This window comes from Parasphingorhabdus sp. (genome assembly GCF_036568145.1).
In the GTDB taxonomy this organism is placed as follows: Bacteria; Pseudomonadota; Alphaproteobacteria; order Sphingomonadales; family Sphingomonadaceae; genus Parasphingorhabdus.
The window spans coordinates 1-57,671 of record NZ_DATCTC010000021.1 but is presented as its reverse complement, the minus strand read 5'-3'; the positions used below and the strand labels follow the sequence as shown (position 1 = coordinate 57,671).

Below are 57,671 nucleotides of genomic sequence, written 5' to 3'. Positions count from 1 at the left end.
TCTGCCGATCATGCTGAACAAAGGCGAAGGATCGATAGTCAATATTTCTTCAACGGCTGGAATCGCAGGCGCACCGGGTGCGGCAGCTTATTGTGCAAGTAAGGGCGCTGTCAGGATGTTGAGCAAATCAGCAGCACTGGATGCACTCGCGCTCCCTGGTGCGGTGCGCGTCAATTCGCTGCATCCTGCTATGACCGAAACTCCTATGGTTCAGACGATTGTCGACCAGTTAGGCGGAGATTCCACCATTGAAGACCAAATGCGAGCTCAGCAGCCATCGGGACAGTTTATTACACCAGATGCAGTCGTAGATGCGATAGTTTTCCTGCTTGGCGATGGCTCTCGTTTCGTGAATGGATCGGAAATGCTGGTTGATAATGGATTTACGGCTCAATGAGTGAAATTCGTGCTGAACTCATTAATGCGTCTGACCTGGAAGAGGGGGTGTCCCAGTCATTTGTGATTAATGGTTGGCCGATCTTGCTATGCCGAAATGATGGTCAGACTTACGCTCTTCTCAACCGTTGTTCCCATCAGGCATCGCCGCTGGTCGGTGGCCGAGTCCGGCGTGGAGCGATTTCTTGTCCCTTACATGGGACTAGATTTCGTCTTGATACAGGCCGCTGCTTGGGCGGAATGGATTACGATGACCTGCGGACATTTCCTGTTTCTGAAAATGACAAGGGTATGATTGAGGTTCTGGTTCCCGCAGAACAACCCGGTGTACGTGAAAAACCGGTCTGAATGGGCCATGTAAATGAATTTATAATATTATAGCGGGACCATCATGAAATTTTACGATTTTGCAGTATTCGCCCCCAACCCTTGGATCGTCTGGATCTTTGCGCAAGAAAAGGGAATAAAACTCGAGCGCTGTGAAGTGGATTTGCTCACTCGTGAGAACCGGCGGGAGCCTTTCTTGTCCGAGGTTAATCCATTAGGCGAGTTGCCCGCTCTTGTAACGCAGGAAGGGTATCCACTTAGTGAAGTTGTACCGATATGCGAATATCTGGAAGATAGCTTTCCATCGCTTCCTTTAATCGGCAGTACCCCTTGGGAACGTGCCGAAACACGCATGTGGGTTCGAAGGATCGATCAAAACATCGCCTGGCCGATGGGGGAAGGCTTTTCTGTTGAAGATGGCCGGAGCTTTTTCGAAGCAGATGAGAAAGATTCCGACATCAAGAGTACAAAGGTGCTGTTGCCCCGCGAAGCGGCTCCGTTACTCAAAAACAAAGCAATGAATAAACTAGTCTGGCTGAACAGCCAGATGGAGGGTCGGGAATGGATCTGCGATAACCGTTACACCCTTGCCGATATATACCTATATGCCTTCCTGCAGTTCGGAGAGAACCATGGACAACCCCTCCCAACCGGATGTGAGTGGCTACACGATTTCTTCTCTCGTATGAAAAAAAGACCTTATGCTTGGCACGGTAAACCTGGTTCACTATCTTAAGGGCCGAATTGACGACAATTTCTTACAGCCCCAAGGAGAACCGCGACGTGCTTAGTAATGTCAAGGACACGGCCTGAACAGACTAGCGAAGCTCCGGCGATTTCTTCTCGGCTGAGCCTTCTTTCAGCGCAGCTTTGATATGCACGGTAATACTGCCATCGCAGCGAGTTGGCGCAGTCGTCTATGCCTCAAGTGTCTTTTCAACGCTGACGGGCAACAAACGGAAAACTAACCACCTGATCCGTGCTCTCAATCTGTTTGTGAGTGATCAAAATTGTCTGCTTGAGCCGGTCTTTGAGATTTGTCAGGCATTCTGTGGTAGCCGCAGCACGTTCGGCATCCATATCGCTGTCCAGTTCATCACCGATGAAAACCGGAAATACCTTCGCTACAAGGAGCTGGCCCAGTCCGATACGCAAAGCCAGATTGGCCACTGTTGCACCGGCACCAGAGAGCGTTTCGATCTCCTGACCATCCACGAAAAATCTCCATCCCCTCCGTGACCTCCACAGAACCCAGCACCCCGTTGGTCATTTCGTAGACAAGAGAGGAGGCCACTCTGGAGAGTGAAGGAGCAAGGTGCGCCTTCACCTCAGCACGAACTTCTGCAAGAGCAACAGCACCTGCTGTAAAGTCTCCGGACTTCTTCCTTACCTCTTTGACCTTGAGGACGGCTTCGTCAAACTGGTGCTGAGGCACTGGAAGAGCAGCTTGTCCACCTGTGACTGCAGTTGAACCAGGTTCCAGGGCAAACGCTCCTTGCAAGCTCAACTGGTTGCTGGGAAAGGTAACCGAATATTCGATGTTTTTTATCATGTGATGTTCCTTGGTAATTATATGATGGAGGTTAATCAGTAAAATTAAGCTGCCCAACAGCGGTCAGTTCCGTGATGATCCGATCAATATCTTCACCCAACTCTAAAAGCTTATCGTTTCATTGATTAAAGATATTCGTGGGTCCGACGACAAAAAGGATTAAGATTTCTGGGTCCGCCTGGGTCCGCCACTATCTCGCTATACCCCTTTGTTCTCCTGTTGATCTTACGGTAATCGGCTAAAAACGTCGGAAAATGTAGATATCAATTCGTTGACATCAAAGGGGTCGGGAGTTCAACTCTCTCTACGCCCACCATTTAACAATCCTGATATTAAACAGATTTCCCAATTTGGGCGGCTTCATCAGTTTTCATTCTGGCAATTTCTGTTGCTGCCATTGAATATTCGACATCCACTCTGTTGACTATCAATGATAGCAAGAATTAACTCAAAAGCGGCTGGACCGATGGGTTGCGAGATTGCTTGGAATATTCGAGGTTAATTTTAATAGTTAACCGCCTCAGCATTCTGCTGATTCAATACCACATTCTATAAGATTGCTTTAGATCAGCTGATATTCACACCTATTTAGAATTTGACAATTAATTTAAGTTATAAGCATTGCCTACTGCAGAAAGCATAGGAATATTCTGCTGATTTTCAGGAAATTTGTTATGCGTGATCTTATGATAACAGTGCTTTCTAGCACTACCATTATTTTTGCATCATATGTAAATTTCCTTCGCTTTAATGAATACCCACTTTTACGGTATGAAGTCTTGATCGTAACAGTCGGGATACTTGCGCTTACAACTTTAATTAGCTTATTGCACCGGAGCCAAGAAGCGTTGGGTCGCTCTATTCTAGAGGGGTTTTTAGTTTTTTTCGTCTTCGATCAGAATAATGCTGGAATATTATATTCTACTTTGGCTGGAGCGACTGTAATCGGTATCGTTTTATATCGAAAAAAATCAACATTACCCTTTCTTGGAACCGCAGCCTTTATAACATTGCTAACCAACATCATGGGAATTGGTAGCGCTCCACTAAACGATGTCAATAAACTAGTAGCTACCGACAGGCGTGAAGCGCATTCAACCGATTTAGAGAAACACCCTGCCTTGCTCTATGTAATTCTTGACGAACATATAGGTATTGAAGGGCTGCCGCATGAAAATACCCAAACCTTAGCAATGAAAAAAGAGCTTCAAGATTTTTATATTTCAAGAGGGTTTCGTTTATATGGTCGAGCTTATAGCGAGCACTTGCATACGGTGAATTCGATACCGCAAATCCTGAATTTTGGTGAAACGCAATCTCCCGTTCCGAAACCGATGGATGGCTTACAGGTATCGCGTAACTCATATTTTGATTTTTTACATAAACGTGGTTATCGTATCAACGTTCTACAATCCGACTTTGTAGATTATTGTAGCCATCGGTCGATTGTAGACTGTGAGACATATAGTTACGCCAATTTATCGGCGCTATCCCAGGCACCAATTTCAATTGGTCAACGTGCTAAATTAATTGCAATGCGCTATTTCATATTATCACCTACCGCTCGCAACTTCGGTTATTTATATTTGCATACCGCTATGAAACTTAGCAAATGGGGTATAGTGCTGCCTAGTTTTGGACTACAATCAGGTGGCGAGGTTAGTAGCCTGAATGCGTTTCTAACCATTGATAGATATACAAAAAAGCTCGAAAATGCTGAAGCTGGCGACGTTTTTTTCGTACACACTCTATCTCCACACTACCCTTATATTATGACCCCCGACTGCCGTATAATCTCTGTTGATAGCTGGCGACGTCGTCATGCAGGGTATTCTCGTAATTCACGTGAGAATTCGTATTTTGACCAGATTAAATGTGTAAATAAGAAGCTAGATGCTGCTCTTGTGGCCCTTGAGCGTTCGCCTGCGAGAGATAATTTCGTCGTAATTGTCCATGGTGACCACGGGTCGCGCATTACGAGTCTTGACCCAACGGTTGAGAACAAAGACTCTTTTAGTGATGCGGATATGATCGCTGGATTTTCCACACTTTTTGCTGTTCGCGGGTCAGGTGTAAAGGCGGGTTATGTAAATCAAGCTGCACCCGTATCGATGCTATTGAAGAATTTCAGCGAAAATGAATTTCTCACATCTCCGGTCGTGCCTCAGGCAGTAGATGGATTAGTAACTTTAGATGATGAAAATTGGCAACCCAGAAGCTTACATTCGTTGCCTAGAAACTGGCTAAGCTCAAAGTAAAAAGGAGAGAGGAGTAATTTATTAACTAAACTCTGAAATATATCTGCTCAGTGACAATAGCGGAGAATATTTTGTGATAAAGAATTACTCAATCAAAAGCGTACTAGCTGTGTTCCTTACATGCTTTATGGCCGCACCCGCATTTGCTTATCTTGATGGTGCAACTGGAAGCATGATTCTTCAGGCATTGATTGGCGGCACAGCAACCGCAATGGTTTTTGGGCGTTCCTATATCGCTAAAGCAAAAACCTTTATTTCCGGTGGCTCGCGCAAAGCAAAAGAGGCAGGAAAACGCAAGTGAATGCTATAGTGGACCCTGGTTCCTTTCGTGACCCTGCCGGAAGAATATTTTCGTCTGACGAACGGATATATCGAACTGTTATGCCGGTAAGCGCGCCTGCTTACGAAAGCCTACGCGACACAGGTCTGCTAGAGCGTTTAATCAACGACAATAAACTAGTGGCTTCAAAAGAAGTTGACCCTATTTCTCTTGGTGATTTAGCAGATACTTCTCAGTATTTGCTTGAACACCCTCGTATTCCATTTGTGAGCTATCCTTATGAATGGTCTTTTGCGCTGCATAAAAGTGCGGCGCTACATCATTTGGATGTTCATCTTGAGGCACTGGAATCCGGCTTCACACTCTCGGATGCCACTGCCTATAATGTACAGTTTTTGGGCACACGTCCTACCTTCATAGACCATCTCTCATTTCGTCCTTATCGCGACGGCGAAATATGGATGGGGCACAGGCAATTTTGCATGCAGTTCCTGAATCCTTTAATTTTAAGGGCAGTGGTGGGCATTGAACCTAATAATTGGTTTAGAGGAAGCCTAGAAGGTATCTCGCCTGAAGATCTCGCGCCGTTAATCTCTCTGCGGAAATCTTTGTCATGGACAGTGTTGATGCACGTTAAAGCGCAAGCATCATTGCAGCGCCGGTCATTACGTTCAGATACGAGCCGCAATCCGCGTGAACAGCGGCTGTCGTTATCTGGAATGAAGGGCATACTTGAAGGTCTACGCAATTATATTGAAAAGCTTGAGCTAAAAAATTCTGAAACTGTGTGGCAAAATTATGCCGCTGATAATAGCTATGCTAAAATTCAAGCTGATGAAAAACGCCAGTTTGTGTGCGAAATGGTTGAAGCCGCTAATCCAGCTTTGCTTTTCGATTTGGGTTGTAATTCCGGAGATTATTCTCAAGCTGCACTAGATGCTGGCGCAGGCTCGGTGGTTGGCTTTGATTTTGATCAAGGGGCTCTGGAACATGCCTATAAGCGCTTTGATGCGGCTAAAGCTCACGTTCTTCCATTATGGCTTGACGCCGCAAATCCCAGTCCTTCGCAGGGATGGTCTCAAAATGAACGTAAAGGCTTAGCAGAACGCTCAAAAGCTGATGCGTTGATTGCATTGGCGTTTATCCATCATATTGTCATTGGTCGGAACATTCCCCTTGATATGGCGATTGATTGGTTGATTAGTTTGGCACCAGTCGGCGTCATTGAGTTTCCTTCCAAACAGGACCCGATGGTTCAAAGATTGCTACGTCAGCGTGAAGATATTTTCCCTGATTATGAGGAAAGCAATTTTCTTGGATTGCTAGGTGGTAAAGCGAGAATTGTTCGCAGCCAACATCTGTCACAAGATGGTCGTTTGCTTGTCTGGTATGATCGCAGTTAACACTTTCTGGCAGTAGCGGCCTCACAGGTTTGCGGGAAATTTGCCTTTATGGCCTTCGACGCAATATCGCATAATAAAAGTTGAAGCCAAATATGGGTGTGTATGACATCCAATGAAGAAAACGCCAGTTAATTACTAGTATGAAAAAGGCATTGCCACCGACTTCGCAATATTCCCTAAAGCGATTGAGCTATCCTGCGATTCTTTCTAATTCATGTTAAGATTAGCTATAATCCCAACTTGAATCATGAATTTCCTAGGGCTATTCATTTATTTTCCTGCACAACCATTTAAGTGCGATCGGGTCTGACCGGTCCCCTTACGACCCGATATGATTCGGGATTTCCGATAAACTTGCCGAGATATTCCGGATCGTTGCGGTGCCTTTGGTTTCGCGGTTTTCTGTGCCAAACAGCGGCTTCATGCGCGAGATTTGCGCCAGCGGGCGGCGGCCTGGCGGGTATGCATTTCGCACGTCGTCTGCAAAAAAATCGTTGAGCCCTAACTTTCTTCCCCACTGTCACCGATGTGAAATAAATTGCGCCTAGTGCGGCCCCAATAAATATAAAAATCTAATTTATTAAATATAGGGGTATAATAATGCGTAATATTGCAATTGCGTTAACGATTTCCTGCGCCTTTCCTTCTGCTATATTTGCACAAGCGACAGAGGGTACAGTAACGGGGCGTATTTATAATGAAGAAACTGGTGATTCACTTCGCGGTGCTGTAGTCAGCGTCGTTGGCACCAATGAACAGGATTACACGACAGAGGATGGCCGTTTCCAGCTGTCCGCCAGGCCCGGTGACGTTACAATCCAGATTGATTATGTCGGATTTGATAAGGTTCGCCGCACTATAACGGTTCCCCAGGGCGGCAATGTCGTCGCGAATATCGGCCTTGCTAATGAATCGCTTGCCGGGGCCGACATCATTGTCCGTGCCTATGCGACGGGGCAGGCTCTTGCCATTAACCAGCAGAAAACGGCCTCCGGTATCGTCAATATCATTTCCGAGGAAGTTTTCGGCCAGATGCCCGACGGCAATATCGGCGCTGCGCTTCAGCGCCTGCCGGGCCTCAGCGTGAACGAAGACCAGGACGGGTCAGCCGCAGGTATCAACATTCGCGGTATCGAAGCGGACTATAACTCGTTTCAGGTAGACGGTAACCGCATGCCCACATCCGGCGGTGGACGCGGCTTTGACTCGCGGCAATTTGCCGCAGATGGCATTACCAATATCGAGGTTATCAAGGCCCCGACACCGGACCGCGACGGCGATGCCGTGGGCGGGATCATCAACGTGGTCAGCCGCAGCGCGTTCCAGCGCAGTGGCCAGGAAGTGAAGCTGAAATTAGGCGGCGTATATAGCGACCTGCCCGACAAATTCGGCCATTCCGCCACGGCACAATATTCCGACCTGTTCTCTGTCGGCGGCGGCGACCGGAATCTGGGCGTCAGCCTGACCGTCAGCAGCTACCGGACCAACCGTTATTCCCTGAACCGCGATATGGACTGGGTGCAGGTAACACCGGAAAACAATCCGGAGCTGGACCTTGCCCAATGGGACAAGCCGGTCTGGTTCATGGAATCCTCTCACTGGGAATATGACACCCGTATCACCGACACGAACACGGCGAACCTGGCGCTCGATTTCCGGACGGACGAGTTTAACTCCTTTTATCTTCGCAGCTTTTACAGCTCTTCCAAGCGCAGCGGTGTGAGCTATGAAACCGATATTGATATCGACACCCGGTTTCAGGATGCTCTGGGCGGGCGCAAGACCTATGACGTGCTGACCCCTGATTACGGGCGCGGCACGGCCGGTGATGATGGCTCGCAAGGGTCGCGCGGCTGGATCGGCACCGAAGACAAGCGTGATAATAAATTGTTCTCGGTCAATTTCGGTGGCCGGCATGAAGCGACGAACAGCTTGCTGACCTATGATCTCTTCTATTCCAGAAGCAAACAGACGGTTACCAATGATAACGAGCTGCAAATATTGATGGAGCCGGACGATCCATGGCTGCAGTTTGAATATGAACTGGTCAACCCGTCACGCGGCAATGTCATTATCAATCCGATTGATGGTCAGGATCACACTGATCTGTCCTTGATGACGGAAGGTGAACTGGAAGTCACCAACTCGGTCAAGATCGAGGAAATCTACAGCGCGCGCGCCGACTGGGAACGCTCGTTCGACATCGGATCAAGCGAGCTGACGTTCAAAACCGGCGGTAAATTCTATCGCAGCTCTCCGCGCTATGACCGGACCACCAATATCTACAGCATGGATGAAGCCTTCCCCTATGCGGATGTCGTAACGGCAACAGATCAGGTGTTGCTGGGCGGGCCAAAATATTATGATGTTAATCCACGCAGCGGGATCGATCTTTTGCAAAGCCGTCCCGAACTTTTCGAGTTTGAACCGGAAGACTCACTGGAAGACAGCAACTTCGGGGACTATGATGCCACCGAAGATACCAAGGCCGGTTATGTCATGGCGACATTGCGGACCGGCGCACACACGATCCTTGGCGGTGTGCGTTACGAGCATGTGAAGTGGAAAAACTCCAACTATGTCGTCAGCTATCTGGACGAAGTGCCAAGCGTTACCGAGGTTCGCTCCAGCGATTCTTATGGATATTGGCTCCCCGGTATCCATTTGCGCCATGAACTTGCGCCCAACCTTATCCTGCGGGAAAGCTATAATAAAAGCTATGGCCGCCCCCGCCTGAGCGAGCTGACCCAGGGCCGGTTCGTAAACGAGGATGGCGACATTTCGGACGGCAATACAAGCCTCACGCCTGCTTTGTCGGACAATTTCGACGCGCAAATCGAATATTATACCCGCACCGGCGGCCTGTTCTCGGTTGGCGTGTTCTACAAGAAGATCAAGAATTTCACTTACGAAAGCGTCTATGATTTTGACGAACTGGACGCGAACGGTATTCCGATTCCAAGCCCTGAAGGACAGTTTGAATATGAACGCCCGGTCAATGGTTCCTCCGCCAAAAACTATGGTCTGGAGCTGATTGCGCGGCAACGTCTGACCTTCCTGCCCGGTCCGCTTAGCGGTCTGAGCGCGGCGGTTAGCGCGACCTTCTCGGACAGTAAGGCTGAATATCCCAACCGCACCGATGATCGCGATCTGCCCCTGCCCGGTTTTTCCAAGTTCATGTTTACGGGAAGTCTGGACTGGGTCTGGAACGGATTTAACATCCGCGCCGACTATCGCCACCGTGACGCTTATGTCGAAGGCCTGGGCTCCAGCATCGAAAGCGATGAATTTTTTGCCGCCGAACAGCGCGTGGATCTTGAGGCCGGGTATCAGTTCAAAAACGGGCTGAAGCTCTATGCCGGTGTCACCAACCTGACCAACGAAGCGCAAGTCTCCTATGCCGGGTATAGGCAATTTGTCGAGGATGCCAGCCTTGCCGGGCGCAAGATCAACTTTGGCGTTGAATATAAGTTCTGATAAAATCTATTCTGATTACGAAGGTATATTTCCATGAAAAAGATCCTTTCCTATACGGTTTCATCCTTCTTGATGGCGACCGCACTGGCTGTTCCCGCTTATAGTGCCCAGGCGCAAAACGCTGCTGCACAGACGGAAACTCCGGCAGCAAAACCGGCAGAGAAAAAAGCCAAGAACGTCATCCTGTTTGTGGCCGATGCGGGCGGTGTGTCTGTCATCCATGCCGCAAGCGTGCTGGGCTATGGCGCGCCGCTAAAACTGAATATCCAGCAATGGCCGCATCTGGGGTTAAACGAAACTTCGCCGGTAGATAAATATGTGTCGGACTCTGCCAATGGCATGTCCTCTATCATGACCGGCGTCAAAACGCGCAATGGCGTGATCAGCCAGTCGGCCGATGCCGAGCGCCGTATAAAGGATGGCGCACCGACCAAGACCCTGCTTGAATATGCCGAGGAACGCGGCCTGATGACAGCGGTAATCAGCTCGCAATCCATAACCGATGCGACCCCGGCGGCCACCTATGCCCATTCCAATGACCGCGGCAAATGGGGTGAGATATTCCCCCAGGCCTTTTCACCGCGCTATGGTGACGGAGTGGACGTGATGTTCGGCGCTGGCCGCAAGAAAATCGGCGATCAACTGGGAGCCCGGGGCACCAGTTTCGCCAAGCTGAGCAACGAGCATCAGCGGCCAATCTATTCCCGGCTTGACGAGGTTCCGGCATCCAATACGCGCCCCGTGGTCGTGGGTGACAATATGGACGTTCACGCCGCCACGCTGAAAGCGCTCGATCTGGTGGAACAGTCACCAAACGGATATTTCATGGCTGTGGAATGGGATGCCCATACCAACGACGCGCTTGAAGGTCTGCAAAATGTCGTCAATTTCGACAAGTTGATCGCCGAGGTGCAAAAGCGCGTCAATCTGGACGAGACATTGCTGCTGTTTACCGCAGACCATTCCTTTGGCCTGCAAGTCGATGGCGGCGCTCGCGGAGAGGAATTGATGGAAGGTTATGCTGACTGGAAAGCGCTCAAAAAGGATGACGATGTTGTCCGTTTGGAGAATATTCTGGTCAACCGGACCCACACGGCAGAAGAAGTCCCCGCACTGGCAATCGGTGCTGGCGCGGATCAGGTGCGGGGATATTTCCCCAACACCTATCTGTTTGATGTGATGATGAACGCATATGGTTGGACCGAGGATGCCAAACCGGCTCAATAAGCCGGATATTCCGGGTTGCCCGTGACGATTTCATCACGGGCAACCCGATCTTATTCAGACTTCACAAAGTTCAGGCCGTATCGACCAGCACGATCTCTGCGTCCTCCAGTGCGGTCACGACAATCTCGTTTACCCCGGTGATCGCCACCCCGTCACGGGCATTGGCCTCGACATCGCCGATCCGCACGCGGCCCGTGGCTGGCACCAGATAGGCGTGGCGCTCCTCACTCAGTTCATAGCGCAAGGTTTCACCGGCCTTGACCGTAGCGCCAAGTACGCGGGCGTTAGCGTTGATCGTCAACGCGTCTTCATCCCCCGCGATACCCGACGCCAATGGCACGAAACGGCCATCACGGCTGTCTTTCGGGAAAGGCCGTGTGCCCCAGCTTGGCGCATGGCCCCTGCGGTCGGGGATGATCCATATCTGGAACAGGCGGGTTTCCTCATCCTCCAGATTATATTCGCTATGCTGGATACCCGTGCCCGCGGACATGACCTGAACATCGCCAGCTTCGGTCCGCCCTTCATTGCCTAGATTGTCGCGGTGCGAAATCGCGCCCTTGGTGACATAGGTGATGATTTCCATGTCATTATGCGGATGCGCCGGAAAGCCGGTTTTCGGCTGGATCCTGTCGTCATTCCAGACACGAAGCGCACCCCAGTGAAGGCGCTTGGGATCATAATAGCCGGCAAATGAAAAATGATGGTGCGTATCAAGCCAGCCGTGATTATCCCCACCGAGCGAGGTCAAGGGGCGCAGCTCAATATGTGCTTTTGTTGTGGTCTGGGTCATTTTGATTCTCCATATCCGACGGACTATGCCGTCCTGTTGCCCCCTATATAGGTCTTATGGTCTGATCGTAATATCCCGATAAAGTTCATCATTTTGTTCAATTAAGTTGAATAGTGATGCCGGAGCCGACCGGCTTGCCAAGTGGAATTCTGTCCGGAAAAGCACATTCCAACTTTCACAGTGTAACGAAAATGCCACCGAACAGGAAACATGCTGTCACAATCATAGCTTAAGGCAGCGGCCCATGGACAGTTTCATGGGAGCGCCCCACATGACCGACCAATTTCCAAAAATCCCGCTGCTTGACGACAAACGGTATGAAGCCATGCTGTCCAGAAAGCCGCCCGTTCACCCGGGCAACCGAAAGCGATACCGGACGATCTGGATTTCCGATGTCCACCTGGGAACACGGGGATGCAATGCCGATTTGCTGATCGACTTTCTGGATCATGTCGATAGCGACACGCTCTATCTGGTTGGCGATATTATTGACGGATGGCGGCTGAAAAAGAAGTTTTACTGGCCGAGCAGCCACAATGACATCATCTGGCGGATTTTGAAGCGCGCCAAGCGCGGCACCCGGATCGTTTATATCCCCGGCAACCATGACGAGATGTTCCGGCAATTTACCGGGCTTAATTTCGGCGGTGTCGAGATAAGGCGCTCGGCCATTCACAAAACTGCCGATGATCGCCGCCTGCTGGTGCTGCACGGGGATGAATTTGACACGGTGATGCTGGCGCACCGCTGGCTCGCCTTTGTCGGGGACACGGCTTACACATTGCTGATGCGGCTGAACTGGGTCGTGAACGCCATTCGCCGGAAAATGGACCTTCCTTACTGGTCGCTATCCAAAATGGCGAAGCACAAGGTCAAGAATGCCGTCGAGTTTATCGGCCGGTTTGAAGAACTGGTCACAAGGGCAGCGGGCAGCCGCGGCGTCGATGGCGTTGTGTGCGGCCATATCCACACCGCCGAAATGCGCGAGATAAAGGGCGTGCAATATTATAATGACGGTGACTGGGTAGAAGGCTGCACCGCGCTGGTCGAAGCGGACGATGGCAGCATGGAAATATTGCACTGGGCCGACGAAATGGCGAAGCGCACCGCCCGGCAAGCCGAACAGGGAAAAGTCACTCAGTTTGAAAAGCAGCGGGAGGAAGCGGCATGAAAATCGCTTTGGTCACCGATGCCTGGCACCCGCAGGTCAACGGCGTAGTCCGCACGCTTGAAACCGTCATCGAAATATTGCGCGATTGGGGGCACGAGGTGCTGGTAATTTCGCCGGATCAATATCGCTCGGTCGCCGCGCCGACTTACCCGGAAATCCGGCTGGCGATTACACGGGCACGGACAGTCGGTGAACGGATCATGGATTTTGGTGCCGATGCTATCCATCTGGCAACCGAAGGACCGTTATGCCTGTCTGCGCTGCGCTGGTGCCGGAGGAAGGGCCGCCCCTTTACCACCGCCTATCACACGCAATTTCCGGAATATCTTGCCAAGCGCACCCGGCTGTCCCCCCGACTATTCTGGAAATATATCCGCTGGTTCCACGGGCGCTCCGAAGCCATCATGGTTTCAACGCAAAGCGTGCGCGGCCAGTTACGCGCGGAAAATTTGCCGCAGGTCCACCATTGGAGCCGCGGGGTTGACCTCTCCAACTTCTCGCCCGATGCGCCGCAGCCCGCTATTTTTTCCAGCCTGCCCCGCCCTGTCCAGCTTTATGTCGGGCGCGTGGCGGTGGAGAAAAATATCGAGGCGTTTCTGGAAACAAGCCAGCCGGGCAGCAAGGTTGTCGTGGGCGACGGCCCTGCCCTTGACCATCTGCGCAAGAAATTCCCCGATGTCCATTTTGCCGGACGCAAAAGCGGGCGCGAACTGGCCGGATATTATGCCGGAGCCGATGTGTTTGTTTTCCCCAGCAAAACCGACACATTCGGCCTGGTGGTTATCGAGGCTCTGGCCTGCGGGACGCCGGTTGCCGCTTATCCGGTCACCGGCCCGATTGATATCCTGACCAGCAAAACTGGCGTCATGGACGATTGCCTTGACCGGGCGATTGCCGGAGCCTTGCTTTGTGACCCCGCCGCCTGCCTGCCATCGGCTGCCGGGTATAACTGGTCGGCCAGCGCGCAGCAGTTTCTGGAAGGATTATCCCCGATGACAGCGCTGCAAGTTTCGCAAAAGTCCCCAAAAGCGGGGCGATAGAAAGGCCCATCGCGCTCCAACCCTAAGCCGGTCACAAGCCCGCCCTATCGCCATCCCCATTTGGCTGCATCGCCAAATATTACAGTTTTGTTGCACTTTGTGTCATAAAACTGTAATATATCCTCATAGGAATGAGGAGAAATGCAATGAAAATGGCGAAAATTCTGGGTGCCGCAACCGGGCTACTCATGGTTTCTGCTCCTGGCTGCGCAGGCACAAGGTGAAATCGGTTATACGCAAGGGTCGCTTGGCTATGATGCCTTAATGGCGGGTGAGAACGAAAAAGCTGTAAAACAGCTGGAAACCGCTGAAGGTATTAGCGAAAATGACCCCGCACGCTTAATCAATCTGGGTCAGGCCTATGCCCGTACCGGACGGACAGGCGAAGCCGCGGAAATGTTTATGACCGCCATAAACAGCAAGCACAGCTTTGCCTTGGTGCTGTCGGATGGAACGGTGATCGATTCCCGTGAAGCCGCGAAACTGGCGCTGAGCAGTCTTAATCACAGGGTCGCATCGCGCTAAGACGGCCAACACCAGTGTTGGTTGGTGATTAAACGCCTGAGGCGGCGGGACCGAAGTCTGGCCATAATGAGCCGCGCTGTCACCCCTGCGGCAGTCATTCGCCTGCCAATCAAACACCGATGCCAACGCCTCAAAGCGGCTTTAATAACTATATATAGTGTTAACTGGCCGCATTATTTGCTTGTGGCCGCTATTACCTATTTTGCGCCGCACCATAAAATATGGCCGTTGGCCAAGCCTAAACGGTGATTGAAATATTTGTGTAATATTTGAGTCCCTGAAACGTCACACAAGACTCGCTAACACGTCATTTAACAATCCTATTGGCCTTGTCCGAGGGCGATGGGGATAAAGACTGATTCGGTTTCCACATCGTTTGAATCGCTAATTTCAAACTGATCTCGCGGAGACCAATTCCATGATAAGCAAGCAACTTCGTACCGTATTTTTTGCCAGCGCGGCGGCCCTGGCAGTGACCGCATGTGGTGCAGATGACGTAGCATCTCCCGGTGAAGGCAATCTTGTCGTTATACCGGGTGGAGGTGGAGGAACTCCTACGCCAACACCGGGCACACCTACCCCAACTCCGGGCACACCTGCCGCGGACTGTCCTGAAGGCACTGCGAATGTCGGCACGATTGAAACGGGCGGTGGATCGGCTCGCAACTGTCAGATTTCCGGCGTTATCCAGGGCAACCTGACCATTCCAAAGCGCGATGGCACGATATATTCGCTGTCCGGCGGCGTTGAAGTCGGCATTGATGGCGGCGCTCAGGGCATTTTAACCATTGAACCGGGCGTTGTTCTCTTCGGTTCATCTGGTGGTGACTTTCTTATGGTCAATCGCGGCTCTCAGCTTTTTGCTGAAGGCAACGCATCTGCACCGATCATCTTTACCTCGCGTCAAAACGTAGAAGGCACAGCCGGTGTGGACAGCATTGGCCAATGGGGTGGTATCGTGCTTCTTGGCCGTGCACCGATTTCCGATTGTGCCACAGGCGGCGCATCCAATCCTGGCGGAAGCCGCGATGATTGTGAAGCGATTGTCGAAGGTCCGTCAAACGCAGTCTATGGCGGCACATTGCCAGGCGATTCCAGCGGCAGACTGTCCTATGTCCAGGTTCGCTATCCCGGTTTTGAAGTTTCCCCTGGCAACGAACTCAACGGCATTACATTGGCCGGTGTCGGCAGCGGAACATTTTTCCAGAATATCCAGGTCCACAACAGCTCCGACGATGGTGTCGAGTGGTTTGGCGGCCGGGTAAACGGCAAAAATCTGGTCATGACCGGCATTGACGATGACTCGGTCGACTCCGACTCCGGTTATAAAGGCCACAACCAGTTCGTTCTGGCTGTCCAGCGCGTTGGCGGCGGTGACCATGTCATGGAAGCGGATTCCAATGGCGATGAAGATGCCGAACCACGTCAGGATCACAAACTTGCCAACGTGACATTTGTTTCCAGCGGCGGCGACCATGTCATCCTGCTGCGCGGCGGCGGCGACTATGCTTTCTATAACAGCATCCTCACCAGCCAGGCTGGCGGTGCATGTATCGATATCGATAGCGCAACCACGATCCAGACAACCGGCCCAGACGAAAACGGTCCTCCGGTCTTTGAATCGGTATTCATGAGCTGCCCGACTGCATTTGTGGATGATGGCAATATAACGGTGGCCCAGATCCAGACACTGTTCAACGCGGGCAGGAACAATACCGCGAACGGTACATCCACTCTGGTCAATGTTGCCGCGGCCTATCCGTTCATTAACGGTGCCAACGAAAATGGTGTGACGCCATTTGCGGTAAGCGCGATCAACAGCTTCTTTGAAGATGTGGATTATATCGGCGCCGTGAAAGATGCGAACGACACGCGCTTTCAGGGTTGGACATGCGGTCTTTACGCCAATGACTGCGCGTCAGCCCCAACCATTAGCTAAACCTCAAAAACAGCTAAGGGATGGCGGCAAATCTGCTCGCCATCCCGTTTTTTATTTACGCACAAGGAACCTTCCCGATGAAAAAGCGGACAGTCTTTATCTCTAGCTTGCTCTTGAGTACGGCGCTCCTGTCTCCATCAGCATTCGCACAGACAACCACCCCGGCCGAAGATCCGGCTGTTGCTGGTGATGATAATGATCCGGATGATGATGTAGATGTCTCGGCACCCGGAGGCAGCTTCAACAACGAGATTATTGTTCGCGGCAAATATATTCCGAACCCGATCCGCGCGACCTCGGAAGTTGTGACGGTCCTTGGCAGCGAGGAAATTGCGCGCGCCGCAGATGGCGATATTGCGGGATCGTTGCAGCGCGTGACCGGGCTTAGCGTGGTCGGCGGGCGCTTTGTGTTCGTTCGCGGCCTTGGCGAGCGTTATTCGCTGGCCCTGATGAACGGCCTGCCCCTTCCCTCTCCCGAACCGCTGCGCCGCGTTGTTCCACTCGACCTGTTCCCTACCAGCGTCATTGCCTCTACGGTTGTGCAGAAAAGCTATTCGGTCAACTATCCCGGCGAATTTGGCGGCGGTGTTATCAACCTGACGACAAAGTCCACACCGGACGAGCCGTTTCTCGACATTAAATTCGGCCTGAGCGGCGATACCGAAACCACTGCAAAACTGGGCTATACCTATGATGGTTCCGACATGGATATCATAGGCTATGACAGCGGCACCCGCGATATTCCAAGCGGCCTTGCCCAGGCGATGGCACAGAATGTTCCCATCTCTGTCGGCACAATATTTACCAGTCAGGATCTTCAGGATTTCGGAGCCAGCCTGAACAATGCCGAAACCAACCTGATCCAGCGGAACCGTGATATTCCGGCCAATTTCTCGGCAGAGATCACGGGCGGCACGACTTTTGATCTGGGCGACAATAGCATCGGCATCATTGCCACCGCCGGTTATGAAAATAGCTGGCGCACGCGCGGCGGTGTGCAGCAAACCACCCAGGGCCTCGTCAATATAGACGGCCAACCCGGACTGCGCCCTGACCAGGATTTCCAGTTTGTCACCACGGAAAACCGGATCGTCGTGAACGGTCTTCTCGGCATGTCAGCGCAAATTGGTGAGCATGAGCTACGCTTCACGAACCTCTATATCCATGACACGTCGAAAGAGGCCTCGATCAAGGCCGGCTATGACGCGATTAACGTGGATGAGGAAACCCTGCTCAATCAAAGCCGGACAAGCTGGTTTGAGCGGCAGCTTTTCACTTCCCAATTTGTCGGGGAATTTGAATTTGACGCATTGTCGGTTGATATTCGCGGTGTTTATGCAAATTCAAAGCGCGATGCACCGTATCAGCGTTCAAACAGCTATGCCTTTGATGACCGGATCGCCAATGACTTTGTCAATGATCTGACCTCACCGGGCCAGTCCGCGCGTATCCAGTTCAGCGACCTGAACGACGATGTTTATGGCGGCGGGCTGGATCTGGGCTATGAAACAAATATGGGTATTCCGATCAACCTGAACGTCGGATACAGCTATTACCTGAATGACCGTCAGGCCCAGCGCCGTGATTTCCGTTTCACCCCGACCAATGGCCTGCCCAATCCTGTCGAACAGGAACGGATCGACTTCCTGCTTTCCGATTATAATATCTACACGCACGGAATCGAGCTGCGCGAAGTGGCGTCGCAAGCCTCTGTCCCGGCGTATGAAGCACAGCTGGAAATCCACGCAGGCTATGGTCAGGTTGATGCAGAGCTTGCCGAAGGTCTGCGCCTCAATCTGGGTGCTCGCTATGAAGACGCCAAGCAATCGGTCACTCCGATATTGCTCCAAGGTACCGGCGGCGTAGCGGCGATCACCAGCCTGAACAACGATTACTGGTTACCGGCAGGCACATTGACCTGGAACTTTGCGGAAGACATGCAGTTCCGCGTTGCCGCTTCCAAGACGATTGCCAGACCGCAATTTCGTGAACTGGCTCCGCAGCAGTTTCTTGATCTGGAAACCGACCGCACCTTCATTGGTAACCCGCTGCTGACCGATAGCGAGCTTATCAACCTGGAAGGCCGGTTCGAATATTATATGGGTCGCGGCGAGCGTATGACCATCGCCGCTTTCTATAAGGATATCGACAGTCCGATTGAAAATGTTGCCTTTGTTCAGGGCGGCGGAACGCTGTTTACCGGCTTCTCCAATGCCCCGGCGGCAAAGCTTTATGGCGTAGAGGCAGAGCTGGTTAAATATTTCTCGCTCAACAATATCGGCGGCAACTTCTTTGAAGACCGGCGTCTGATGCTGGCTGCAAACTATACCTATACCCAGTCGGAAATTAACGTCGCTGACGGGGATGAAGCGATTAACCCGGTGACCTTGCTACCCACGGCGGCAAGCAATCTGTTTGATGACGGTGACCGGTTGACCGGACAGTCCAAGCATGTCGCGAACCTGCAATTCGGGCTGGAGCGCGAAGATGGCCCGCTGTCACAGCAGACCATCCTGCTGACCTATAACAGCCCCCGCGTGACCGCTCGCGGCCCGCAGGACCAGCCGGACCTGATCGAACGCACCGGATGGCAGCTCGACTTCGTTATGCGCGAAGAGCTTAATATCGCTGGTCAGGATTTCGAGGTCAAGTTCGAGGCCCGCAACGTGCTGGGCACCGATTACCGCGAATCACAGACGCTGGGTGAATCGGTGATTTTGAACAATGCCTATGATGTCGGCACGAAATTATCGATGAGCATCGGCCTAAAATTCTAATAGCCTGATATTAACAATCAACATGGGGGTTCGGGTCTGAAAACAGCTTCTTTTCCGAACCCCCATGATAACGCCGGACCTGTCTGGCCCCACTAAAAACGCTGTCTTTTTTCCGTCATACAAGAGTCTTTCACGCGTCATAAAAACCACCTACCGCTGTTTATGATTTGAGGTACGGGGTTTTATGTCCAAGACTTTTCTGCCCGGAATGAATTTGGGGAAATTTACAGTTCTAACAGGAACGTTGATGCGCAAGGGCTGGTTTCCTTTTGCCGTTGCCGCGATTGCCATCCTGCTGATGATCCAGACCATAAGGCTGCTCTGGCTGGTCGTCACGCCGCTTGGCCCGGTTGGTGACTGGCGGGCCAGCGAAGTGCAGATCCTCTCCCCGCAATCCCGGCTCGCCTTGTTCAACAGCTTTGACCCGTTTTTTCGCGATGGACCGGCGCAGTCAGGCTCTGTGGTTACATCGTTGCAGTTGACACTTTACGGTATCCGGATGAATGAGGGGTCTGGCCTGGGATCGGCGATATTGGCGGGGCCGGACGGCGTGCAGGAAAGCTATGCCGTGGGGGACGAAATTGCGCCGGGGGCCAAGCTGGCATCGGTGCAATTTGATCATGTAACGATTGATCGCGGGGGAAACATGGAAAGCCTATATATGGACCAATCGGTTCCTGCCGAAACAGTGGGCGGCGAGAATGATGCGGCGCAGCCTGTGACCAGCACGCTTTTGGATGCTGCACCCGAACCCGCACCTATAGCGGCACTGGCCGGCGGACTGGAAGGCGGACTGGCGGGGGCCGTGACGATGCAGCCCCGTTCTTTTGAAGGCAAAGTTACCGGAATCGTCGTGTCGCCGCAGGGCAGCGGAGCGTTGTTCAAGGCCGCTGGTTTTCGTGATGGTGATATTATAACCTCGGTCAACGGAAAGCCTGTGACTTCTACCGCCGATATAGAATCCCTGAAAAGCCGGATTACACCGGGTGCCCGAATTTCCGTCAATGTCGAACGCGGTGCCAATACCGTTCCCATTTCCATAAACCTGCCAGGTCAATGATGCGCTATTTTGTCGGAATATTGGCGGTCCTGGCCGCTGTGGTTGCCCAGCCAGCACAGGCGCAGCACACGCTGAACGTGCGCGATGCCGATATCCGCGCGTTCATACAGGATGCCGCAAAGGTGACAGGCCGCACGTTCATTCTGGATAGCCGTGTTCAGGGGAAGGTGTCCGTCGTGACAGATCGCCCGCTTAGCCGGTCGGAATATTTTGAAGTGTTCCTCTCTACCTTACGCGCTAACGGATTGGTCGCTGTTCCGGCAAACGGCGGCTATCGCATCCAGCCCGCCGACGGAGCCGCAACACAGCCATCGCAGGTCGGTAGCCGGGGCGCGGCCGCCAACCAGTTCATTACCGAAATCGTCCGGTTGAAATCCATTGCGGCAAGCGAAGCACTGGAAACGCTAAGGCCGCTGGTTAGCAAGCAAGGGTCCATCACCGCGAACCGCAATGCCAACAGCCTGGTGGTGGTGGACTATGCCGATAATATCCGGCGGATACGCCAACTGGTGCGCGAGATTGACCAGGACAACGCGGCCAGCACTCTGGTGAGCCTGAAAAATGCCGGAGCGCGTGAAATTGCCGACAGCCTGCAAAGGCTTGCCTCGCAAGGCGGCGGCGAAGGCGCGCGTTCTCCGGTTACTATTGTGCCGATAGACAGCAGCAATTCCATTGCGCTGCGCGGTGATCCGGGTGCTGTTGCCAAATTTGCCAGCATGGCACGGGAACTGGATAGCGGCGCAGAGCTTGGCACCGAACTTCGCGTTCACCGATTGGATTATGCCAATGCGGAGGCCTTGCTGCCCGTCATCGAACAGGTTTTGGGCCAAGGGTCAAATGCCTCTTCTGCCGCTGCCGCCCTCCCTTCCGGTGGAACAAATGGCGGCGGGGATGCCCCTGCTCCCCAACCGATGAGCATGAACGGCTCTGGCAATAATGGCAATGGCATCGCACGGCGCGGCCCCGCCATTGTGACACGGTTGGAGGGAACCAACGCGCTGATCGTAGCAGCCAATCCCGATGTGCAGCGCATGGTCGGGGAACTGATCCGCCAACTCGACACCCGCCAGGAACAGGTGGTGGTAGAGGCGATCATTGTCGAAATATCCGAAAGCCTTGCGAGGGAACTGGGCGTGCAATGGCTGGCGGGCGGCAAGGACGTGCCCTTTGCCGTAACCAATTTCTCCAACGCTTCGCCCAATATTGTCGATGTCGCGGGCGGCTTGCTGGCGGACCAGTTTGATACGTCAACCACCACCACAACCAACACTGCGACCACCACGACGACCAATAGCGCGGTGGGCGACGGACTGCGGCAAAATGCGGCTGATGCCATATTGGGCGCAAGGGGCGGCTTTGCCGGCTTTGCGACCACGCTGGGCGGCAATGCGGTGCTGGGCGCGATCATCAACGCGGTCAAGCGGGACACGGAAAGCAATGTCCTGTCCACGCCGTCGCTGACCGTGAACAATAACCTTAAGGGCAGCATCTTGTTCGGGCAGGAAATCCCCGTGTCCACCGGAGAGGCTTTATCCAATAATTTTGACAATGCTTTCCGCACGATCCAGCGGCAAAATGTCGGTATCGAGCTGGAAGTGACTCCGCAAATCAACGCAGGCCGCGAAGTGCGGATGGAGCTGAGGCAGGAAGTCAGCTCCATTGCCGGGCCGGTTTCGGATGATTTTGGTGAGCTGATTATCAACAAGCGGGAAATCAACACCACCGTCACCGTCGCCGATGGAGAGATTATCGCGCTGGGCGGGTTGCTCGATGACAATGAACGCAAGACTATCCAGCAAGTGCCTCTGCTCGGTGATATTCCGCTCATCGGAGAGCTGTTCAAATCCCGCGGAAAGTCGCGCGTCAAAACCAATTTGATGGTGTTTATCCGACCGACAATCCTGCGTAGTCCCGCTGATGCACGGGATTTTTCCGGCCGCCGCTATGATTATATCCGCTCGCGCCAACTGATCCAGAGCCCGGATACGGAGCCATCCCTCGATGCGCTGGTCCGCGATTATATGGGAACGGTCCCGCCAAGCGCCGCGCCGCGCGCCGACGACCAGATCATCTATGCGCCCGACCTTGGACAGAACCGCCAAACCGGGACAAATGTCATAGAAGCGACGCCTGTATCGCCTAGTGATAAGGGTGAGTAGAAAGGGATGCCGATGAAAATCGCAAAGGGATCGGAGCTGGATCTGAAGGGGGATGAGGCTGCCCGGGATGCCGCCCCGTCAACCGATACGCCCAAACCGCCGCTGCTCGACATTCCTTATGCTTTTGCCCGCGATCATGGCGTGCTGCTCACCGAAACCGATGGCTCGCGATTGAAAGTGGCGATGCGCGAAGGTGCGGACCCGGCCGCTTTACTGGAAATTCGCCGCTATCTGGCAATGCCGTTCGATGTTGATCTGGTCGATGGGCCCGGTTTTGCCAAGCTGCTTTCCGAACATTACGCAATGGATGGCTCGGCCGCGGCAATGGCAGACAGCATGGGCGATCATGCGCTGGACGATATTGCCGGGGATATACCCAGCGCCGAAGACCTGCTCGACAGCGCCGATGATGCGCCCACCATCCGGCTGATCAACGGGATTATCGCCGAGGCCGCGCGTCAGGGTGCTTCCGACATTCATATCGAGCCTTATGAAACAGGGCTTGTCGTCCGGATGCGCGTGGACGGGGTATTGCATGAAAAACTGCGTATGCCGCCGCATGTGGCCAGCGTTATCGTCAACCGGATAAAGGTGATGGCGCGGCTCGACATAGCAGAGCGCCGGATACCGCAGGACGGCAGGATCAGCCTGACGCTGGGCGGTAAATTGCTGGACGTGCGTGTGTCCACCCTGCCCAACCGGGCGAACGAGCGCGTGGTTATGCGTATCCTGGACAAGGAAAGCGCGGCTATTTCGCTGGATCTTCTGGGCCTATCCGAAGAAACACACGCGATATTGACCGAAGCCTTGTCCGAACCCAATGGCATCATATTGGTCACCGGTCCGACCGGATCGGGTAAGACCACCACGCTTTATGCGGGGCTGAAACAGCTGAACGACGGCAGCCGCAACATATTGACGGTCGAGGACCCGGTTGAATATGCCATCGAGGGCATTGGCCAGACACAGGTCAATGCCAAGGTCGGCCTGACCTTTGCAGCGGGTCTTCGCGCCATTTTGCGGCAGGACCCCGACGTGGTGATGGTCGGCGAAATCCGTGACAAGGAAACCGCCGATATCGCGGTTCAGGCTGCCCTCACCGGCCACCTGGTTCTATCCACCGTCCACACCAATGACGCAGTCGGCGCGATTACCCGTATGCGCGATATGAAGGTCGAGCCTTTCCTGCTCGCCTCCACGGTCCGGGCCGTCATTGCCCAGCGGCTTGTCCGCAAGCTATGCGAGCATTGCCGCACACCGATACAGGCGGATGGCTCGCTGGCTTCCCTGCTCGGCTTTGACCGCGGCACCGTCGTGTTCCGCGAAACAGGGTGCGAGCATTGCAACAATACCGGCTTTCAAGGGCGTATCGGGGTGTTTGAGGCCATTCGCATCGACGACACGATCCGCAAGATCATTAACGATGGCGGTGATGAAAGCAGGATTGCATCCCATGCGTTCCTGAAAAACAAATCCCTCGCCTCCGCTGCGCGTGTTATGGTCCGGCAAGGCCTGACCACCGCCGAAGAGGGGATCAGAATATCAAGACGGGAAGACATATCATGAGCATTCTCAAGACCGGAAACACGCCTTCTCAGGGAAGGTTCATCCGCAAGATCATCTTCAACCTGCTAACGGACTTCAACCGCCCGGCAAAAGATGCGTGCGGGATGCGGCCACATGTTCTGAATGTTCCCGCCAGCCCGGCGCCCAAAGCCCCCGGAGTGACAGCGAACGGGTTCACACTGGTCGAGCTGATGGTCGTCATCTTCATTCTGGGGCTGCTCACTACTGTTGTCGTTATCAACGTCCTGCCCAGCCAGGACCGCGCCATGGTTGAAAAAGCACGGGCCGATATAGCGACAATCGGGCAGGCGCTTGAAATGTACAGGCTGGACAATCTGAATTACCCGTCATCCTCGGATGGCCTGACGGCTTTGGTGACTCCGCCGCAAGGGCAGTCCGCATCCTCGCGCTACCGTCAAGGCGGATATATCAAGAAGCTGCCCGATGATCCGTGGGGACGGCCATATCAATATGACAATCCCGGCCGCAATGGCCCCGGCTTCGACCTCTATTCGCTGGGCGCAGACGGCGCTCCGGGCGGTGAGAATGATGATGCGGATATTTATGCGGAATGAGGAAAACTCTTAGCGTTTCCGCCTTATCACTTCGTCATTCCCACCTACGCGGGAATGACGAAGTTCTTTTAGCCTAGCCTTAAAAGCTCAACGAAGCGACAGAGCCTCGCGCACTTTGCGCCAGTCCACGACCTTGTAGTTTTGCTGACCATCACCGTCATCGGTATCGTGCATGGCAATCGCGCCTTCGGGAAATTGTCCGATAGGGCCGCTCCATGCGTCCAGACCGTCGGTGCCGGTCACGGCATCAATCGCGCCGCCTTCAACCGCAAAGCGCCCGGCATAATGATAGCTATCGCCCTCGATGCGCCAGACAGGATAGGTCGCGTCGCCCTGGCTTGATGCGACAAGATAGTCGGTGCCGCGATCACGCATGATGGTCAGCCCTTCGACATCGGCGGTCAGGCGATTGCCATCCACCGGCGCGACCATGACGGGATCATTGCTGGCGCTGGCGGTCAAGTCAAAGCGCCAGATGGCGACATTCTCTTCGCCAACATAAAGCCGCGCTGCCTTGTCATCGACGACGCAGCCTTCGGGCTGGCTACCGACTTTCAGGCTGCGTTCCAATGTTGCCGCCGCGCTTGCCGCTCCGTTTTCAAGCCGATAGACAAGGATATCGCCTTCCTTGTTATTGGGGATAAGATAGAAATTGCCGTCGATCCTGGCCGTGCAAAAACCATAAGGCTCACCAAATTCCGCGCCCGTCGCGATAAAGCCATAAGGACGGGTTTCAAACGTATCGGGATCGAACAGATAAGTGACAATCCCGAATTGCTCCCGCTCGGTCGCCGCGACAAGGACATATTCCTTGCCATCCACCACAAAGCCGGTCCGCAGATCGACATTGTTAAGCGGACCATCGGGCAGGAACTGGCGGACTGTGCCGTCCATGTCGTGCACATAAAGACCGTCGGTCTTGTCCGTGCCAAACAGCACCGCGCGCGTGGGATCGCGCGGGTCGGCCCAAAGGGCGGGATCATCGGCATCGACCTCGGGGTCCGTGGTCACCAGCGTTTCCATAGCGGCAGGCACAGGCTTGGCCGGATCGCCCAGCGCAGCGGAACCTTGCGGCAATTCGATTTCGCTTGCCGCGCAACCGGCGAGCATAATGAGTGGAAGAGTGGTCAGCAGATATTTCATGGTTTAGTCCTTTTTGCGTGCAGTGCAGGGCAAGCCATCGGGGCCGGTCCCGCCGGTGCAGTGGCGCAAATCAATCAGGCCTTCCGTTTCGACCAGCCGGTTGCCGCCATCGGCATGCCGGATAAGGTCAAAGCCGTCATAAAGACGCCCCGTCGCGGTCCGTGTGCGAAGGCGCAGCCGGTCACCCTCGACATCGATCACCTGAAAAAGCTGTGTATCCTCTCCCACGCGGTCGGGCTGCGTGTCGGAACGGTCGTTAAGGCCATACATTTTCGACCCCGTGACGGAGACGAGATAGACCGGACCTTGAACCTTGCCATCGGCGCGGGCCTTGGCAGATGCTGTTTTCCCTGCCTCTGCGGTCAGGCGGCTGTAGCAATGGTCATGCCCTTGCAGGACAAGATCGACCTTGCGCGTCTCGAACACCGGCTTCCACGCGGCCTTTAACAGCTCGGTATCGCGCGGCCTCGCACAGGTGAAAATAGGCTGGTGAAAGGTCACGATATTCCATGTCGCCTTGCTGGACGCGAGAGTCGCATCAAGCCACTTGGTCTGTGCATCAAGCCCGCCAAGATCCAGCGCGGCCGTGCCGTCGAGCGCGATGAAGCGGACGCCCTGATAATCGACATAATAGGTCGTCGCTTCCACACCTTGCGCGCCATTATCCGGCAAGGCAAATGTGCGCGGCCAGTGCGGCCCCAGTTTGCGGCTTTCGCTACCGTCGGGGGCGATTATATCAACATATTCATGGTTGCCGGTGGCCGGAAGCTGCGGCACAATCGAGAAATTATAAGCACCTGCCTGTGTCCACTCGCCCCATTCATCATCATGCACCTTGTCTTCGCGCTGGGCGACAAGATCGCCAGCATGGACGACCAGCGAAGGACTGGCGGTGGAATGGAAAGCCTCACGGATCACGCGCGACGCTATGCTGAGAATATTATTCTGTGTGTCGCCTAAATAGAGAAACCGGAACGGCTGCGCCTTGTCCGATGCCGTGCGGAACTGGAGCCATTCGCTCCACCCTGCGCTGCCCTTTACGCGGTAAACATAGGCGGAGCCGGGTTCCAGTCCGGTAAAGCGGACCTGGTGATAGATGGCATCGCCATTTTCGGTCGTAATCGGGGAACTGGTTCCCGTGACGGTCACGGCGCGCGCTTCAAGGCTGGGTCCGTCAATCGCCGGTGCAATCTGTGCCTGCGCCATGTTCTGGGCAGTGTCGGTGCGGAACGCGACCGCCATTTCCCGCGCGGCATCGGCCCCGGCGCTCAGCACGATGCGATCTGCCAGATTACGGGCCGCATAAGGCTGTCCTACCGAATGGGCCGGCTCTGCCTGCTTTGCGTGAGCCGGGAATGTGGCGGCGGTCATTGTCAACAGGGCGGCGGTGCTTAACATCTTCATACGCATGTTTTATTCCTCATATAATCAATCGGCCTTCGCGGCTGCGCGGGTAAACTTTCTCGCAGCATGGCCATTGCTTCCATTGCATCGCCAATACGGGTCAATATGACGGGGCCGTTGCCGCCTGCCCCTAAGTTTATAGACGCGGAAAAATGCCATCAGTCTGCCTGTATCCCTTACATCGTCTGAATGACTTGTCCGGGGAGGTGCTAGACATCCTATATGACATGGCAGCGACTTTACTGTTTCACTTATGTTAAAGTCGGGAAAGAGGTTCTGTACCGCCAGCCTATCTGTTATCCTTGCCCCCTTGGCTTTTCCGGACAGGCTGACATTATGATAGAATGGCCGCCGGTAACAAACCCGAACCTGCTCTTTGTGGTTCAATAGGAAGGAATATATCGTGGCCTTACATCACGCAAAATCCAAAGACATTGTTGACCTGGCTCCACTGGGGCCTGCCCTGCCCGATGCCATGACAACTGCCATTACCAAGACTGAACAGTTTGAAGCGATCCGCCTGATCGTTCATGCCGGAGATGAAATTCCGCAGCATCACGTCGCTGGTGAGATAACGCTGCATTGTCTGGAAGGTCATATCGAGCTGGGCCTGGAAAGCGGACCGGTCCAACTGCGCGCAAATGAATGGGTCTATCTTGAGGGCGGCGCGCCCCATTCGGTCAAAGCGGTGGAGGATTCATCGCTATTGCTGACCATATTCCTAGGCGGTTAATATTGCCGGGTCAGAATATTCTTCCCGACAAACTCGGCATTAATGGACTGGAACCGCTACACCCCGCGCCACTTAAGCGGCGACAGCGACTGCAACTTCTTCGGCCATGCCCTGGCTTGGGGAGTGGCCATACCAGGCGGTATAGGCGCGGGTGAAAGCGCTGAGTTCGCTATAGCCCAGTTTGGTTGCGATTTCCGAGAGTGAGCGGGTACCCTCCAGGAAATAGAGCTGGCAGCTGTTACGGCGAACCTGTTCCAATATCTGCCGGAAAGAGGCTCCTTCTGCGGCCAGCTTGCGCCTTAATGTCCGCTCTGCCATGCCGAATGTTTCTGCCGCCGCGTCGATACTAAGTCCCGATCGGTCCAGCAAAGGGAACAGATATGTATAGCATAGCCGGTTCAGTGATACCGATTCAGACGCATCTGCCAGATAGCGCTTTGCATGGCTATTCGCCGCATACACGACTTCACGGTTAGCGAAGGGATTGGCAAGGGCCATGATATCATGGTGCAATTCCAGACTATTCTCGGATTGTTCGAACAGGAAAACCGGCCCGTCCGGTAATCCCCCGGCCGATTTGAAAAACCCGTCACAATGCCGGGGCGGCCGGGATCTGAAAAGCGCGGTTTTGAGCGGCTGTGGATAAGAAGCCATCCGCGCAGCCTGCCCGTTAGTCCGGATTTCGCCAATGACAGTGCCCGCCATGTGCGCCAAAGCCGCGAAAATTATGAAAACCAGATCGCTGGAGATATTATGGTCCGGATTAACCACCAGCCGGCAGCTTGTCTCCGTTTGCTCCCACGACAAAAGCGGCACGTTAAAGGATGAATCTATCGCGGCGACAGCCGCCTGCATCACACCGCCGAGGCTTTCTTCAAACATGGCGGCATGGCCGATATCCGAAAAGCCGGTCGGCATCATGCCGCGGCCTATTTCCCGGATGATATTCTCCCGCTTCAGTTCCTTTGCGGTAGCATGATATAAAGTGGCTATGTTACGCGCGGAAAACTGGTTTCGCGGGTCGCGCAAATCCGCATCATTAAGGCCAATAGCAGACAGCAGCACGGGTTTCCGCGCTCCACGATCCTGACAACTGCGAAAAACCTTACATAGAAATTGCGACGATACTCGAATATTATTCAAACTACAGCGCCCCCCAAAACATAGCTAAGGAATGGCGTAGAGAGCTCAATAGAGTTTCGACGAAAATGTAAAATCATCGACGAATGCGCATGATTTATGTGAACAAAATATTTACATCTGCTCCGGGCAAACTATCTTTCGCGGCGCTTTTTGAACTGGCACATGCTGGCTAATAAATGTGATCGGTAGCATGAACGAACAGGATGATGCGGCCCGGACAAGCCGCAAATCCACCGTCATCCGGATTATGTCATTATGCGGACCAAGCCGCCAAAGCCCTAGTAGCGAATAACACTCGCACCCCAAGTGAAGCCGCCGCCCATCGCTTCCAGAACTACCAGATCACCGGGCTTTATCCGCCCGTCCCTTACCGCCACGTCAAGCGCCAAAGGTACGGAAGCCGCCGAAGTATTGGCATGCTGGTCCACGGTCACGATCACCTTTTCAGGCGCCAGTTTCAGCTTCCTTGCCGTTGCATCCAATATCCGTGCATTGGCCTGATGCGGAACAACCCAGTCGATAGTCTCGATACTTTCGCCCGCTGCTTCCAACGCTTCGGTCAATACCGATGCCAGATTGACAACCGCATGACGGAACACTTCCCGCCCCTTCATACGCAGCTTGCCAACGGTTCCCGTCGTGCCTGCCCCGCCATCGACATAGAGCAACTGGTTATGCGCCCCGTCGGCATGCAGCCGTGTGGCGAGGACGCCTTTATCGGTTTCCTCACCGGACAGGACAACCGCCCCTGCGCCGTCACCGAACAGTACGCAGGTTCCCCTGTCTTCCCAGTCCAATATACGGCTGAATGTTTCTGCGCCAATCACGATGGCATTTTGCGCGCTGCCCGCACGGATCATGCTCTCCGCAACCGACAGGGCGTAAAGAAAGCCGGAACAGACCGCGGCCACATCAAATGCAACGCAGCCGTTACAGCCCAATTCGTCCTGAACGATGGTTGCGGTCGCAGGAAAAGTCTGGTCCGGAGTCGCGGTTGCCAGCACGATCAGGTCAATATCCTGTGCCGTAAGGCCCGAAGCTTCAAGCGCCTTGCGCGCAGCTTCCGTGGCCAGGCTGGACGTGGATTCATCATCCTGTGCAATGTGGCGGAATTTTATTCCCGTGCGCTCGACGATCCACTCGTCGGTCGTATCCACTTTTTTTGCCAGTTCTGCGTTAGAGACTTTAGTCCGCGGCAAAGCGGAACCTGTTCCTTTAATGACCGCGCGACGAGCAGTCCCGATACTCATTTTGATGCTACCTCCGACGGTGCCAAACCGCTGACTTTATCCAGATCTTCGCTGATCCGCTCCAAGATACTATCTTCGACAAGACGGGCAGCGACTTCTACTGCATTGGCTACGCCTTTTTCATCGGCACTGCCATGACTTTTTACGACAACACCGTTCAGGCCCAAAAATACAGCGCCATTATGGTTGTTCGGATCAAGATGCTCTTTCAGCAATTCAGTCGCCGGGCGCGAGATAAGAAAACCGATTTTGGAACGCAGGGAGCTTAGAAAGCTGCGCTTCAGCAAATCCGTGACAAAGCGCGCCGCGCCCTCCAGCGCTTTCAGCGCAACATTGCCGGAAAAGCCGTCGGTCACGATCACATCGACTTCGCCGGTTGATATTTTATCGGCTTCGACAAAGCCCTGAAAATCCATTGCCAGCCCGCCCGCTTTTTTAAGGGCGTCAGCTGCGCCCTGGACCGGGCCGGTTCCCTTGCCGTCTTCCGTGCCGATATTCAGCAATTTGACGCTGGGCTTTTCAAATCCGTAGATAATCCGGCTATAGGCCGCGCCCATCACCGCAAACTGGACCAGATTGCGGCTGTCACATTCGGCATTGGCACCAAGGTCGAGCATGACGACATCGCTGTCCTTCATGGTCGGCAAAAGTGCGGCCAGAGCCGGACGGTCAATACCGGGTATGGTGCGTAACGCCAGTTTGGAAATCGCCATTAGTGCGCCGGTATTGCCCGCGCTAACCGCAGCGCTGGCCTCTCCGGATTTTACCGCAGCGACCGCCATGCCCATCGATGTTTTCTTGGAATTGCGAAGAGCCTGACTCGGCTTTGCGTCTGCGGAGACAATATCCTCGGCGTGCAAAATCTCTGACGCCGCGCTCAGGTTGGGGTGGCTTTCCAGCGCTGCCTTGATTTGGGTTTCATCACCCACGAACAGGAACTGGAAGCCTTCATGCCGGTGCCGGGCAAGTGCCGCGCCCGCGACCATTACGCGCACGCCGACATCGCCGCCCATCGCGTCAATTGCGATCCGCGGCCTCATACCCACCGGTTATTCCCCTTGATTAGCTGTGTGATAGTCGTGAAGTTAGTCGAAAATAGCCGAAAAGACTAGAGATCGACTGCCAAAACTTCCCGGCCATTATAATGACCGCAAGCGCCACACAAATGATGAGGGCGTTTCAATTCACCGCAATTGGAACATTCCTGATATGCTTCGACTTTCAAAGCATCATGGGAACGGCGCATTCCGCGCTTGGACGGCGTAGTTTTTCTTTTAGGGACAGCCATTGCGAAGCCTGTTCTTTACATTTCAAATTTCATATATGTGCTTGATAGGCCGATGCCGGTTATAAGCAAGCCAGACCCCATAGAATATAGAGAATCACTTGACCCATGCGACATAGCGAATTGCACGCGAAGCTGCGCGTATAACGATTTTCCTGTGCGTTGCAAGCATTCTACGCCTATAGAAGCGCGATAAGTCTTAAAACATTTAGGGGGAATGCATGATTTTACCGATTACACTCACGATTGCCGGTGTTGCTGCGCTCATCAATATCTGGCTGATGCTTCGCGTCGGACGCGTTCGTACTTCAGAGAAAATCAGCGTCGGCGACGGTGGCAACGAATTTCTGCTGCGGCGCATGCGGGCCCATTCCAACTATGGCGAAAGCATGCCTATTGTGCTGATCCTGATCGGTGTGATCGAAATGGCCAGCCTTGTCATGGGCGATGGCGCTCCGCTATGGCTGTGGCTGGTCGGCGGCGTCTATATGCTTGGCCGCGTCGCGCATGGCATCGGCATGGATGGCGGTAAACTTGGCGTGGGCCGGGCGATCGGGACAGTCGTCACGCTGCTCGTCATGGTGGGCCTTGCCGCTTATGCCATCTCCATTCCGTATTTGACAATTCCAGACATACCCGCAGCCCCGGTAACGACGGCGATGCTCCGGTAAGGACGGCCTTTCCGAAAGTCGGTTAAAATCCGGTCTATGCAGCAATTGGAAAATTCTATAAAATGGGGTTTATCATAAAGCTGTATGGTCTATATAAGACACTTAGCTGCAGATCAAAGCAGGAGCCTATCCATGCCCCGCCCCAAGACTGATGTTGAAGAAACCCGCGAAAAACTGATCGAGACCGCAGAGGCCATTATTCTTGAACGCGGTGCAATTGACTTTACCATGACCGATCTTGCCGCAGAGGCGGGCATGTCGCAGTCCAATGTCTATCGTTTTTTTGAAGATAAGGACGCGCTCGCCGAAGCGATGGCGGGCCGCTGGTTTGCCGAACTTATCAAAATCGTCGAGGATCTGGTCGAGGCCGATATGCCGGCAAGGCAAAAGCTTTACGAGTTTTTCGCCCGGCGGTTAGCCATTAAGCGCGCCAGATTTAGCGATAATCCCGATCTGTTTCGTTCGTATATGGAACTGGGTGAACAGCATTTTGAAGTCGTTCGCGGCTATATTGACCTGACCGACCATTATATGGCCATGATCCTCGCCGAAGCTATGGAAGAGGGATATTTTGAAGGGTTGGAGCTCGACCAGATCGTTTCTCTGGTCAACACCATGGTTCAGCCCTTTTGTAACCCGATGCTGATGATGGACATGATGCATCTGGCGGATAATGACAGGTTACGGCAAGTGATTGACACGATCCTGACCGGCTTGAAAGCACGGCCGAAAGAACCGCCCAGGAAGGCGATCCTGCATCTCGCCAATTAAAGCGTACCGCCAATATCCGGCCTAATCCCTGTTCGGACATTGGCTCTGGCAGGTCGCGCAGCCGGGGCACAGTTTCATGCCCCGGCCATGCATAAGTAACGCTCCGCTTTATCCCGCCAGATTACGCAGAACATAGTGCAGGATGCCGCCGTTGAGGAAATATTCCATTTCGTTGGCGGTATCGATCCGGCAGATCGTCTTGAACGTTTCGGTGCTGCCATTGGCACGGGTCATTTCGACTTCCACTTCCTGAAGCGGTTTCAACGTCGCAACGCCCTTGATCGTGAAGCTTTCGCTGCCGTCAAGGCCCAGCGTGTTGCGATCCACACCTTCGACAAATTGCAGCGGCAACACGCCCATGCCGACCAGGTTGCTGCGGTGGATACGCTCAAAGCTCTCCACGATCACCGCGCGCACGCCCAGCAGGTTCGTGCCTTTCGCAGCCCAGTCGCGCGAAGAGCCGGTGCCATATTGCTCACCGCCGATGACGACCAGTTCATTACCGTCGGCTTTATGGCGCATGGCAGCGTCATAGATGGGCATGATTTCGCCATTATATTTGGTGTAACCGCCCTCTTTGCCATCGGCCATTTCGTTCTTGATGCGGATATTGGCAAAGGTGCCGCGCATCATGACTTCGTGGTTGCCGCGGCGGCTGCCATAGCTGTTGAAGTCCTGCTTCGCCACCTGATGATCGCGCAGATATTCACCGGCTGGCGAGTCTTCCTTGATCGCACCGGCGGGCGAAATATGGTCGGTGGTGATGGAAGCGCCCAGCAGAGCCAGCGTCTTCGCATCCACAATGTCACCCACGGGCGCAGGCGTCATCGTCATGCCCTCGAAATAGGGCGGATTGGCGACATAGGTGCTGCCCGCCGGCCACGCATAGGTGTCCCCGCCGGTCACATCAATATCCTGCCACGCGGCATCGCCCTTATACACATCGGCATAGCGGCTCATGAACATATCGCGGTTCACCGCGCCGCCCATGGCTTCGTTCACTTCGTCATTGGTGGGCCAGATATCGCGCAGGTAAACATCCTGCCCGTCGCTGCCCTGCCCGAGCGGCGTTTCATACATATCCTCGCGCACCGTGCCTTTCAGGGCATAGGCCACGACCAGCGGCGGAGAGGCAAGGTAATTGGCCCGCACGTCCTGTGACACGCGGCCTTCAAAGTTGCGGTTGCCCGACAATACGGACGCAGCGACCAGATCATTGTCGTTAATCGCCTTGGAAATCGCCGGCGGCAGAGGTCCGCTGTTCCCGATGCAGGTCGTGCAGCCATAGCCCACCAGGTTAAAGCCGAGATAGTTGAGGTCTTCGCTCAGTCCCGCTTTGTCCAGATAGTCCGTCACCACCTGTGATCCGGGCGCGAGCGAGCTTTTCACCCATGGCTTGCGTTGCAGGCCCAGCGCCCGCGCCTTGCGCGCGACCAGACCGGCAGCGATCAGCACGCTGGGGTTCGACGTGTTGGTGCACGACGTAATCGCCGCAATCGTCACATCGCCGTGGCCAAGATCATAATCTTCGCCTTCCACCGGAACCCGCTTGTTAGGGTCGGTGCTGCCGAATACTTCGGTAATATCGCGGTTAAAGCCTTCGTCCAGATCGCTCATCGACACGCGCTGCTGCGGCAATTTCGGTCCCGAAAGCGATGGCACAACGCTTGTCATGTCCAGTTCCAGCGTTTTGGAATAAACCGCCTCAGCCGCACCGTCAAAGCGCCAGAAACCCTGTTCCTTGGCATAGGCTTCGGTCAGCGCAACGTCCGCTTCGCTGCGGCCCGTCAGGCGCATGTAATCCAGCGTCTTGTCATCAATCGGGAAGTAACCGCAGGTCGCGCCATATTCCGGCGCCATATTGGCAATGGTCGCACGATCGGCCAGCGACAGCGCCGCCACGCCCGGCCCGTAAAATTCCACAAAGCACCCGACCACGCCCACTTTACGCAGCATCTGCACACAGGTCAGCACAAGGTCGGTCGCCGTAATACCTTCGGCCAGCTCGCCGGTCAGTTTGAACCCGACCACTTCGGGGATCAGCATCGAAACCGGCTGGCCCAGCATCGCGGCTTCCGCCTCGATCCCGCCCACGCCCCAGCCGAGCACGCCCAGACCGTTAATCATCGTCGTGTGGCTGTCCGTGCCGACACAGGTATCGGGATAGGCAACCTCTACACCGTCCGCATCTTTGGAAGACCAGACAGCGCGCGCGATATATTCCAGGTTCACCTGATGGCAAATGCCGGTTCCGGGAGGGACAACCTTGAAATTGTCAAACGCCTTGGAACCCCATTTCAGGAACTCGTAACGCTCCATATTGCGCTGATATTCCAGAGCCACGTTATGTTCAAACGCTTGCGGCGTGCCGAATTCGTCCACCATGACAGAGTGGTCAATCACGAGGTGCACCGGCACCTGCGGATTGATTTTCTGGGCATCGCCGCCCAGCGCCTTGATCCCGTCGCGCATCGCGGCAAGGTCGACCACAGCCGGAACGCCGGTGAAATCCTGCATAAGCACGCGGGCCGGACGATATTGGATCTCCGCCGAAGACTTTGCCTCTTTCTGCCAGTCAACCACCGCCTGCGCGTCCTTGGCATCGACCGTATGTCCGCCATCTTCAAAGCGCAGCATATTTTCCAGCAGCACTTTCAGCGTAAAGGGAAGCCGCGAAATATCGCCCAGCTTCTCCGCCGCTTTCGCGAGGCTGTAATAGGCATAATCCGTGCCGTTAACAGAAAGGGTCGAGCGCGTGCCCAGCGAGTCTTGTCCGGTGGTGGTCATAGTAACGTAGCTCCGTATCAAAAATTATTTTGCCGATACAACCTGTCCGCCAAGACTTTCGCCCAGGCAGAGGGGAGCAGGTATTACCAGCGAATGAATCAAAGTTCGAGGGGGCTTTAGCGCAGGGGCGGCGGGCGTGCAATGGGATGAGTAACGTGTTCCGCACTTGATGCGGAACCCAGGGAGAGATTACGCAACGCTATCGGCTCACGCGTTAGGGTTCGGATCAAGTCTGGAGCGCGAAGTGCGTATCGTCATCCTGAACTTGTTTCAGGATCTATTGGGGGGCACAAGGCGGGCTATGGATGCTGGAATAAATTCAGATGACAAAAACAGTGCCCAGAGAAACTAAACTTGAGACAATTAAAGAGTCCAAAGGTTAGAATATCTAAAAAAGCTTCAAACGAAATTCTGGACTAACTATTATTTCATACTGTAATATATAAGATAGCGAAATTTTAGGGCATAATAAAAATGGTGAGCATAACAATTCATTCAAACAACATTGAGAACATTGTTCTTGGTTCCTTGAATGTGAAGTGGAGTGCCCAAGGGGATCGAATATTGCGCTACTATGTTGATGTTCGACACCTAAAGCTAAATATCCACAAAGAGGTAAGCGCACCCGAGATATTCATTCTGCAAAGTAAAATGGATGCCCTAATCGCTAACTGGGACAATAAATTTGAGACCTACACTAAGCGGCAAAATATCCTGTCCGGCCAGAATGTAGCCGATGAATTATCAGCAGAAGCAAGTGTAAAACTAGATTCTCTTAAACATATTCTGGTTCACACACTTACAATTGATGATACAGTCGACTGGGAGGCCCTCAAAGATAATTCAAAATACGACTATCCTAAATCTTTTCCTGAAACCAAGCCTAGCAGCCATCCATCTGGCCGCCCCCAATACATCCAGCCCAAAGTCGGACTACTTCAGATAATTCTTGGGAAAAAACGTCAAATTATTTCTGAGGCTGAAGCCAAACACGCACAAGAAATTGCATCTTGGGTAGAATTGGAAGGGCAACGGATAAATGCTCTAGCTCGCGAAGTTACAAAATGGGAAAAGCGTAAAAAAGCCTATTGGGATAAACACGATACTCTTCAGAAAGAGTTTAATCTAGAGCAGTTGGCTTCTCACTCCGAGGTCGATAGACTTAAATTTGAAGTAACTAATGGTGACGATGAAGCAGTAATTGAGCACGCTTCCCTGGTACTTGAGGCATCTCAATATGATGACTTGTTTGAAAAGTCATATCTACTGCAATATGTGAAAAACGAATGTCTACTTAAAATTGCTTACGATATACCTTCGATTGATGATTTGCCAACAATCAAATCCGTGAAATTTATCAAGTCTACTGGTGAATTAAAAGAAACATCAATCTCCTTACGGGATCAAAAGGCTAATTTTGAATCAGTAGCTTATCAAATCTGCCTCCGTACCATTCATGAGTTGTTTGAAGCCGACGTGAATGGGAATTTTGACAAAATTCTTTTTAACGGATTTGTCAATTTTGTTGATCCGGCGACAGGTCAGGACCACCGGTCCTGCTTGATATCAGTTCTAGTTGAGCGCGAACAATTTTGTGGGATTGATCTCGCTCGAATAGATCCAAAAGCGTGTTTTAAATCACTTAAAGGTGTCTCTGCTGCTTCACTTGCATCACTGACCCCAATTCCACCCATTATGGAATTGGAAACAGAAGATCGTCGTTTTATCGATTCTCGAGAAATTGGGTCTTCTATGGATTTAGGAACTAATCTGGCTTCTATCTCATGGGAAGACTTTGAGCATCTTGTAAGAGAAGTATTTGAACAGGAATTTGTCTCTAGAGGTGGCGAAGTAAAAATTACACAATCAAGCAGCGATGGCGGTGTCGATGCAATCGCATTTGATCCCGATCCGATCACTGGTGGAAAGATCGTAATTCAAGCCAAACGATATACTCGTACTGTAGGTGTTTCCGCAGTACGCGATTTATATGGTACCGTCATGAATGAAGGTGCATCAAGAGGCATCCTTGTTACCACGGCAGATTATGGTCCTGACGCTTACAAATTTTCTTCTGGCAAGCCGATAACGCTCATGAATGGCGCCAACCTGTTGCACATGCTTGAACGGCATGGGTATCATGCAAAAATAGATATAAAAGAAGCAAGAGCCTTGTATTAAAGCCTCAACACCTTACTAAATACTAGCTTAGTTGCCGATTCACATCAATTTTCACAAGATCGTTGAGCATTTTATAAAATCAATGGAACTTACGGTCCTGCCCTATACTAATATCCGCATTTTGCGCATCTTTATAAGCGGATAAAAGCTGCTTGGCTAAGCATTCATCCAACAATGCCTCTAAAGCACTCAGAACCAATTCATCATTCTTCCAATGCGCATCGGCATCTTCCAAAGCATTATAATAAGGGGTTTTATCCGCTGCTATTTGCTCTGGAATCGTTTCGAGACCGGGTAAGCGATAGCCTATTTTGGCGCATAGCACAAAATAAGCCAGGGCCCGAGAGGTGCGGCCATTGCCATCTGTGAACGGATGAATCCAGTTGAGGCGCCACATTACATAGGCGCATAGATGCAGCGCGGGCTGCCGCTCAAAATTATCCACCACATAATCGCACATTTCCTCGATAAGTGAAGGCACCAGATGGGCATCAGGTGGAACATGTTTACTGGCACCGATTTCGACGCCCGCAGGACGAAAGGTTCCGGCATGGGATGACAGACCTTCCAGCGCAAGTCGGTGCAAATCAAATATCGTTGAACTTCGCAAACGGAACGGGCGTTTATCACGCACAATTTCGTCAATTAAATCCAGCACACGGTCAAATTGAGCCACTGCATTTTCAGACTCACGGCGCGCTTTTTCTTCCGGATCGGTGATCAGCGAAGGCTCAGCCGCCTTGCTATCACGATCCTTATTGCTCATCCGTTATGGCTTTTGCCGATTTTATCAGCAGCTTGGTTGACCATTTCACGGGTCACGCGATCATTTTCGATATGCGCATTGCCATAGGCAAAGCTCCGCCGTTGCGCTTCTTTTTCCGCATTCGACATTTCGCGTTGCCGCGCTGCTTCGATCAATTTTTCCAGGTGTTCGCTCATACTGAACATATGAATCCGATCTGCATCAATGGCAATATCAAATATTGCAACCGGTCTGAATTGCCCGGATTTTATCTTCTTCCTACCCCCACCCCCTTATAAGCCTGACCCTATACTGCGTCCGGGATGCGTGGCGCATAACGGGGACAGCCTCGGCCAGCCTGTCGCTATCGCAGGCGCGGCGGAGCGGCCCTTCGGTCTGCTCCGTCATGATGGAGCGATCACAACAGGCTATCCGGGCGCAAGTTGCCGGTGGAGTTTGGCCAGCGCCGCTTTCTTGATCTGGCACACGCGGGCGGCGCCGATGTTCAGGGTCTGGCCGATCTCGTCGAGGTTCATTTCCTCGATAAAATAAAGCTGCAAAATCATCGCTTCGCGCGGCGGCTGGGCATCGATCGCGGCGGCGAGCCGGTCACGCTGTTGGAGCCGTTCAGCCCGGTTATCCGCCCTTTCCGCGGGGTCGGCGAACCAGATATTCTGGTCCGAATAGACCGTCTCCATCGATTCCAGATCCACCGAGCGCGCCTGGTCCGCCGCGGTGCGAAAGCTCTCCCGGTCCATGCCCATCGCCGCCGCCAGCTCGCCTTCGCCGGGGGAGCGGCCCAGCTGCCGGGACAGCTCGTCCTCCGCCGCGCGCAGCCGCTTTTGAAAGGTCATGGCGGACCGGCTGACATGGCTCGCCTTGCGGAGCGCATCAATCATCGCGCCGCGCACCCGAAGCTTGGCATAGTTGGTAAAGCCCAGCCCGCGATCCTGATAGCTCTGCGCCGCCTCGACCAGCGCAACCATGCCGGTTTGCAGCAAATCCTCCACCTCGATCGCGCTCGACATCCGGCTATGCACATGCCACGCAAGCTTGCGGACAAGCGGCAGGTGGCTCTCGATCAATTTTTCCTGGCTCTTCGCCGCCGGCGCCGGGCCATAGGTCAGCTCGGCCAGGGGGCTGTTGGAATAGGTCATGCCGGGTCCTTTCTGTGATAGGCTGTTTCCGTCTCCATCTTGTCCATCCGCCCGTCCACCACCGCGATCACTTCAACCGCCTTGTCATCGGGCAGTTCCTCGAAAGACAGAACCGGCGTTTCGGGAAATCCGGGTTTCAGCAGTTTCAACAAAGTGCGCCGCGCCTTCGGCGAAGTCACAATCGCAAAGCGCCGTGCCTGCGCCATCACCGGCCGCGCGGCTTCCTCGACCGACGCGATGATCTTCTGCGCCAAGCCCGGTTCAACAGGACGGGATGCTCCGCCGCCTGTCTCGATCGCTTGCGCCAAAAGGCTTTCCAGTTCCGCACCCAAAGTGATGACTGGCAGCGGCAAGTTAATCGGCACAAGCGACTGGATGATGAGCGAACCGATCCGCTTGCGAACCCCGTCCACGATATTATCGAGCGAAGGCGGCCCGTCCCGCACCGCTTCATCCGCAGCAGCCTGCACCATCGCCTCGCTCAAACGGCGGAAATCTCTCAGCGGCACGCCCTCGCCCAGCAAGGACCGGCAAATCGCCGTGATCTGGTAGAGGGTAAGCGGCTTGGGCGTCAGGCCATCGACCAGTTGCGGAGCTGTCTCTTTAAGATTGTCGAGCAGACTTTGCGCCTCGTCCATGCCGAACAGCTCTTCGGCATAGAGCCCGACCAGATGGTTGAAATGGGTCGCAATCACAGTCGGCGCGTCCACCACCGTATAACCGGACACCACCGCTTCGCTGCGCTTCTCCGGGGAAATCCACAAGGCATCCAGCCCAAAGGTCGGATCTTTGCAAGCCTTACCCACCACTGGCCCTTCAATATCGCCGCTGTCGAGTGCCAGTAAATCTTCGGGCCATGCCTGATCCTCGCCCAGCGTCACGTCGTTAATCCGGATGCGGTAGCTATTGGGGGAAAGCGCCATGTTATCCTTCACCCGCACCAGCGGAATGACAAAGCCAAGCTCCCTCGATAATTGCCGCCTGATCCCTGTCAGACGCTGCATCAGGGGTGCGCCTTTGCGATCATCAACAAGCGGCACAAGCGCATAGCCAATTTCTATCCCAAGGACCGCGCCATCCGTGACATCGCTCCACGCAATGTAGTTTTTCTGTTCCGGCAACAGGGGTGGCGCTGCGGGGGCCTGTGCCTCTTTCGCACGGCGCATCAAGTGCCAGGAGAAAAAACCCGTCAGCGCCGCAATCGGCAGAATGACCCAATGCGGCATGCTCGGTAACAAGCCCAGAACGCTCAGGATCACGGTGACCGGGATCCATGCTCTGGGATTGCAAAGCTGGCTACCAATCTGCCCGGACAGATCCATGGGAGAGGCCACACGCGTGACGATGGCCGCGGCGGCAATGGATAGTAATAAGGCCGGAACCTGCGCCACAAGCGCGTCACCCACGGCCAGCAGCACATAGGTTTCCGCTGCATCCCCAACGGGCATATCATGGGTGGCTACGCCCAGAATCATTCCGCCGATAATGTTGATAACAAGGATGAGCACACCGGCGACCGCATCGCCCTTCACGAATTTTGATGCACCGTCCATCGATCCGTAAAAATCGGACTCCGTCGCCACTTCCTGACGCCGCAGCTTGGCCTCTTCCGGGGTCAATAGCCCGGCATTCAGGTCCGCATCAATCGCCATCTGCTTGCCGGGCATCGCATCCAGCGTGAAGCGGGCCGTGACCTCGGACACGCGCCCGGCGCCTTTGGTAATCACCACCAGATTGATAATCATCAGGATTACAAACACGAATATGCCGACAACATAATCGCCGCCGACCAGCAGATTACCAAAAGCCTCGATCACCTGCCCCGCTGCATGGGACCCGGTATGCCCGTCCACCAGCACCACGCGGGTGGAAGCGACGTTGAGCGCCAACCGCAACAAAGTCGCGAACAGCAAAACAGTCGGGAAGCTGGAAAAGTCGAGCGGCTTGGAAGCATTTAACGCCACCATCAACACTGCGAGCGCAATGGTGATATTGACGATGAAACCCATGTCCAGCACCATGACCGGAACCGGTAATATCATGAAAATGACGAGCAATAAGGTCACGACCGGCAATATCCCGGCCCTGACCGTCCCGCCAATCTGCGCCTGATAGCCCGACACGAATGCTAACATATTGATAATCCCCAAGTCTGTTCGGGAACCTACTGAGCAAAGGCCGTGCCAATCGCTTCATGCGCCTTGGGGAATATTGGTAAAATTACAGGGGAATAGCCGGAAAACTGCCGGATTATCGCGGCCTGTTATAGGTCGGGAAGCCCGTCGACCCAAGTGCGCGCGACAAATTAATGGCGCGTTGCTGGTTCAAATCCGTCAATTTATTGACCCTGAACCGGGCGGATTCGATAAGTTTTGACAGTGCAAGCAACCGGGTTTTAATCGCGCCGCCTGCTTCTGGCCATACCGCTTCAGGCCCGCTGCCGGGACCAACGCCCATTTCCTCTATCTCCGCCAGCAGAGGCTGAAGCGCTGACGCGGCTATGATAATCAATTCCGGATCTTGCCCGTCAAGAGCCGCAACCAAAGTCTCAAAGCCTTGTTCGAGACGGCCAAGCATATCCTCTGCCATTAATAACCGCTGCCTGACCGGTCGAACTCGATCATCCTGTCCGCGATGGCCACCGGATCAACCGGATATTTCCCGTTGGCAATGGCCTGGCTTATGGTGGTGATACGCTGCATATCAATTGGCATGCCCTGCTGCACCATATGGTCGATAGCTCCGGACAGGGAGCTGTTCGGTCCATCGATTTTTCCTGCTTGATCCGGCGACCTTATGGCATTGATATGGCCCGCACCGGCTTGCCGCCCCTCTATTAACGGGCCATCTGTTATCCGGCCACCTAACCTGCTGGCTCCCACGCTCATCTTGTCTATCACGGCAATCTCCTGTGATTTGCACCTTCGCCATATAATACGGGTTCACCTATCCCGGATTTAGCGACAATTAAAAGGAAGGGAGGGTGACCCTGCCCTCTCCCGTGATTTCAGCCATTATCGGCTGCGATCGCCGGAATGTGCGAACCGGGATAATATCACCAAGCTTGCCGCTGCGGTCCGCCTGCATCTGGCGGGAGATGGCGAAACCGTTTTTCTCTACGACAAGCAATATTGCCTGCCCCCGCTTGACCAGAATCTGTGACTGTGATGCGCGCTGACCAGCATTTTGATCCCGTACAAGCGGCACTGAAATACGCCAGTTCAGCTCTTCGCAGTGGATTATTGCCAGGCCGTCATCCCGCTTTTCGATGATAGGCGATGCGGGGCATTTTTTAAGCTTCAGTCGCCTGTCAATGCCATGCCGTGCTCCGCCGGTTTCGCCCTGATCCTTGTCCAGAAATTGTTGCAGTTGCTGTTCAAGAGCAGGAAGGCTTTCCCAGCCCACTGCCTGCGCCGGAGCTCCGGCCAAACAGCATATCAACCCGATCGCCGCGCCTGCCTTTCCCATTATCCGCATGTTCGCTCCTTAAAAGAATGTGCGATATTTATGAAGCAAGGCCCGTGCCACTAGCCGTAACCGCGCGGTCCCTGGCCTAGCGCAATAAAGTGGTCATGGCGGCGACAAAAAAATGGCGCGGAACGCCAAAAATCTGGCGCAGTTTTTTGACGGTTAGGAATGATTCCATCGGAAAAATGGCCGAAACAAGGGGCTTTTTAACTTTGGCACACCCTTTGCGAAAGGGGTGACTGAGAAGCCGTCTGCTTTTTCAAAACGGACAGCACAGACCAAATATAATCTCGCAACAGGGAGCACGGGTTCCGGCTATGGACAGGATTTTCGGCATATATGGGGACGCGCTGGCGCTGCAATCGCAGCGGATGAACATGCTGGCATCCAATATCGCCAATGCGGCGACACCCAATTATAAAGCGCGCGATCTCGATTTCGACAAGGCGATTGCAGCCTTAGCCGACGGGGAACCGCTGGCTGACAGCACGGATCAGCATATCGGCTACCGTATCCCCTTGTCCCCCGCATTGGACGGTAACACGGTGGAACTCTCCACCGAGCAGACGCTCTTTGCCGAAAATGCGGTGCAGTATCGCACGACATTATCCTTTCTGGAAGGGCGCATCGGAACGCTGCGCCGCGCGATGGTGGGCGAATAGATGGCCGGTCCGATGAATATATTTGACGTTGCCGGACGCGCGATGGCGGCCCAGCTAACCCGGCTGAATACAACCGTTTCAAACATGGCAAATGCCAGGTCCGTGGCGGGTAGCGAGGACGACGCCTTTCGCGCGCTGAAACCCGTTTTTCGTACTTTTTCGAATGGTCCGGATATGGCCACGGTCGATGTCGAGCGCATTGTGCAATCCGATACGCAGCCAAAAAAGCGGCATGATCCGGCCAATCCGATGGCAGATGGCGATGGCTATGTATGGGAGGCCGGGGTCGATGAACCGACCGAGATGGTCGAGATGATCGAAACCGCCCGGCAATATCAGAATAACGTGCAGGTCCTCCAAACCGCCAAATCACTCATATTGGAAACCATAAGGATGGGGAAATAATGACCATAATAAACGACATTGCTCCAGCGCTCACAAGCCGCTCCAGCTCCAACCTGTCGGGCGGCAATCTCGATCAGGCCGCATTCCTGCGCCTGATGACGGCGCAGCTTAAAATGCAGGACCCGTTCAAACCGCTGGATAACAACCAGATGGTCGGCCAGATGGCGCAATTTTCGACCCTGGCGGGGATCGAGGAAATGAACAGCACACTGAAAAACCTTTCGGATTCCGGCCGCATTGGCGATGCGTCAAGCTGGCTGGGCCGCCATGTCCTGCTGCGCGGAAACATGGCAGTTCCGGGCGATTCAGGCCAATATGCCGGGGAATTCACACTAACCGCGACCGCCTCCAATCTCTCCATCGACTTCCTGAATGTAAGCGGAGAAATTGTCCAAGCCATTGAACTGGGCGAACAAGACGCCGGGCCTATAGCATTTGAATGGGACGCGCTGGACAGTCATGGCCAACCGCTTGGACTTGGCCCGCTAAAAATAAGGGTGAATGGCGGCGCGATTTCCGGCCTGTCCTCCTGGACTACGGTCAATGCTGTGCAGTCACCGGCAGACGCCGCCAACGCCCGGCTTTTGACGCCGCGCGGGGAATTCGCCGTCTCTGACGCTATCCGCCTTAGCTAATTTGCGTCTCTTTACTGCTTAACAACACCGCCTCTTTTCAAGGAGAAACTACATGTCTTTCTACACTTCCCTGTCGGGCCTTAAAGGTGCGCAAACTGATCTTTCGACCATATCCAATAATGTCGCCAATGCCGGTTCGGTCGGCTTTAAGCGCAGCCGTGCGATCTTTGGCGACCTGTTTGCAGCCGCACCGACACAGTCAACCAAAACGGTTGCCGGGCAAGGTGTCCGCCTGAACGGTATTACCCAGCAATTTGCGCAAGGAACGCTGGAATCCACCGGCAAAACACTGGATCTTGCCATTGCAGGTGACGGCTTTTTTGCAGTCCGCGGACAGCCGCCACGCGAAGAACTCAGCTTTACCCGCAACGGCGCGTTCGGCATCAATTCGGACCGCGAAGTTATTGATACACTGGGCAGCAAAGTTCAATTGCTCCCGGTGGACGCAAACGGCATCGTCACTTCTACCGCCATTGGCGACATGCTCGACTTCACGCTTCCCGAATTTGATCCGGGCGATCCGGCCGCCGTTCTGGCGAATGTCGAGATCAGTAAGGCCGGGCTTGTCACCGCAACCTTTGCCAACGGAAACACACAGAATCTGGGCTCTATCGCCATGTCATCCTTTACCAATGTAGAAGGCTTGCGGCCAATTGGTGACGCACATTGGCAAGCAACCGGGGATAGCGGTGATCCGCAAATCAATGCCGCCGCTACAGGTTCTCTGGGCGAAGTCCGTTCCGGCACTCTGGAGCGTGCCAATGTCGACCTGACCGAAGAACTGGTCTCCCTGATCGGGGCGCAGCGTAATTTTCAGGCCAATGCACAAGCGATTGAAACCGCCAATACGCTGACCCAGACCATCATCAACCTGCAAGTCTGATAAAGCGCAGGGAGGCATTTTAATATGGACAAAATGATCCACAGCAGTCTGTCGGCCATGCAGGGCATTATGGCGAGGCAAACGGCGATTGCGAACAATATGGCCAATGCCGGAACCAACGGCTTTCGGGCAGAAATTGTCAATGCAAAGGCAAAACATCTCTCCAGCGCACAATTGGACAGCCGCGCCATCGCCTATGAACGGATTTTGGCGGCCGACCTTGCTTCGGCGTCTGTTACCGCCACCGGAAGAGCACTGGACATTGCGCTAGACGGCGACGCCATGCTGTCGGTTCAGGGAGCCAATGGCGAACCCGCTTATACAAGGCGCGGTGACCTAAGCCTCAGCGAAACCGGTCTTGTCACAACCGGAGCGGGTGATCCTGTTCTGGGTGAAAACGGGCCACTGATCCTGCCACCTGCGGACAAAATCAGCATCGCAAAAGATGGCAGCGTCTGGATTTTACCACAAGGCAGCAATGATAGCGAGATGCAGCAGGTTGACCGGCTGGCACTCGTGTCCTTTACCGGCAGCGATATCGTTAAAGGCAATGACAACCTGTTCCGGGTGCGCGGCGGCGCATTACCGGCAGATGCCGACGCACGGCTCACTTCCGGAGCGCTGGAAGGGTCCAATGTCAACATGACCGCATCTCTGGTCGATATGATCGAGGCCAGCCGGGCGTGGGAAACACAGGTCAAATTGCTGTCCACCGCGAAAGAACTCGACAGCAGTGGTGCCAGCTTGATGCAACTGCCCAATTTCTAACGGCAGAAATCACAAGAGAGGAATAGACGATGAGTAACGGAGCCTTGCAGGTCGCGCGCACGGGACTGGATGCGCAAAATACAAAAATGCGCGTCATTGCGAATAACCTGGCCAACGTGAACACCACAGGTTTCAAGAGACAGCGTGCCAGTTTTGAAACATTGGCCTATCAGCATAATATCACCCCCGGTGCGCCTTCAGACGCGCAGAACCAATATGCCATCGGATTATCACTGGGCACGGGTGTCGCGGTGCAAGGCACGGCGCGGATTGAAACGCAGGGAACACTTCAAACCACCGGAAACGCGCTCGACATTGCTATTGAAGGCCCCGGTTATTTTCAGGTGGAAATGCCGGATGGAGAGATTGGATTCACTAGAGCAGGAAATTTCAGCCGCACCTCGGAAGGCAATATCGTCACCGCAGACGGCCTGCCGCTTATCCCCGAAATCCAGATTCCCGAGGGCACAAGCGGTCTCACGATAGCCAGCGATGGAATCATCTCTGCGGTTCTGCCGGGAGAATCGGAAGTCACAGAACTGGGGCAGATCGAGACGGCATCTTTCATCAATCCGGCCGGACTGAAGCCGCTTGGCAACAACCTGCTCTCCGAAAGCGACGCCAGTGGACCGCCCCAGACAGGGGCCGCCGGTCAGGACGGGCGGGGCCGCTTGCGTTCGGGCACGTTGGAACAGTCCAACGTCAATATAGTCGAGGAACTGGTCGATATGATCGAAACGCAGCGCGCTTATGAAGTGAACAGCAAGATGATTACGGCCAGCGATGAGATGCTGCAATTTGTGAACCAGCAATTGTGATCTGTCCCATGAAGAAAGCCGTCACATCCCTGTTGCCCGTCCTTGCCCTGTCCGCTTGTCTTGGCGGAGGAAAAGAGTGGCCACAGCCCGGCTTTGAACCCGTCCTTGCGCCGGAAAAGGCCGAAATGACGCAGCATGATGGCGCGATATTCCAGGCCGCCCATGGCTATGCCGCGCTGACCAGCGGCGCCCGCGCTGCCATGGTCGGGGATATCATTACCATCCAGCTTGTCGAGCGCACAGCTGCCACCAAAAGCAACAGCGCATCGACCAGCAAAAGCGGTAATTTTGGCCTGGAACCGCCGACAACCGGGCCGCTCGCACTTTTTGACGCCAGCGACATAAATATGGGCGGCGACCAGTCGTTCTCTGGTTCAGGACGGGCAGCGCAAACCAACAGCCTGTTCGGGGAAATCAGTGTCACGATTGCGGAAGTTTACCACAATGGCACCATGAAAGTGAAGGGCGAGAAATTGCTGAACCTCAACCGCGGACAGGAATATATCCAGATGACCGGCATCGTGCGCGCAGCAGATATAAGCGCGGACAACCGCGTGCTGTCGTCGCGCGTCGCCGATGCAAAGATCAGCTATTCCGGGACAGGCGAAATCGCCCGCGCCAGCAAACAGGGATGGTTGCAGAAATTCTTCTCCACCATCTCGCCTTTCTGATCGGATATTGACGATGGTACACGGCTTCCTATCCTGTTTCTTCAAACTGCTTACCAGTTTTCCGGTCAGTATCATGACCGGTCTCCTGACGTCTGCGGTATTGATCTTCGCAAGTCCGGCCGATGCAGCGCGTATCAAGGATATTGGCAATTTTCAGGGCCTTCGCACCAACCAGCTAACCGGATATGGCCTGGTGGTCGGTCTGGCGGGGACCGGCGATGACAAGCTGGAATATGCCACGCAGGGGATCAGGGGCACAGTATCAAGGTTTGGCCTGACCCTGCCACCGGGCGTTAATCCGACACTCAAAAATGCAGCGGCTGTGATCGTCACGGCAGAGCTGCCACCCTTTGCCAAGCCGGGCCAGCGTCTGGACATTACTGTTTCGGCTTTGGGAAAGGCAGAGTCGCTGCGCGGCGGGACGCTGGTGATGATGCCCCTGCGCGGGGCCGATGGCCAGATATATGCGATGGCGCAGGGCAATCTGACAGTCGGCGGACTTGGCATCGACGCGGCGGATGGTTCGCGGACTTTGGTCAATATTCCCAGTGCCGGGCGGATACCGGGCGGCGCGACCGTTGAGCGCAGCGTAGAGACGGGCTTTGCCGACGCGCCGTATCTGACCTTTAACCTGGCCGAACCTGACCTTAGCACCGCTCTGCGCGTAGCCGATGCGATTAACCGCAAAATGGGCGGCGACATGGCTGAAGCGGTTGATGCTGTCTCGATCCAGATCCGAACCGAAACTGGCGCGGCGCACCGTATCATGCAAATGGGATTGATCGAGAATATCGAGGTCACCCCCGCAAAGGCATCGGCCCGCGTCATCGTCAATGCGCGCAGCGGCACGGTCGTTATCAACGACATGGTACGCATCACACCCGCCGCGGTCAGCCATGGCAAGCTGACGGTAAAGGTGCTGGAAAACCCCATGATAGTGCAGCCCGCGCCGTTCAGCAGAGGCGAAACCGCCGTTGAACAGGATAGCGACATCATGATCGACGAACAGGGCGCACCGATGTTCAATTTTAATCGCGGCGCATCGCTGGCCGAGATTGTAGAGACCATCAATGCCATCGGGGCCACTCCGGGCGATCTTGTCGCGATATTGGAAGCGCTGAAACAGGCCGGAGCGATGAAGGCGGAGCTATTAATCCAATGATAGCGCCCCTGCCCGCAACTCCTCCCCCATCGGCCCCTTCGTCTAATGGTCCATCTACAGACCAGCAAAAGCTGGAGCAGGCCGCACAGGCTTTCGAGGCAATTTTTGTGCGCACTATGATTGGCGCCATGCGTCAGGCCAGTCTGGGTGATGACCTGATGGGCAATAAGGGCAGCGATGAATTTCGCGACATGATGGATGCCCGCATGGCCGAGGAAATGACGCAATCAAAAGGCTCGCAAATGAAGGGACTAGGAATTGCAGACCTGTTGATTGCACAGTGGAAGGATAAATTATGAGCGACCTGTTCTCTATCGGATTGTCTGGCATTCGCGCCTATCAGCGGGCGCTTTCAACGGTTTCGTCCAATATCAGCAATGCCGAAAATCCCGATTATGTTCGCCGTGACCTGCGGCTGAGTGAACTGAGCACCACTGCATCGGTCAATCCCTATTATACCAGCCAGATCAATTTTGGCGGAGTTGATATTGACGGGGTGGCGCGGGCGTCTGACCCTTTTCTGGAAGCCAATGTCCGTATGACGGGCGCATCGCTTTATGGCGCGGAAACGCGGGCGCGCTGGATGGCCAATATTGAAACATCCTTGAATGATACCGAACATGGGGTGGGGTCAAAGCTGAGCAAACTGTTTGCCATGGGCGAAGAACTGGCCGGCGCACCGTTTAACAATATATTGCGAAACCAGTTTATCAGCGACTTTGATGCGGCGGTTACGGCAATGAACCGGACCGCAAACGATCTTGCGACCCTGTCGGATCAGATCATCGGCGCGGCGGAGCAGGAAGTCGCCGTCTTTAACGATGCGCTGGACAATCTGGCGAAGACCAATCTTGCCTTGCGCAGCACAGCCGACGGGTCGACCAAGCAGGCCGCGCTGCTCGACCAACGCGACACGGCACTGGCCGTCATTTCCGAGCGTATGGACGTGACGATCAGCTTTGCCGACAAGGGCGTTGCCAATATCAGCTATGCTGGACAGTCGCTGGTCAATGTCGGACAGACAAACGCCCTGTCCGTTACCGCTGCCGGCGATGGGACCATCGGGCTTGTCGTGGGCGGGGCGGCGGTATCAGCACCGTCGCGCGGGTCGCTTGCTGCCATGGTTCTGAGCGCCGCCACAAATAGCGACCGGCGTGCCGGACTTGATAATCTGGCCGTCCAGTTTGCCGCCGATGTCAATGGCTGGCAAGCGGCCGGGGAAACAGATGGCGGGGTGCCCGGTGCGCCGCTGCTTGATGCCACGGGCGGAGCCGCCGCACTGGCACTGGTTTCCACCGATCCCGCCGACCTTGCCCTCGCTGCGCCGGGCGGGGCGGCCAGTGGCAATATCATGGCTTTTGCGGATCTGCGCGGGCCCGCTGGCAGCGAACAGGCGTGGGCAAATATCATTAGCGCACAGGCTATCACTACTGCATCCGCGCGCAATGAAAATGCAGCCGCCATGACACAGCATCAGGCCGCACGCGAAGCGCGGGACAGTCTTTCCTCCGTCGAACTGGACCGGGAAGCTGCCGATTTGCTGCGTTTTCAGGATGCCTATAACGCATCCGCCCGCGTGATTCAGGTCGCCCGCGAAACCATGCAGAGCATTCTCGCGATATTCTAAAGCAACAAGGAATTTCCCATGCAATCCGTTAATCGCACCCGGCCTTCCCAGGACATTTTATTACAGAGCGAGCTTGCACAGCGCATTGCCGACCATCAGGAGCAAATAGCCACCAGACGGCGCATCGACCGCGCCTCGCAAGATCCGGCTGCATGGGCACAGATTTCCGACACGGCCAAGGTTCAGGCCAATATGGGCGCATGGCTGCGAAATATTGATCGCGGCCTGTCCATAGCTGCGCAGGCCGACGGAGCGATGACCGAAATCAATACCCGGTTGACCAGAGCGACAGAGCTGCTTGTTCAGGCCAGCAGCGAGACAATTTCGGCCCAAGACCGGGAAACAATCGCGCAGGAAATTGAAAGCATTGGTTGGACCATTGCGGATTTGCTGGATCAGGAAAATGCTTTTGGTCGCCCGCTGTTCAGCGACAATCCCCCGCTTGAAATCCCGATTGATGATAATGTCGTCGCCATTGCCGCGCCGTCCAAAGCGGATTTTGCTGCGCTGGACCCGCTCCTCACCGACATCGCATCCGCCGTGCGTACAGGGGATGCCGCTACACGCAGCGCCCTGCTGGACCCGCTTCGCCTGCAAACGGGTATCGCCGCCAATATATTGGGCAATCATGGCATTGAAACCGACCGGCTTTTGCAGGGCGCAAAGCGGCTGGAGGATCGCCAGATTGATGTGAGCGAATATCGCGCCACGCTGGAAGAAACCGACCTCGCCCTTGCGATTACCGAAGTGCAGAAACTGCTCATCAGTCTGGAAGCGGCGCAGGCCACATATACAAGGATCCAGCAATCATCCCTGTTTGACCAAATCCGCTAAAAACCCGCCGGATCAATCCGTTTTACCAACAGGGGGCAGGGTGATGCAGGTGCAGCGCAGGATACCCGCCGGAACTTAATAACAGGAAATACGAATGTTCGCAGCGATCGGTATCGTCATCCTTTTGGTCATGGTCTTCGGGATATTCACCTTTTCCGGCGGTAATATCATCGCGGTTCTCTATGCGCTTCCCATCGAAATGGGCATAATTTGCGGGGCGGCGATTGGCGGCCTGATTATCGGCAATAATATCGCGGGGCTGAAAGCATTGCTGGGCGGCGTGGCCAAAGTGTTCACCGGGCCGCGCTATAGCAAAGCCGATTTCCTCGATTGCATATTCCTTGTTTCCAAGCTGATGAAAATCCTGCGCGCTCAGGGGCCGTTGGTGCTGGAACCGCATATCGAGGACCCTCAGGCGTCGCTTATCTTTGCCGAATATCCAAGGTTGCTTGGCGATGAAAAGCTGGTCGCGCTCATTTGTGATACGCTTCGGCTGGTGGTGGTATCGTCCGGCACGCTCGACACCCACGCGGTTGAGGAGGTGATGGATAACAGCCTGAAAACCCAGCATGACGAAGCCATCGCACCCGTCAATAGCTTGCAAAGCCTGGCCGATGCCCTGCCCGCTCTTGGCATTGTCGCGGCGGTTCTGGGCGTAGTTAAAACCATGGGGGCGATTGACCAGCCGCCAGAGATTTTGGGAGCGATGATCGGTTCTGCGCTGGTCGGCACATTTCTGGGCGTGTTGCTCGCTTACGGTTTTGTCGGCCCGATGGCGAGCCGAGCCCGGCAGGTCATCGAAAGCGATGGCGCCATCTATCATACCGTCAAACAGATTATCATCGCCTCGCTCCACGGCCATCCCCAACCTCTGGTTATCGAGGCCGCACGGTCCGGATTGATGCAGGTCAACCAGCCCGCCTTTGCAGACGTGTTCGACGGAATGCACGGAAACTGACATGGCGCGCGGCAGAAACAGCCCTGATCCCAGGCCGGTCATTGTCAAAAAGATCGTAAAGGGATCACCCGTTGTCCATCACAGCGGCGCGTGGAAAGTCGCCTATGCCGATTTCGTCACCGCGATGATGGCGTTTTTCCTGCTGATGTGGCTGATAAGCTCAACCGACGAACAGGGGCGCAAGGCGCTGGCGGAATATTTCACCCCGACGCTGGTTGAAATGCGAAACAACAATGCCGGCGCAGACAGTTTCTTTCGCGGGGATTCGACCCTTTCCGACGATGATTATCGCAGCCGCGCCGCGCAGACGGGGGAGCGTGCCATCGCCATTCCCCAGAACAGCACAGCGGATAATGAACTTCAGAAACGCAAGGACCGGGAAGAGTTTGAAAAGGTCAAGCAGCGCGTTAAGGAACGGCTGGACAGAAACCAGTTGCTGCAAAAACTGCACAAGAATATCCGCTTCACCGAAACGCGGGAAGGCTTGCGGATCGAACTGATTGATGAAGCCGACTTTTCGATGTTTGCCCTTGCCACCGACACATTATTACCCCCGGCAAGCCGTTTGCTGGTGGAAGTGGCCCAAGCGATTAAACCGGCACCTAACCCATTGATGGTGCGGGGCCATACCGATGCCCTGCCCTATTCATCGGGGCGCGAAATGAACAACTGGATGCTGTCCACCGCACGGGCAGAGGCAACCCGCAAAGCGCTTCAGCAAAGCGGGATCGAACCCACTGCCTTCGCCAGAATAGAAGGCGTGGCGGACCGCGAACCCTATACACCGCATGATATATACGATCCGCGCAACCGCAGAATTTCCATCACATTGGGTTGGCAGACACCGGCTGGCGCGCCTATCAGCGATTAAGGATCAGCGAAGCCCGCAGGCCGCCGCCAGCGCGGTTTTGAAGCACAACATCACCGCCATGGTCACGGACGATAGCCCGCGCCAGTGTCAGGCCCAGTCCCGACCCGCCAGTTTCACGATTGCGCGATTGTTCGGCGCGGACAAAGGGATCGAACATGGACGCGATCTGGTCTTCGGGAATACCGGGGCCTTCATCATCGATATGTATTGACAGCTTATCCCCGTCTTTATCCACAGAGATCACAGCCTTTTTGCCATATTTCACCGCATTTCCGATCAGGTTCCGTAGCGCCCGCCGGATCAGCGTTGCGCGGATTTTCGCCGTTATCCGACCACTCCGTGCAAAGGAAACATCCTCGCCAATGTCATTAAATTCATCTGTCACTGTCTCTATCAAGGCGCTGATATCGGTTTGTTCCGCCGTTTCATTTTCCCTGCCCAGCCGCGCGAGTGACAGAATATCGTCCAGCGTCCGGTCCATATCGTCAATCCCGGCAACCATCCGCTCGCGCTCATTATCATCTTCCACACTTTCCACACGGACACGCAGCGCCGCCAGCGGGGTGCGGAGGTCATGCCCGATGGCCCCCAGCATCACATCTTTTTCATCCAGCATCGCACCGACACGTGCGTTCATTTCATTGAAAGCAGCGGTTAACTGCTTCGTATCGGGTGGTCCGCTTTCTTCGATCGGGTCGCTCGAACCCGGTTTGAAATTTTCAGCAGCCTTGGTCAGCGCCTTCAATGGACGGGATATATAGCGGCCCAGCCAGATCAGCGGGATCAGCAATATCAGATAGATTACCGCCGTCTGGAATAGCAGCGAGCGGATCAGGAGCGGGTTTTGCCCCCGAATGGCCGATGCGATATTCAACCACTGTCCATCCGCAATTTGCGCGGACATGATAAGGAAACCATCCACTTGGGCAGGCGCGCTGCGATAATCGGCAGAACGGAATCTTCGCCGCGGGTCACCCATACCAATCACGCTGTTCGTTAAATTGGGGGGAAGACTATCCACGCGCGTGACTTCCACGGTCTGGACGCCGACCCCCATATTATCAAAGGCATAAGTTGCCCGCTGCTCCGCATCCGGCAATCGTTTTTGACCTTCGCCAATGATGCTATTTGCCGTCATGATGGGGTGGTATCTGCGAACTCGTCCATCACGCCGAAGGCGCAGTTCGTCAATACCCCGCTCGTTTATCCGCTCGATTTCACCGGCAAGCCGGACAACCGCCGAAAGAGAGGCTTCCGCCATTTTCTGGCTCTGCGCGCCGCGATATAATAACGTGATGTTGATCGCCTGAGCAATTAACAGCGTGATTGAGACCAGCGCCAATAGCTGTCCGACAAGACTTTTCGGGAGCAGTCGCTTCATAATGTTTTAACGTCACCGGCCAATACATAGCCGCCGCCCCAAACAGTTTTAATAATTTCCGGGTTTTTGGGATCAACTTCTATTTTGCGGCGCAAACGACTGATTTGATTATCGACGGCGCGGTCAAAAGCATGCGCCTCGCGGCCCTGTGTAATGTCGAGCAACTGGTCACGGTTCAACACTTGACCTGCGCGCGAAAGCAGCGCCAGCAGCATATGATATTCGCCGCTGGACAGCGGGACCGATACGCCATCGCTATCGGTCAGGCTGCGCTGGTCTGTTTTCAGGGTCCAGCCGGAAAACTGGTAGATAGCACCGCTTCCGGGCTTCACGCCATTGCCATTATTGGTTCGCCGCAAAACGACCTTGATCCGCGCGACCAATTCTCTGGGGCTAAACGGCTTGGTGATATAGTCATCAGCGCCCAGTTCCAGACCGACAATGCGGTCCAGCTCTTCACCTTTTGCGCTAATGAAAATAACCGGAATCTCGGTTTTTTCGCGCACGTGACGGCAAAAGCTGAGGCCGTCTTCACCGGGCATCATGATGTCGAGCAATATAATATCGAAATTAAAGGCGTTCATTACCGAGCGTGCCTGGCTGGCATCGCTGGCTTGCTGAACGCGGAAACCCTGTTTTGTCAGATATTCGGCCAATGGCTCACGCAAAGTGGCCTCGTCATCGACCAATAGGATATGCGTTTGTCCCGGCATGTAATGTCCCTAGCATAGGTTTATCAAAAGGAGGCTTTAACAAAAGGGTGGCTAACTAAAAGAGGTCCAACGAAATAAACGGACCATCGGCTGTCAAAGGGAGGGATATTGCCGATGGTCCGTTCGTATAAAAGAGTGGTCAGGGATTAACCGCCTCTTTTACTGTGACCGCTTGTTCTTCCATTCGCTGCGGCGTTGTTCACGGGCTGTTTTGCGTTCTTCGGCAGTGACTACACCGTCGCTATTGGTATCCATCTTGTCAAAACGGGCCAGTGCTGCGGCCTGAAAATCGGCTTTGGAAACCACCTTGTCGCCAAAGACACCGCGGTTATGCATCATGCCACGCTTGCCGCCGCCGCGCTTGCCCCAATGCTTTCCGCCGCGATCACCGTGCATCTTCTGCATTTCTTCCTGGCTCAACTTGCCATTGCCATCAACATCGGCGCGGGCAAAGCGTTCGGCTTTACGATTGGCGTGATGGGCATCCATTTCAGCTTGTGAAACCTCGCCGTCACCATTTGTATCAAGCTCAGCAAAGCGGGCTGCACGTCTGGCTTCATGGTCGGCCTTTGAAAGCTGCCCGTCCTTGTTCACGTCCATTCTTTCCCAGCGCTTTTCAAGAGCCGAGATCATTTCATCACGGGTAATCTGATTGTCATTATTGCCGCCGGGTGCTGCAATTGCAGCGCCACCTGCAAACAAAAGAGCAGCTGCGCTAGAAATCAAAATTGTCTTTTTCATAATATTCATCCTTATCCACTAAACTGGAAGACGATCCTTATTTGTCGCCATGAACATCCTTCTAAAACGAATATGTACCGCAAGTTTGTCAAAACCGGATAAAATTGTCGCAAATTGTATCAACTGCAGTGAAACGTTCATTTTACTGAAAGTTTTCAAGGACGCTGCGTACCGTATAGAAGGCGACTCCAACGCCATCATATCATATTGCAAACACAGAATCTTAAGACTCCGGCATTATTCAGAGCAGCTTGACGCATTGACGAAAGCAGAAGATGTGAAACAGGCAGCAAAAGCAACGGTGAAACGCATCTATGGTGATGCTCCGGATTCCAGCTCGCCCGAAGCAGCGGCCTTCAACCGCCTGTTCAATGCGCGGCTTGGCCGCAAGTCCATATGGGTAAAGGTTGGACGCACGTTCGTCGCAAGACCGTCCCAAAATAACTATACTAATAATAGCAAACGCTTGTCCGCCAGCAAACATATTCCAGCGTTAAGGGATTAGTCGATCGGAAATGGCAGACAAAATGCTATCCGGCGATAAACTGGTCGGGCAGACACCGGATTTCGGTCAGAAGATCCGCCGGGCTGTTATCTGGCGCACTAGTTCCCAGATCGCCGGGCAGATGATTGCCTGGGGCTCGACATTTCTCGTCATTCGCATCCTGACTCCGGAAGATTATGGACTTTTTGCGATGACGCAGGTCATGTTGGTGCTGCTGACCCTGCTCAGCGGGCACGGCCTTGCCAGTGCCGCGATCCAGCGTCAGGATGTTGACAAACGGGCCATGCAGCAAATTTTCGGGCTGTTGCTGCTGCTTAACGGGGCGCTGGCACTGGCGCAGATAGCCTGCGCTCCGCTGGCCGCCGCATATTATCGGGAGCCGATGGTGGCGGATCTGATGCGGGTGCAAGCGCTAATCTATCTGACCATCCCTTTTTCATCACTCGGCTACGCACAATTGGCGCGCACTATGGAGTTTCGCCGTCAGGCACAGGTCAATCTGGTATCCGCGCTGATCGGGGCAGGAATGGCGCTGGGCGGTGCCTTGGCGGGCTGGGGCGTCTGGGCTCTGGTCTGGGCACCTATAGCCATGTTTACGACGCGGGCGCTGGGGCTGACGATTGCGGCGGGTACGTGGTTCTGGCCCAGCTTTGACTTTCGCGGTTCCGGTTCCATCGCACGCTATGGCGGGCTGGTGGCCGTCGGGCAATTTTTCGGCTTCGTGCAAACCCAGGCTGACATATTGGTTGCTGGCCGCTGGTTCGACGCGCATCT

The 57,671-nt window shown here is 54.3% G+C and carries 55 protein-coding genes (1 of these 55 running past the window's edge); 36 read left to right on the top strand and 19 right to left on the bottom strand.

Annotation, left to right across the window (positions count from 1 at the left end; translation table 11 throughout):
• The 3 genes in view from VIN76_RS07500 to VIN76_RS07490 are tightly spaced (at most 43 nt apart) and all read left to right on the top strand, a layout consistent with a single transcriptional unit that may run on beyond the window.
• On the top strand, positions 1-397 hold the 3' portion of the coding sequence (locus VIN76_RS07500; RefSeq protein ID WP_332041213.1) for an SDR family NAD(P)-dependent oxidoreductase. The gene continues 374 nt to the left of window position 1, outside the view; only the last 397 of its 771 coding nucleotides appear in the window; its start codon lies off the left edge, out of view; it ends in the stop codon at positions 395-397.
• Complete coding sequence (locus tag VIN76_RS07495) at positions 394-744, top strand: Rieske (2Fe-2S) protein (protein ID WP_332041212.1); 351 nt, start codon at positions 394-396, stop codon at positions 742-744. The genes VIN76_RS07500 and VIN76_RS07495 overlap by 4 nt, the downstream gene beginning before the upstream one ends.
• A 43-nt stretch (positions 745-787) precedes the next feature.
• A complete protein-coding gene (locus VIN76_RS07490) occupies positions 788-1,459 on the top strand; it encodes a glutathione S-transferase family protein (RefSeq protein WP_332041211.1) in 672 nt (223 codons plus the stop codon).
• A gap of 200 nt (positions 1,460-1,659) precedes the next feature.
• Here VIN76_RS07490 and VIN76_RS07485 read toward each other — a convergent pair whose 3' ends face one another.
• Positions 1,660-1,938 (bottom strand): hypothetical protein, encoded by a 279-nt coding sequence (locus VIN76_RS07485; protein ID WP_332041210.1) that lies wholly within the window; start codon positions 1,936-1,938, stop codon positions 1,660-1,662.
• Positions 1,939-2,949: 1,011 nt separating this feature from the next.
• On the opposite strand from VIN76_RS07485, the gene VIN76_RS07480 reads away from it, so the two are divergent.
• From VIN76_RS07480 to VIN76_RS07460, 5 genes are all read left to right on the top strand, one after another.
• Positions 2,950-4,533 carry a sulfatase-like hydrolase/transferase gene (locus VIN76_RS07480; protein WP_332041209.1) on the top strand — a complete coding sequence of 528 codons (1,584 nt, stop codon included), beginning with the start codon at positions 2,950-2,952 and terminating at the stop codon, positions 4,531-4,533.
• 73 nt (positions 4,534-4,606) lie between these two features.
• Entirely contained in the window at positions 4,607-4,834 is a 228-nt protein-coding gene (locus VIN76_RS07475) for a hypothetical protein (protein ID WP_332041208.1), read from the top strand.
• A complete protein-coding gene (locus VIN76_RS07470) occupies positions 4,831-6,216 on the top strand; it encodes a class I SAM-dependent methyltransferase (RefSeq protein ID WP_332041207.1) in 1,386 nt (461 codons plus the stop codon). Before VIN76_RS07475 ends, VIN76_RS07470 begins: the two co-directional genes overlap by 4 nt.
• Before the next feature lie 600 nt (positions 6,217-6,816).
• Positions 6,817-9,693: a TonB-dependent receptor gene (locus tag VIN76_RS07465; protein ID WP_332041206.1), complete on the top strand. Its 2,877-nt coding sequence runs from the start codon at positions 6,817-6,819 to the stop codon at positions 9,691-9,693.
• Between the two features lie 33 nt (positions 9,694-9,726).
• A complete protein-coding gene (locus VIN76_RS07460; protein ID WP_332041205.1) occupies positions 9,727-10,920 on the top strand; it encodes an alkaline phosphatase in 1,194 nt (397 codons plus the stop codon).
• 70 nt (positions 10,921-10,990) lie between these two features.
• On the opposite strand, the gene VIN76_RS07455 is transcribed toward VIN76_RS07460, so the two are convergent.
• Positions 10,991-11,713 (bottom strand): pirin family protein, encoded by a 723-nt coding sequence (locus VIN76_RS07455; protein WP_332041204.1) that lies wholly within the window; start codon positions 11,711-11,713, stop codon positions 10,991-10,993.
• Positions 11,714-12,038: 325 nt separating this feature from the next.
• On the opposite strand from VIN76_RS07455, the gene VIN76_RS07450 reads away from it, so the two are divergent.
• The 9 genes from VIN76_RS07450 to gspG all read left to right on the top strand — a co-directional run bounded on the left by VIN76_RS07450 (position 12,039) and on the right by gspG (position 24,525).
• Positions 12,039-12,884, top strand: coding sequence for a UDP-2,3-diacylglucosamine diphosphatase (locus VIN76_RS07450; protein ID WP_332041223.1), 846 nt, complete (start codon positions 12,039-12,041; stop codon positions 12,882-12,884).
• Entirely contained in the window at positions 12,881-13,924 is a 1,044-nt protein-coding gene (locus VIN76_RS07445; protein ID WP_332041203.1) for a glycosyltransferase family 1 protein, read from the top strand. Before VIN76_RS07450 ends, VIN76_RS07445 begins: the two co-directional genes overlap by 4 nt.
• 168 nt (positions 13,925-14,092) lie before the next feature.
• The gene (locus VIN76_RS07440; RefSeq protein WP_332041202.1) at positions 14,093-14,449 is read left to right on the top strand and encodes a hypothetical protein; all 357 of its coding nucleotides are present in this window, start codon (positions 14,093-14,095) and stop codon (positions 14,447-14,449) included.
• A 418-nt stretch (positions 14,450-14,867) separates the two neighbouring features.
• A complete protein-coding gene (locus VIN76_RS07435) occupies positions 14,868-16,388 on the top strand; it encodes a hypothetical protein (RefSeq protein WP_332041201.1) in 1,521 nt (506 codons plus the stop codon).
• A 77-nt stretch (positions 16,389-16,465) separates the two neighbouring features.
• Complete coding sequence (locus VIN76_RS07430) at positions 16,466-19,165, top strand: TonB-dependent receptor domain-containing protein (protein WP_332041200.1); 2,700 nt, start codon at positions 16,466-16,468, stop codon at positions 19,163-19,165.
• A gap of 247 nt (positions 19,166-19,412) precedes the next feature.
• Positions 19,413-20,225: a type II secretion system protein N gene (locus tag VIN76_RS07425; protein WP_332041199.1), complete on the top strand. Its 813-nt coding sequence runs from the start codon at positions 19,413-19,415 to the stop codon at positions 20,223-20,225.
• Positions 20,222-22,384 carry a type II secretion system secretin GspD gene (gspD, locus tag VIN76_RS07420; protein WP_414696306.1) on the top strand — a complete coding sequence of 721 codons (2,163 nt, stop codon included), beginning with the start codon at positions 20,222-20,224 and terminating at the stop codon, positions 22,382-22,384. Before VIN76_RS07425 ends, gspD begins: the two co-directional genes overlap by 4 nt.
• 12 nt (positions 22,385-22,396) lie before the next feature.
• Positions 22,397-23,950, top strand: coding sequence for a type II secretion system ATPase GspE (gene gspE / locus VIN76_RS07415; RefSeq protein WP_414696305.1), 1,554 nt, complete (start codon positions 22,397-22,399; stop codon positions 23,948-23,950).
• Complete coding sequence (gene gspG / locus VIN76_RS07410) at positions 23,947-24,525, top strand: type II secretion system major pseudopilin GspG (RefSeq protein ID WP_332041197.1); 579 nt, start codon at positions 23,947-23,949, stop codon at positions 24,523-24,525. Before gspE ends, gspG begins: the two co-directional genes overlap by 4 nt.
• 87 nt (positions 24,526-24,612) lie before the next feature.
• Here gspG and VIN76_RS07405 read toward each other — a convergent pair whose 3' ends face one another.
• Together VIN76_RS07405 and VIN76_RS07400 are read right to left on the bottom strand one after the other, a co-directional pair.
• On the bottom strand, positions 24,613-25,668 hold the full coding sequence (locus tag VIN76_RS07405; RefSeq protein WP_332041196.1) for a phytase: 1,056 nt from the start codon (positions 25,666-25,668) through the stop codon (positions 24,613-24,615).
• 3 nt (positions 25,669-25,671) lie between these two features.
• Positions 25,672-27,078: a fibronectin type III domain-containing protein gene (locus VIN76_RS07400; protein ID WP_414696304.1), complete on the bottom strand. Its 1,407-nt coding sequence runs from the start codon at positions 27,076-27,078 to the stop codon at positions 25,672-25,674.
• 397 nt (positions 27,079-27,475) lie between these two features.
• On the opposite strand from VIN76_RS07400, the gene VIN76_RS07395 reads away from it, so the two are divergent.
• On the top strand, positions 27,476-27,805 hold the full coding sequence (locus VIN76_RS07395; protein WP_332041195.1) for a cupin domain-containing protein: 330 nt from the start codon (positions 27,476-27,478) through the stop codon (positions 27,803-27,805).
• 72 nt (positions 27,806-27,877) lie between these two features.
• Here the strand turns inward: VIN76_RS07395 and VIN76_RS07390 are convergent, their stop codons facing one another.
• From VIN76_RS07390 to rpmF, 4 genes are all read right to left on the bottom strand, one after another.
• Entirely contained in the window at positions 27,878-28,870 is a 993-nt protein-coding gene (locus VIN76_RS07390) for a helix-turn-helix domain-containing protein (protein ID WP_332041194.1), read from the bottom strand.
• Between the two features lie 356 nt (positions 28,871-29,226).
• Positions 29,227-30,198, bottom strand: a complete 972-nt coding sequence (locus tag VIN76_RS07385; RefSeq protein ID WP_332041193.1) for a beta-ketoacyl-ACP synthase III — start codon at positions 30,196-30,198, stop codon at positions 29,227-29,229.
• A complete protein-coding gene (gene plsX / locus VIN76_RS07380) occupies positions 30,195-31,238 on the bottom strand; it encodes a phosphate acyltransferase PlsX (RefSeq protein WP_332041220.1) in 1,044 nt (347 codons plus the stop codon). Before plsX ends, VIN76_RS07385 begins: the two co-directional genes overlap by 4 nt.
• Before the next feature lie 68 nt (positions 31,239-31,306).
• Complete coding sequence (gene rpmF, locus VIN76_RS07375) at positions 31,307-31,486, bottom strand: 50S ribosomal protein L32 (protein WP_332041192.1); 180 nt, start codon at positions 31,484-31,486, stop codon at positions 31,307-31,309.
• Positions 31,487-31,704: 218 nt separating this feature from the next.
• Here rpmF and VIN76_RS07370 point away from each other — a divergent pair, with 218 nt between their 5' ends.
• Positions 31,705-32,154, top strand: a complete 450-nt coding sequence (locus tag VIN76_RS07370; protein WP_332041191.1) for an MAPEG family protein — start codon at positions 31,705-31,707, stop codon at positions 32,152-32,154.
• A 132-nt stretch (positions 32,155-32,286) separates the two neighbouring features.
• Positions 32,287-32,925: a TetR family transcriptional regulator gene (locus tag VIN76_RS07365; protein WP_332041190.1), complete on the top strand. Its 639-nt coding sequence runs from the start codon at positions 32,287-32,289 to the stop codon at positions 32,923-32,925.
• A 108-nt stretch (positions 32,926-33,033) separates the two neighbouring features.
• On the opposite strand, the gene acnA is transcribed toward VIN76_RS07365, so the two are convergent.
• Positions 33,034-35,712 (bottom strand): aconitate hydratase AcnA, encoded by a 2,679-nt coding sequence (gene acnA / locus VIN76_RS07360; RefSeq protein ID WP_332041189.1) that lies wholly within the window; start codon positions 35,710-35,712, stop codon positions 33,034-33,036.
• Positions 35,713-36,186: 474 nt separating this feature from the next.
• On the opposite strand from acnA, the gene VIN76_RS07355 reads away from it, so the two are divergent.
• Positions 36,187-37,893 (top strand): restriction endonuclease, encoded by a 1,707-nt coding sequence (locus VIN76_RS07355; RefSeq protein WP_332041188.1) that lies wholly within the window; start codon positions 36,187-36,189, stop codon positions 37,891-37,893.
• A 79-nt stretch (positions 37,894-37,972) separates the two neighbouring features.
• Here VIN76_RS07355 and VIN76_RS07350 read toward each other — a convergent pair whose 3' ends face one another.
• The 7 genes from VIN76_RS07350 to VIN76_RS07320 all read right to left on the bottom strand — a co-directional run bounded on the left by VIN76_RS07350 (position 37,973) and on the right by VIN76_RS07320 (position 43,272).
• The gene (locus VIN76_RS07350; RefSeq protein ID WP_332041187.1) at positions 37,973-38,659 is read right to left on the bottom strand and encodes a Fic family protein; all 687 of its coding nucleotides are present in this window, start codon (positions 38,657-38,659) and stop codon (positions 37,973-37,975) included.
• A complete protein-coding gene (locus VIN76_RS07345; protein WP_332041186.1) occupies positions 38,656-38,835 on the bottom strand; it encodes a hypothetical protein in 180 nt (59 codons plus the stop codon). The genes VIN76_RS07350 and VIN76_RS07345 overlap by 4 nt, the downstream gene beginning before the upstream one ends.
• Before the next feature lie 231 nt (positions 38,836-39,066).
• A complete protein-coding gene (locus VIN76_RS07340; protein ID WP_332041185.1) occupies positions 39,067-39,795 on the bottom strand; it encodes a FliA/WhiG family RNA polymerase sigma factor in 729 nt (242 codons plus the stop codon).
• Complete coding sequence (gene flhA, locus VIN76_RS07335; protein ID WP_332041184.1) at positions 39,792-41,930, bottom strand: flagellar biosynthesis protein FlhA; 2,139 nt, start codon at positions 41,928-41,930, stop codon at positions 39,792-39,794. The genes VIN76_RS07340 and flhA overlap by 4 nt, the downstream gene beginning before the upstream one ends.
• 115 nt (positions 41,931-42,045) lie before the next feature.
• A complete protein-coding gene (locus VIN76_RS07330) occupies positions 42,046-42,384 on the bottom strand; it encodes a hypothetical protein (RefSeq protein ID WP_332041183.1) in 339 nt (112 codons plus the stop codon).
• On the bottom strand, positions 42,384-42,695 hold the full coding sequence (locus VIN76_RS07325) for a flagellar biosynthesis anti-sigma factor FlgM (protein WP_332041182.1): 312 nt from the start codon (positions 42,693-42,695) through the stop codon (positions 42,384-42,386). Before VIN76_RS07325 ends, VIN76_RS07330 begins: the two co-directional genes overlap by 1 nt.
• A gap of 67 nt (positions 42,696-42,762) precedes the next feature.
• Positions 42,763-43,272: a flagella basal body P-ring formation protein FlgA gene (locus VIN76_RS07320; protein WP_332041181.1), complete on the bottom strand. Its 510-nt coding sequence runs from the start codon at positions 43,270-43,272 to the stop codon at positions 42,763-42,765.
• Positions 43,273-43,580: 308 nt separating this feature from the next.
• On the opposite strand from VIN76_RS07320, the gene flgB reads away from it, so the two are divergent.
• The 13 genes from flgB (at position 43,581) to VIN76_RS07255 (ending at position 53,557) form a co-directional block, all read left to right on the top strand.
• Complete coding sequence (gene flgB, locus VIN76_RS07315; protein ID WP_332041180.1) at positions 43,581-43,925, top strand: flagellar basal body rod protein FlgB; 345 nt, start codon at positions 43,581-43,583, stop codon at positions 43,923-43,925.
• A 12-nt stretch (positions 43,926-43,937) separates the two neighbouring features.
• Positions 43,938-44,330 carry a flagellar basal body rod protein FlgC gene (gene flgC / locus VIN76_RS07310; protein WP_332041179.1) on the top strand — a complete coding sequence of 131 codons (393 nt, stop codon included), beginning with the start codon at positions 43,938-43,940 and terminating at the stop codon, positions 44,328-44,330.
• The gene (locus VIN76_RS07305) at positions 44,330-44,965 is read left to right on the top strand and encodes a flagellar hook assembly protein FlgD (protein WP_332041178.1); all 636 of its coding nucleotides are present in this window, start codon (positions 44,330-44,332) and stop codon (positions 44,963-44,965) included. The genes flgC and VIN76_RS07305 overlap by 1 nt, the downstream gene beginning before the upstream one ends.
• A gap of 52 nt (positions 44,966-45,017) precedes the next feature.
• A complete protein-coding gene (locus tag VIN76_RS07300; protein ID WP_332041177.1) occupies positions 45,018-45,848 on the top strand; it encodes a flagellar hook-basal body complex protein in 831 nt (276 codons plus the stop codon).
• 24 nt (positions 45,849-45,872) lie between these two features.
• Entirely contained in the window at positions 45,873-46,616 is a 744-nt protein-coding gene (locus tag VIN76_RS07295; protein WP_332041176.1) for a flagellar basal body rod protein FlgF, read from the top strand.
• A 29-nt stretch (positions 46,617-46,645) separates the two neighbouring features.
• Positions 46,646-47,434 carry a flagellar basal-body rod protein FlgG gene (gene flgG / locus VIN76_RS07290; RefSeq protein WP_332041175.1) on the top strand — a complete coding sequence of 263 codons (789 nt, stop codon included), beginning with the start codon at positions 46,646-46,648 and terminating at the stop codon, positions 47,432-47,434.
• Positions 47,435-47,442: 8 nt separating this feature from the next.
• Entirely contained in the window at positions 47,443-48,105 is a 663-nt protein-coding gene (locus VIN76_RS07285; RefSeq protein ID WP_332041174.1) for a flagellar basal body L-ring protein FlgH, read from the top strand.
• A gap of 73 nt (positions 48,106-48,178) precedes the next feature.
• Positions 48,179-49,267 carry a flagellar basal body P-ring protein FlgI gene (locus VIN76_RS07280; RefSeq protein WP_332041219.1) on the top strand — a complete coding sequence of 363 codons (1,089 nt, stop codon included), beginning with the start codon at positions 48,179-48,181 and terminating at the stop codon, positions 49,265-49,267.
• Positions 49,264-49,566, top strand: coding sequence for a rod-binding protein (locus VIN76_RS07275; protein WP_332041173.1), 303 nt, complete (start codon positions 49,264-49,266; stop codon positions 49,564-49,566). Before VIN76_RS07280 ends, VIN76_RS07275 begins: the two co-directional genes overlap by 4 nt.
• Positions 49,563-50,894: a flagellar hook-associated protein FlgK gene (gene flgK, locus VIN76_RS07270; protein WP_332041172.1), complete on the top strand. Its 1,332-nt coding sequence runs from the start codon at positions 49,563-49,565 to the stop codon at positions 50,892-50,894. The genes VIN76_RS07275 and flgK overlap by 4 nt, the downstream gene beginning before the upstream one ends.
• An 18-nt stretch (positions 50,895-50,912) precedes the next feature.
• Positions 50,913-51,728, top strand: a complete 816-nt coding sequence (locus VIN76_RS07265; RefSeq protein WP_332041171.1) for a hypothetical protein — start codon at positions 50,913-50,915, stop codon at positions 51,726-51,728.
• Between the two features lie 94 nt (positions 51,729-51,822).
• Entirely contained in the window at positions 51,823-52,686 is an 864-nt protein-coding gene (gene motA, locus VIN76_RS07260) for a flagellar motor stator protein MotA (RefSeq protein WP_332041170.1), read from the top strand.
• Position 52,687: 1 nt separating this feature from the next.
• Positions 52,688-53,557: a flagellar motor protein MotB gene (locus VIN76_RS07255; RefSeq protein ID WP_332041169.1), complete on the top strand. Its 870-nt coding sequence runs from the start codon at positions 52,688-52,690 to the stop codon at positions 53,555-53,557.
• Here the strand turns inward: VIN76_RS07255 and VIN76_RS07250 are convergent.
• From VIN76_RS07250 to VIN76_RS07240, 3 genes are all read right to left on the bottom strand, one after another.
• Positions 53,547-54,938, bottom strand: coding sequence for an ATP-binding protein (locus tag VIN76_RS07250; protein WP_332041168.1), 1,392 nt, complete (start codon positions 54,936-54,938; stop codon positions 53,547-53,549). The two genes, VIN76_RS07255 and VIN76_RS07250, sit on opposite strands and share 11 nt — an antisense overlap.
• A complete protein-coding gene (locus tag VIN76_RS07245) occupies positions 54,935-55,651 on the bottom strand; it encodes a response regulator (RefSeq protein WP_332041167.1) in 717 nt (238 codons plus the stop codon). Before VIN76_RS07245 ends, VIN76_RS07250 begins: the two co-directional genes overlap by 4 nt.
• Positions 55,652-55,810: 159 nt before the next feature.
• Positions 55,811-56,392, bottom strand: a complete 582-nt coding sequence (locus VIN76_RS07240) for a hypothetical protein (RefSeq protein WP_332041166.1) — start codon at positions 56,390-56,392, stop codon at positions 55,811-55,813.
• A 259-nt stretch (positions 56,393-56,651) separates the two neighbouring features.
• Between VIN76_RS07240 and VIN76_RS07235 the strand changes: the two genes are divergently transcribed.
• Both VIN76_RS07235 and VIN76_RS07230 read left to right on the top strand, forming a co-directional pair.
• Positions 56,652-56,897 carry a hypothetical protein gene (locus VIN76_RS07235; protein WP_332041165.1) on the top strand — a complete coding sequence of 82 codons (246 nt, stop codon included), beginning with the start codon at positions 56,652-56,654 and terminating at the stop codon, positions 56,895-56,897.
• Between the two features lie 10 nt (positions 56,898-56,907).
• Positions 56,908-57,671: oligosaccharide flippase family protein (locus tag VIN76_RS07230; protein ID WP_332041164.1), on the top strand; the 764-nt coding region annotated here is incomplete at its 3' end.

What these genes read in the sequence shown, in the direction of transcription:
- VIN76_RS07495 (WP_332041212.1), top strand. Translation starts at nt 394, where the DNA reads ATGAGTGAAATTCGTGCTGAACTCATTAATGCGTCTGACCTGGAAGAG.
- VIN76_RS07490 (WP_332041211.1), top strand. Translation starts at nt 788, where the DNA reads ATGAAATTTTACGATTTTGCAGTATTCGCCCCCAACCCTTGGATCGTC.
- VIN76_RS07480 (WP_332041209.1), top strand. Translation starts at nt 2,950, where the DNA reads ATGCGTGATCTTATGATAACAGTGCTTTCTAGCACTACCATTATTTTT.
- VIN76_RS07465 (WP_332041206.1), top strand. Translation starts at nt 6,817, where the DNA reads ATGCGTAATATTGCAATTGCGTTAACGATTTCCTGCGCCTTTCCTTCT.
- VIN76_RS07460 (WP_332041205.1), top strand. Translation starts at nt 9,727, where the DNA reads ATGAAAAAGATCCTTTCCTATACGGTTTCATCCTTCTTGATGGCGACC.
- VIN76_RS07455 (WP_332041204.1), bottom strand. Translation starts at nt 11,713, where the DNA reads ATGACCCAGACCACAACAAAAGCACATATTGAGCTGCGCCCCTTGACC.
- VIN76_RS07450 (WP_332041223.1), top strand. Translation starts at nt 12,039, where the DNA reads ATGCTGTCCAGAAAGCCGCCCGTTCACCCGGGCAACCGAAAGCGATAC.
- VIN76_RS07445 (WP_332041203.1), top strand. Translation starts at nt 12,881, where the DNA reads ATGAAAATCGCTTTGGTCACCGATGCCTGGCACCCGCAGGTCAACGGC.
- VIN76_RS07435 (WP_332041201.1), top strand. Translation starts at nt 14,868, where the DNA reads ATGATAAGCAAGCAACTTCGTACCGTATTTTTTGCCAGCGCGGCGGCC.
- VIN76_RS07430 (WP_332041200.1), top strand. Translation starts at nt 16,466, where the DNA reads ATGAAAAAGCGGACAGTCTTTATCTCTAGCTTGCTCTTGAGTACGGCG.
- VIN76_RS07425 (WP_332041199.1), top strand. Translation starts at nt 19,413, where the DNA reads ATGCGCAAGGGCTGGTTTCCTTTTGCCGTTGCCGCGATTGCCATCCTG.
- gspD (WP_414696306.1), top strand. Translation starts at nt 20,222, where the DNA reads ATGATGCGCTATTTTGTCGGAATATTGGCGGTCCTGGCCGCTGTGGTT.
- gspE (WP_414696305.1), top strand. Translation starts at nt 22,397, where the DNA reads ATGAAAATCGCAAAGGGATCGGAGCTGGATCTGAAGGGGGATGAGGCT.
- gspG (WP_332041197.1), top strand. Translation starts at nt 23,947, where the DNA reads ATGAGCATTCTCAAGACCGGAAACACGCCTTCTCAGGGAAGGTTCATC.
- VIN76_RS07405 (WP_332041196.1), bottom strand. Translation starts at nt 25,668, where the DNA reads ATGAAATATCTGCTGACCACTCTTCCACTCATTATGCTCGCCGGTTGC.
- VIN76_RS07400 (WP_414696304.1), bottom strand. Translation starts at nt 27,078, where the DNA reads ATGCGTATGAAGATGTTAAGCACCGCCGCCCTGTTGACAATGACCGCC.
- VIN76_RS07385 (WP_332041193.1), bottom strand. Translation starts at nt 30,198, where the DNA reads ATGAGTATCGGGACTGCTCGTCGCGCGGTCATTAAAGGAACAGGTTCC.
- plsX (WP_332041220.1), bottom strand. Translation starts at nt 31,238, where the DNA reads ATGAGGCCGCGGATCGCAATTGACGCGATGGGCGGCGATGTCGGCGTG.
- rpmF (WP_332041192.1), bottom strand. Translation starts at nt 31,486, where the DNA reads ATGGCTGTCCCTAAAAGAAAAACTACGCCGTCCAAGCGCGGAATGCGC.
- VIN76_RS07370 (WP_332041191.1), top strand. Translation starts at nt 31,705, where the DNA reads ATGATTTTACCGATTACACTCACGATTGCCGGTGTTGCTGCGCTCATC.
- VIN76_RS07365 (WP_332041190.1), top strand. Translation starts at nt 32,287, where the DNA reads ATGCCCCGCCCCAAGACTGATGTTGAAGAAACCCGCGAAAAACTGATC.
- acnA (WP_332041189.1), bottom strand. Translation starts at nt 35,712, where the DNA reads ATGACCACCACCGGACAAGACTCGCTGGGCACGCGCTCGACCCTTTCT.
- VIN76_RS07355 (WP_332041188.1), top strand. Translation starts at nt 36,187, where the DNA reads ATGGTGAGCATAACAATTCATTCAAACAACATTGAGAACATTGTTCTT.
- VIN76_RS07350 (WP_332041187.1), bottom strand. Translation starts at nt 38,659, where the DNA reads ATGAGCAATAAGGATCGTGATAGCAAGGCGGCTGAGCCTTCGCTGATC.
- VIN76_RS07345 (WP_332041186.1), bottom strand. Translation starts at nt 38,835, where the DNA reads ATGAGCGAACACCTGGAAAAATTGATCGAAGCAGCGCGGCAACGCGAA.
- VIN76_RS07340 (WP_332041185.1), bottom strand. Translation starts at nt 39,795, where the DNA reads ATGACCTATTCCAACAGCCCCCTGGCCGAGCTGACCTATGGCCCGGCG.
- flhA (WP_332041184.1), bottom strand. Translation starts at nt 41,930, where the DNA reads ATGTTAGCATTCGTGTCGGGCTATCAGGCGCAGATTGGCGGGACGGTC.
- VIN76_RS07330 (WP_332041183.1), bottom strand. Translation starts at nt 42,384, where the DNA reads ATGGCAGAGGATATGCTTGGCCGTCTCGAACAAGGCTTTGAGACTTTG.
- VIN76_RS07320 (WP_332041181.1), bottom strand. Translation starts at nt 43,272, where the DNA reads ATGCGGATAATGGGAAAGGCAGGCGCGGCGATCGGGTTGATATGCTGT.
- flgB (WP_332041180.1), top strand. Translation starts at nt 43,581, where the DNA reads ATGGACAGGATTTTCGGCATATATGGGGACGCGCTGGCGCTGCAATCG.
- flgC (WP_332041179.1), top strand. Translation starts at nt 43,938, where the DNA reads ATGAATATATTTGACGTTGCCGGACGCGCGATGGCGGCCCAGCTAACC.
- VIN76_RS07305 (WP_332041178.1), top strand. Translation starts at nt 44,330, where the DNA reads ATGACCATAATAAACGACATTGCTCCAGCGCTCACAAGCCGCTCCAGC.
- VIN76_RS07300 (WP_332041177.1), top strand. Translation starts at nt 45,018, where the DNA reads ATGTCTTTCTACACTTCCCTGTCGGGCCTTAAAGGTGCGCAAACTGAT.
- VIN76_RS07295 (WP_332041176.1), top strand. Translation starts at nt 45,873, where the DNA reads ATGGACAAAATGATCCACAGCAGTCTGTCGGCCATGCAGGGCATTATG.
- flgG (WP_332041175.1), top strand. Translation starts at nt 46,646, where the DNA reads ATGAGTAACGGAGCCTTGCAGGTCGCGCGCACGGGACTGGATGCGCAA.
- VIN76_RS07285 (WP_332041174.1), top strand. Translation starts at nt 47,443, where the DNA reads ATGAAGAAAGCCGTCACATCCCTGTTGCCCGTCCTTGCCCTGTCCGCT.
- VIN76_RS07280 (WP_332041219.1), top strand. Translation starts at nt 48,179, where the DNA reads ATGACCGGTCTCCTGACGTCTGCGGTATTGATCTTCGCAAGTCCGGCC.
- VIN76_RS07275 (WP_332041173.1), top strand. Translation starts at nt 49,264, where the DNA reads ATGATAGCGCCCCTGCCCGCAACTCCTCCCCCATCGGCCCCTTCGTCT.
- flgK (WP_332041172.1), top strand. Translation starts at nt 49,563, where the DNA reads ATGAGCGACCTGTTCTCTATCGGATTGTCTGGCATTCGCGCCTATCAG.
- VIN76_RS07265 (WP_332041171.1), top strand. Translation starts at nt 50,913, where the DNA reads ATGCAATCCGTTAATCGCACCCGGCCTTCCCAGGACATTTTATTACAG.
- motA (WP_332041170.1), top strand. Translation starts at nt 51,823, where the DNA reads ATGTTCGCAGCGATCGGTATCGTCATCCTTTTGGTCATGGTCTTCGGG.
- VIN76_RS07255 (WP_332041169.1), top strand. Translation starts at nt 52,688, where the DNA reads ATGGCGCGCGGCAGAAACAGCCCTGATCCCAGGCCGGTCATTGTCAAA.
- VIN76_RS07250 (WP_332041168.1), bottom strand. Translation starts at nt 54,938, where the DNA reads ATGAAGCGACTGCTCCCGAAAAGTCTTGTCGGACAGCTATTGGCGCTG.
- VIN76_RS07245 (WP_332041167.1), bottom strand. Translation starts at nt 55,651, where the DNA reads ATGCCGGGACAAACGCATATCCTATTGGTCGATGACGAGGCCACTTTG.
- VIN76_RS07240 (WP_332041166.1), bottom strand. Translation starts at nt 56,392, where the DNA reads ATGAAAAAGACAATTTTGATTTCTAGCGCAGCTGCTCTTTTGTTTGCA.